The following is a 57671-nucleotide window of genomic DNA, read 5'->3' on the forward strand; positions in this document are numbered from 1 at the left end:
TCCCTGCTCCGAAGTCCCTGCTCCGAAGTCCCTAAAAACCAGAGATTTGTACCTCATGGGTATAAGAATTGCTATATAGAGTTATTTTGGGTAATGAAAAAAACGGTAATTCCTTTTTAGAATTAATTTAAAAACGCTATATGCATTTTTAAGACACAACAGTTTACTAAATACTTTAGGATAAAAACAGTAATTTTCATCTATTTTGTTGACCTATAAAGGCAGGGCAAAAGCATCTAAATTATGAAACCTTTATCCACTAAAAAAATAAACAATAAGCTGGTTTTATCATTAACTAATGAATTAGTTAATGATAAGCCTGAACTCTGAAACCCCTTATACCTGGGTTAGCCGGTGGGTAGGTTGAACGCGATGGACTTCGTCCATCGCGTTCAACCGAAAAGTAGGCTAGAAAAGAAAAAGATTTGCGATCTGCACGCTTTCAGCGATGGACGAAGTCCCGCTGAAAGCGAACGCATGTTTGCCAAGCATATAGATTCAGGATAAATACTGTGGTTTTTAAGATTGCTTTATTAGGATTAGGGACGGTTGGTACAGGGACAGCAAAGATTTTACTCGACACAGCTGGACGTAACCCACTACTGCAAGGGATAGAAATTGCCAAGGTAGGAGTGCGATCGCTTGATAAGCCCAGAGAAGTGCAACTACCACTGGAGTTGATGACAACTGACCTAGAAGAAATTGTCACCAACCCAGAGATAGATATTGTAGTAGAGCTACTGGGAGGATTAGAACCAGCGCGATCGCTTATGCTCAAGGCGATTGCCCAAGGTAAACATATTGTCACTGCCAATAAAGCCGTTATTTCCCGCTATGGGGATGAAATTTTTGCGGCGGCGGAAGAGGCTGGAGTCTACGTCATGTTAGAAGCAGCAGTTGGGGGGGGTATCCCAGTAATTCAACCCCTCAAACAGGCATTGGGAGTGAACCGTATTCACAGTATTACTGGCATTGTTAATGGTACTACCAATTACATCCTGACCCGGATGCAACGGGAAGGGGGAGAATTTGGCGATATTCTGGCTGATGCCCAACGGTTGGGATATGCTGAGGCTGACCCCACTGCTGATGTGGATGGATTAGATGCCGCTGACAAGATTGCTATTTTAGCTTCTATTGCTTTTGCAGGACGGATTAATTTATCTGATGTCCACTGTGAAGGGATTCGTCAGGTCAGTGCAGCAGATATTGGTTATGCTGAGAAGCTGGGGTTTGTAATTAAACTCTTAGCTGTAGCCAAGCGAGACCCCATGGCAACTGGGGATAACCCAAAGTCTGAAACTATTCAGCTGAGGGTACATCCTACCCTTGTTTCCAAAACTCACCCCCTTGCCAGTATCAATGATGTTTACAACGGGATTGTGGTAGAAGGCGAACCCATTGGACAAGTGATTTTCTCTGGTCCTGGTGCAGGTTCTGGTCCGACAGCCAGTGCGGTGGTGTCGGATATCTTGAACATTGCTGCTGTCCTCAAAAGCGATCGGGAAGCCAAGCAACTACATCCTCTACTTAGTTGTGCTCATCAGCACTATTGTACTGTTGCTCCTATTTCAGACCTGGTCACCCGCTTTTATGCACGGTTCCTTAGTCAAGACCATCCTGGTGTAATTGGGCATTTAGGCACCACTTTTGGCAAACATCATGTCAGTTTAGAATCTGTGGTGCAAATTGGTTTCCAAGGAAACTTAGCAGAAATTGTGGTCGTCACTCATGATGTGCGTGAAGGGAACTTCCGACAGGCTCTAGATGAAATTCGGACTCTAGAGGCAGTGGATAGTATTCCTAGCATTTTAAGAGTGCTCTAAAGCTTCACTAGTTGAAGGTTGAATAGTTGAAGGTTGAATAGTTGAAGGTTTACTCTTTTAGAGGGTTGAGGGAAGTCCTTGGCCAAAAGGCCACGCTACGCGAACGGGGAAAGTTCAAAATATAGCCATTCCCGAAGGTTAGGTTGTTTGCTTGAAGTCTAAAATTTGAAACCGTTTACCTCTGGCCTAGTCTTGATCTATGACTCAATCGTTAACAATGAATCTAGTGCGCTGGCTCCCAATTGTTTCCACAATTTTTTGGCTAGTGACCCCAACTGTTGCTACTTCAAACTTGGGAACAACGGATTCCTATTCTGGTTCTTTATCTGTAGATGATAGTTGGCGATCCCAAAGCCAGTTAAATTTCACAAATTCCACACTTCAACCAGCCAACCTGCAACCTTGGCCAAAAGGCCACGCTACGCGAACAACCCTGACAGTAAAAACAGTACAACAGGCACAAAACACAGTAACTCAAAACACAACTATAGAGGATATTTGTCCACCGCCAGTGCTCTCTCGCTTAACTCGCCACCAAGTGGCTGCAGGTGAAACCGTCGAGAGTATTGCCAACCAATACAATCTTGAAGAGGCTACACTACTTAGATTTAATCGAGCCTTAAACCGGCAGTCAATGCCAGTGGGGCAAGAGATTTTGATTCCGCCATTCAATGGCATCTTGGTGAATGTGCCATTGAATGCCACTTGGCAAGACTTAGCAGACGCCTACGGTGTCCGTGCTGCGGTTTTATTTGAGTTAAATGGTTGTAAAAAACCCTCTAAGCAAGCCTTTATCCCAGGGTTGAATTCCCTTGGCATCGGTATTCCCACAGCAACGAGGGAAACTCCGACTGTAGATAGCTACACGGGATTGACTAATTATCCCTTACCAGCTGTGGCACGGATAGGACTGGATTACGGCTGGCGGCAAGAGGCTGGTGAGGATGAAAAGAAGTTTCACGCTGGTGTCGATTTACTGGCACAGGAAGGTACTCAGGTTTTTGCCAGTGATAGCGGTATAGTTGCCTATGCTGGACCACAAAACACTTATGGCAATTTGGTAGTGATTAATCATGAGGGAGGACGCCAAACCCGCTATGCTCACTTAAACCGTACTACTGTCAGTCCAGGTCAGAAGATTAATGTTGGACAGTTATTGGGGACAGTGGGGACTACAGGAAATCCTGACATTAACCAACCCCATCTACATTTTGAGGTTCGTTTGAATTCCCCTGGGGGTTGGGCAGCACAAGATCCAAAATTGCATTTGAAAATGACTCCATAGTAAGCATTGAGCTGACCAAATTGATCGTGGATATCCAATAGTCAGCTATTGCTGATCCTGATATAAACCCACTTTCCGCACTTCATTTTGTAGCACAAAAGAACTATCGAGTGCGATCGGCGAAGCCGCGCCAAAGGCGATCGCAAATTCTCTAATATAATCCGAGTAAAAATACTTAGTTGACCGAGAGTTCGCTGGTGCTTGCCGCGAACTTTTTTCAACTGAAGTTCTTACGTATAAATAAACTAAAGCATTATATCCCTGTAGGGTGCGTTAATAACGCTACACCATAAGCGCGTTTAGATGCCAGTTTTGCGTAAGTCCTATTCAAGTTATGGTCAATTGTCGCAAGGTTAGGGGGTTTAACCCCCCATATCTAATATCCCTTCATAGCTTAATATCTAGCCAAGATTCCAACTGCCTACATTCTAAGGGTGTTGTTGTCGAACTCTTTACCTACTCCTGAGCAGGAAGAAACTAGCTCAAATTCCATAGCCTCTCAGGTGTGGAGTGAGGCAATTGAGGATCACACAAGATAACAGGCATTATCATTCACAATTCGGGTTCAGGGAGGCTGTTCATGGGATTTCTCAACAATTTGAGTATCAGGTCAAAACTTATATTTATGTTGCTGGCTCTGAGCACTTGCTCGCTGTTCGTGACTGCTTATATCGGTTATCGGAGTGGTAAGTCTCATCTGAGCCAAACAGTATCAAACCAGTTAACCAGTCTACGAGCTTCCAAAGCAGATCAAATAGAATCATACTTTGAAGATATTCGCTATCAGACCCAGACCCTAAGTGAAAACTTAATGGTGGTCGAGGCGATGCAGGAATTTAAGACAGCCTACAACCAACTGCAACAATCTAGGACAGCAACTGATACACCAACTGATTTAGAGGACACCCTCAAGGAATACTACCGTAAAGAATTTTTAACCGAACTAGCGGAAACTAGCGACGGGAAGCCTGTATTAGAATCCTACTTACCAGAAACCTCTGCGGCTCGTTACCTCCAGTACTATTACATCGCCAAGAACCCCAACCCAGCTGGGGAGAAACATCTCCTAGATGATCCAGAAGACAAGAGTGAGTACAGTAGTATTCACACCCGCTACCACCCAATTTTTCGCAACATTGTTGAAAAGTTTGGTTACCAGGATATGTTGCTGATCGATCCTAAAACCGGTGAGATTGTCTACTCAGTTTTTAAAGAAACGGACTTTGGCACCAATCTCACCACTGGACCATACAGTGATAGTAACTTGGCTTTCGCCTTAGCCGACCTCCGAAAAGCCAAGGGAAAGGATTATGTGCAGATCTTTGATTTTGATTCCTACCGTCCTTCTTTTGGAGCCCCAGTAGCATTTATTGCTGCTCCCATCTATGACGGCTCCCAATTTATAGGTGTTTTGGCATTCCAGCTTCCGGTTAATCAGATTAACAATGTTATGACAGGTTACCGTAAATGGAAGAGTAATGGTCTCGGGGATACAGGAGAGATCTATCTAGTCGGAGACGATTATTTGATGCGATCAGTTTCCCGTTTCCTAATTCAAGAGCCGACAGCTTATAGTAAAGCCTTGCGAGAACAGGGTGTAAAGGAACAGATCCTGAAGCGAATCGAGCAGTTTGGTACATCAATTCTACAACAGCCAGTCAAGACAGAAGCTGTAAAAGCAGCCTTAGCTGGGCAAGAAGGTACCCAAATTATCAATGATTATCGGGGTATTGAAGTTTTGAGTTCCTACGCTCCCTTAAACATCGATGGATTGGAGTGGGTTATCCTCTCCAAGATGGATCTTGCCGAAGCCTATGCCCCAGTTTACGCCTTTCAAAAGAGAGTTTTGGTTTCAGCTGCCTTGATCATACTGCTGATCACCCTACTTGCTATGGGGCTCGCCCATCTGTTTGTCCAACCAGTTAGAACTTTAATTGCTAGCGCCCGAAAAGTGAGGGATGGACAAGTTGATGCGGTTGTGAATATAGACTCGGAAGACGAATTTGGGGAGTTAGCTGAGTCATTTAATCAAATGGTTGGCAGCTTACGCACTCAAACTAAACTAGTCGAGCAGAAAAATCGCGAAAATGAAAAGTTACTCACAAGTGTATTTCCCGACTCCGTAGCCAAACGTCTCAAACGGGGAGAGACAAACATTGCTGAGAGTGTTTCTAATGTTACGGTTTTGTTCTGCGACATTGCTGGATTCGGCAAGCTCTCTAGATCCATGGATACCCATGAAATCATTGCAATTCTTAATGATCTAGTAAGTCTGTTCGATCAAGCCACGGCAAAATACGGCATAGAGAAGATTAAAACCATTGGTGACAATTACATGGCAGTCTGTGGATTATCAATCTTACATATAGACCATCAAAAACGTGCGGTAGATTTTGGCTTAGAAATACTAGCATTGACCCACAGATTCAGTCATGAACGAGGATTTGACCTAGACCTTGAAATCGGTATCCATTCCGGAGATATTGTTGCTGGTATTGTAGGTCGAGAAAAAGTTGTGTACGACGTTTGGGGCGATACAGTCAATGTTGCCAATAAGCTGATGTTTTACTGCCCAACGGGAGCTATATTAGTGTCTCAAAATGTCTACAACAGTCTCCATGATATTTACGACTTTGAGCAGGCTGAGGACATCACACCTAATGGTAAAAATCAGCAGAAAGCTTGGTTGTTAAAAACTGCACAGGAATTAGTAGGTTCAACAGTTTAGACATAGGCTTTGCCCAGTTTTTTCCAATTATTAAAGACCCAAGGGTAATGGGGAATTGCTAATAGGGAATTGGTAACTGAACAAACTAGACTTGATTACATTCTTTTCAGATTACCATAATACACAAAATTAAGAACCCCCGCGCGAGCATTATCCCGTGGGGGATGAAAACTTGTTCAGAGAGTTAACCCTCTTGTTCAAGGGATAGTAAAAGAATGGGACAAGGAGATTGTTTTGATGAGCAAAGTAATATGGCAAAACGATTGGTTTATCTGGGCAATAGCCTTAGGGATAGGGTTCCCGATCCTAGTAATTATTCTCACAGAAATTACTCATCGTCTACAAAGACGCGGTCAGCCTCTAGCAGTTACGCTCCGCCTAGTTCGTAACCGTGTCTTACCCGTCTTAGTATTCCTGCTATTTATCCAAAATGTGCTTGAATTAGACCTGGACAACAATCTTGTCAAGCTTGTCGAGACCCTGGTCTGGATATTTGTTATAGACGCCTCTCTGTCTCTAATCAATTCGGTGTTGTTTGAAGCCGCTGGAGAAAATACATGGCGAGCACGGATCCCAAAACTACTCCTAGATTTGTCAAGATTTTTTTTGGTAGCCCTTGGTGGTGCCATTGTGCTATCGAGAGTTTGGGGAGCCGACCTCGCTGGTCTGGCTACTGCCTTGGGTGTGGGTTCTATTGTGATCGGCTTGGCCCTTCAGGACTCTCTGGGTAGTGTCTTTTCTGGCATTACCCTACTGTTCGCTCGTCCCTTTGAAGTCGGTGATTGGTTGCAGATTGGAGACAAAGTTGGTCAGGTCATTGATATGAATTGGCGAGCTGTTCACCTGTTAACCCGCACAGACGACATGATTATTATTCCCCATCGGGTACTTGGGGGAGAAATAGTCCTCAATTACAGCAAACCGAAACGGATTCATGTAGAAACCTTTAGGATTGACTTCGACAGTGATGATCCACCCAACCTAATTAAGCAAGTACTAAAAGAAACAGCACTGGCCACAGAAGGGATATTGAGTGATCCTTCCCCAGAGATCCGCACCATGGAATATAACGACTATCGCGGTAACTATGAGGTTAGGTTTTGTATCGAAGACTATCAGGATGCCCCCAAAATCCGTGAACAGTTGATGACCCGTATCTGGTATGCAGCCCAACGCAACAATCTTGGACCTACCATTCCGATCTATAGACTCCGTAAACTCGATAGTGAACCTAATCAGGCAGATAGCACTTTGACGAAGTTTACCGAGAGCCTGAAGTCAATACCTGTCTTTGTTCCTGTAGCTAAACAGCAAAAGAACTTGGAGAATTTCTCGAAAGGAGCAGTCCTACAACATTTCGGTGTGGGAGAAACAGTGATTCGTCAAGGGGATCCTGGTCATGCTTTGTACATTATTATTGCTGGGAAAGCTGTAATCACCGTCAAAGATAGTTATGGTGAACAACAGGAGGTGATGACTCTGTCAAGTGGTGAGTTTTTTGGGGAAATGGCACTGTTTAGCGGCAAACCAAGCTCCGTATCCGTATCCGTTGTGGAAGATTTGCAAACTATTGCGCTTTATTCAGCTCTGGTTAATCAGATGATAGAAAGTACACCAAGTCTTGCCCGTGAAATCGGTCAAATTATCGAAGCACGACGGAAAGCGATAGATGAGGTGAAACAAGTCAATCTTGCATCCAGTCTTGCATCTAGTAATGGTGCGGAGTTATCAAGTCAAGGTTAAGTTGACTATCAATCCCTCATGATGCGATTGGCCTTGGCCTTTGGGCCACGCTACGGGAATGGCCACGCTACGCGATTCACCGTAGGTCACGCGGGGCGCGTTCCCATAAGCAATAAAGGGGGACTGGACTACTAAGGCAGTTTAATCGGGGCAGCATCAGTGGGATCCCAGTCTATGTTGCTGATTGCATAAATCAAGTTTATCTGGAGTTTAGCGCTAAAAATACTTACCCATAAAGCATTTCAGTAATAATCGGTAATGGGTAACAAGATAATTGGTAATTGTAATTGCTGCTGAGCCATTACTGCTGAGCCATTACCCATTACCTAGTTACCCATTACCCATTACCTAGTTACCCATTACTCATGCCAAGCCATGCTTAATACTGGAATCCCTAAGGTTCTAGTATAAGCGACTCAAGACATAGTCGCTCAGATCAATCAGAGCCTGCTTGGATTCTGAGGGTTTCAACACTGATATATTTTTAACTGCTGCCTCAGCATATTTGGCAGCCATTTCCCGCGATCGCTGAATTCCTTTACTCTCCCTGACCAGTGCCAAGGCTTGTTCTTTATCCTCCGGCTGGGCAAACTCTCGCTCTATGAGCACCTCTAGGTAGGGTTTTTCTTCGAGGGCAAATAAAACTGGTGCTGTGAGGTTTCCACTTACTAAATCTGACCCTGCAGGCTTACCTAAAACATCTGTCGATGCTGTAAAGTCTAGGATATCATCTACAATCTGAAACGCCAACCCCAAATTACGTCCGTAGTGATATAAATTTTCGGCTACCTGATCTGAAACACCACTTAGACATCCTGCTGCTTTAGAACTATTAGCCATCAGTGAAGCTGTCTTGTTATAAGTCTTTGCCAAGTAGCCTTCTATAGTTGTCGTGGTGTCAAATCGACTCAGTCCTTGTTGGATTTCTCCCTCTGCCATATCTTTAATCACTTCAGAGAGTAGCTTAACTACCTCTAAGTTATCCAGATTAGCCAGATACCAAGCAGATTGACCAAACAGAAAGTCACCAGCTAGCACAGCGATTCGGTTATTGAACAAGCTATTAACAGTAGGTACGGTGCGGCGTACCTCTGACTCGTCTATCACGTCATCATGCACCAGAGAAGCCGTGTGAATCATCTCAGTAATTTCTGCTAGACGGCGATGACGTTGGGTAATCTTGGAGTTGGTTATCGTTGCCCGTGAGACCAACAATACAATGGCTGGTCGTAACCGCTTTCCCCCAGCTCCGAATAAGTGTTCAGCTGCAGCGTATAAGATTGGGTGACTGGCACCAATCAGGTTTTTTAAGTTTTCACTCAATTGATACAGATCTGCTTCTACGGAAGCAAAAAGGGAGGTCACTGAGGTCATGTGATCAGCCGACTCAGAAGTTAGTTACGAAAGTTTACATATTTCTTTCTTAATTCTAAGCTAACCGTCCCCGATAGGAAAATTTTGTTGAGTTTATGGCATAACTGGAAGGAAATATGAGTAATTGTATAGACTTGTTAAGTCTGTACCGATCTCGGTATGGCTACCCAGGATTTTTGTGCTATCCTGAGAATTGAGGGTTTAAAAGATTTAACATACTGAATTCCAAATGTGGTAAGGGGAGAGTTAAATTCGGTGATCCCACCATAGTAAAGATGTTGGCTTAGGCAAGACAAGCCTCTCTATCCCGTCTATATCTCAGTATCTCTACTGAGTCAACTTGTAAAGCAGACATAACCACCAAGAGTTGCCTAATCGGGAGCCTAAGTCGAGATAATTCTCACCTTAAGATCAGGAGTTACCTAGGCATGGGTGGTTAGGGTAAATTGCGCTAAATACCTGTATCCTATACCTTATTATCCGCAACCATATCCTAAAACCATTAGAACTGTAAGGTTTTAGGATTGCTTTGCAGCAGATTTCTCTAGAAATTTGCATCTACCTGTCTCTTGTTCACTCTTATGTTATACATTGATATGTCGTTAATGATCCCCCTGCTAGCTACTGGCTACTTAATCACAATCTATGTGCTGTTAACACTAGCCCAGCGTGTTCAACGTTCTCCAAGGTACTTTACTAATCCCATTAAAAACGCCTTGGCTACTCGTGTGCCAACTGAGTCAGCATCCGAGGTCAATACGGTTAAGGGATGGTCTCAAAGGTCTCAAAGTTAATATCTTCCAGCATAACCCGTAGCCTATTCATCGGCGATTTTTCAACTTCCCATGGGCTAGCTTGGGTAGGAAGAGTCTTGAAACATGGCGCTTACATTACCAGATTGTCGCGCACAGATTCTGAGTTTACCCAAAAACAGATAAACGCAAATAGTTATGACCACTTTCTGTGTTGATCTGTTTGACTATGAGATTTTGACTTGTCATGGTCTACTTGCTGAGTCAAGTATTTCTTAGCGATAGTCCAATATACAAGGTTGGCATCATCAGGACTGATACTGCCTTGGGGGTAAAGTTAGACTTTACCCCCAAGGCTAATGGCCTAAGGGAGAATTTATTCTTGGGCTACACAAACTAATCCCACAAATTTTATAGCCTCTGTGCTTGGCTACGACCGTTAGAAGATCACCACGCAGACTTTGTTTATCAAGTTGGACTTGCCCTAGAATGGCTTCTGTGGGGGAGCCCAACGGTAAACGAAATAGCCCTGGTGGTGGCAGAAAGGAAGAGGAGAAACTCTCCGTTTTTCCCTATGCCACTATAACAAGCATTAGTCTTGGTTTCCCATGACCATGGAAATGTTTACCCTAGTTCAGTTAGGTAGAATTAGGGGTTATATTGGTTTAATTATCCCAACAAGGCTTTGGCTTTAGCGACTACATTTTCAACCGTGTAACCAAACTTTGCCATAGCGACGCCACCGGGAGCAGAAACACCAAAGCGATCAATGCTAATCATATCCCCCTCGGTACCCAAGTAACGGCACCAACCAAAGCTGACACCAGCTTCGACCCCGAGGCGCTTGGTCACTGCTTTGGGCAAGACGGATTCCCGATAGGCTTCATCCTGGGCTTCAAAAAGTTCCCAGCTTGGCATGGAGACAACACGGACTTTCTTCCCTTCTTCTCGCAACTGCTCAGCCCCTTGGACACACAGTGACACTTCGCTACCAGTACCAATCAGGATAATGTCAGGAGTGCCATCGCTGTCAGAGAGGACGTAAGCCCCTTTGGTCGCGGCTTCAATGGAACTACCAGCTAGGTTAGGTAGACCTTGTCGGGTAAAGGCGAGGAGAGTTGGAGCATTACGACGCTCAATAGCTACCTTATAAGCCCCAGAGGTTTCGTTGCCATCAGCAGGTCGAAGGACTACCAGATTTGGTATAGTCCTTAGGGAAGCAATGGTTTCAACCGGTTGGTGTGTCGGACCATCTTCACCTAAGGCTACCGAGTCGTGGGTCATTACCCAAATTACCCCAGCTTCTGATAGAGCCGACAGGCGAATTGCTGCCCGCATATAGTCGGTGAAAATCAGGAAGGTGGCTCCATAGGGAATCAAGCCAGAGTTGTGAAGGGCAATGCCATTGCAAATCGCTCCCATACCATGTTCCCGGACGCCAAAGCGTAGGTTCCGGTTTTCATATTGCCCTTTCTGGAAATCCCCAGATATGTTCAATAAAGTGAGATTGGAGGGAGCAAGGTCAGCTGAACCACCAATCAATTGAGGCAGTACGGGGGCAAGTGCATTGAGAGTGGCTTGAGAATGTTTACGGGTTGCTACTCCCTTGTCTTCCGGCGTGTAGGTGGGTAGGGCTTTTTCCCATCCTTCCGGGAGTTGGCCACTGGTAATTTGCTCAAATTGTGCTGCTTGTTCAGGATACTTTGCTTTGTAATCAGCTAGGGTTTGATTCCAGGCAGTTTCCGCTTCCGTACCCCGTTCCACAGCTTTCCGTAAATGGTTGAGAGCATCATCTGGAACTACAAAGGGTTCATATTCCCATCCCAGGTGTTTGCGAGTGGCCTCCACTTCATCCCCACCTAAAGCTGCACCATGGACAGCATGTGAATTGGCTTTGTTAGGAGAACCATAGCCAATGGTGGTGGTTACCTTAATCAAAGACGGCTTATCTGTTACCGCTTTGGCTGCTGCTATGGCATCATTGATAGCTTCAAGGTCAGTGTTACCACTTTCTACATGTAGGACGTGCCAGCCATAAGCTTCAAAGCGCTTACCCACATCCTCAGTAAAGGCTAAGTCCGTAGAGCCGTCGATGGAAATATGGTTGTCATCGTAGAGGGCGATGAGTTTGCCAAGTCCTAGGTGACCCGCTAAAGAACAGGCTTCACCAGACACCCCTTCCATGTTGCAACCATCACCAAGGATGACGTAGGTGTAATGATCGACAATGGTAGCATCCGGTTTGTTGAACCTAGCAGCTAAGTGAGCTTCTGCCATTGCCAAACCCACACCATTGGCAATTCCCTGTCCCAATGGACCAGTAGTGACTTCAACCCCATCGGTTTCAAAGTTTTCTGGGTGTCCAGGGGTGACCGATTCCCACTGGCGGAACTGCTGAAGATCGTCTATGGTTACACCATCATAGCCAGTTAGGTAAAGTAAGGCGTATTGCAACATACAGCCATGACCAGCCGACAAGATGAAGCGATCGCGGTTGAACCAATTGGGATTTTTGGGGTTATACCGCATAAAACGGTCCCAAAGCACGAATGCCATAGGAGCCGCCCCCATGGGCAGCCCAGGATGACCAGACTTGGCCTTTTCTACAGCATCAATCGCCAAGAAGCGGATGGAATTGATGCAAAGTTCTTCGAGAGACTGGGTTGCAACGGCCATAATTTCTGTTTAATGGATATGTGTGTACTATGGTCTAACAAGAATTTGTCTGAGTTCAAACAAGGGTGGCTCTCGGTTGACCCAAAGGTACTTTCTCATAATCCCATTACCGGGATCAATCAGCAAGAGATAGGGATTGGCTCAGAATGAAGGATGTTCGCCGGATAGTTTCCCTTGTAGGGTAGGATGAAGCATCAAGGATGAAAACAATCCATAAAGCGTGGGTGGGAATATGGGTTACTCAGTAAATATCATTAACTAGTAGTTGTAACTACTAGTTTTTTCCTTGAGCTACCTTCACCCAATGCCTACCCTAATATAAAGGCTACCCTTTTGGTTCTCCTACGGAGTAAGCCGTTAACCATTCAAACTTTATTCCCACTTTACCGGTATTTTTTGAAGGCTAGGGTTACATTATGACCGCCGAACCCAAAGGAATTGGATAGCACTACTTCTACCATCTGCTGGCGACTAGAATTGGGTACGTAATCCAAATCACATTCAGGGTCTGGGTTGTTCAAATTTATCGTTGGTGGAATCTGGTCATGGGCAATTGCCATCACTGAAGCCACTGCTTCAATGCCACCAGACCCTCCCAACAAATGACCTGTCATAGATTTGGTGGAGCTAATTGCTACTTTATAGGCATGGTCTCCTAGGGCTTTTTTAATCGCTGCTGTTTCGGTTTTATCATTAGCAGGTGTGCTAGTGCCGTGGGCATTGATGTAGCTAACCTGTTCGGCCGTCAACCCAGCATCCTTCATCGTCAGTGCTATAGCCCTTGCTGCTCCTTCGCCACCTGGTACAGGGGATGTGATGTGATGGGCATCACAGGTCATGGCATAGCCGACGATTTCGGCATAAATTTTTGCTCCACGACTGACGGCGTGTTCTAGTTCCTCTAGGATCAGAATCCCAGAACCTTCTCCCATCACAAAGCCATTGCGAGCGATATCAAAAGGACAGCAAGCTGACTCAGGAGTATCGTTACGAGTAGATAAAGCTCGTGCTGATGCAAACCCAGCCATTGCTAGGGGAGTCACCGCCGCTTCAGCACCGCCACAAATCATGGCTTGGGCATAGCCTCGCTGGATTAAGCGAAACGCATCGCCTACGGCATTAGACCCTGCGGCACAAGCAGTAACTGGGCAACTATTGGGTCCCTTGGCTCCCGTATGAATTCCTGTTTGACCAGCTGCCATGTTAGCAATCATCATCGGGATCATAAACGGACTACAGCGGTCAGGTCCACGTTTAATAAGAACTGTTTCCTGGTCTTCCAGTACCTTCAGACCACCGATGCCAGTGCCAATCATTACACCGACCTGTTCTGCGTTCAGGTCATTGATCTCAAACTGGGCATCAGCTAATGCTTGCTTACTGGCAGAAACCGCAAATTGAGCAAAGCGATCCATACGATTTGCTTCCTTACGCTTCATGTAGTCCTGGGGATCAAAGCCCTTCACCTCGCCAGCAATACGACAAGCATGCTTGGAGGCATCAAATAAGGAAATTAAACCAATACCATTGCGTCCGTTTAACAACCCTTCCCAGTACTCAGCCACAGTGTTGCCTATCGGCGTAATTGCACCGAGACCTGTAACAACGACCCGTTTTTTCTCAAAGTTTGTCATCATGCCATTAAAACTAGGCTTATCGACCGTGAACGCAGAACTTGCGGTAATGAATCAGGCTGATCAAGCTGGAGTTTCTGCTCCTGCTCCTACTTTTTCCTCAATGTAATCCACAGCCTTTTGAACAGTGTCGATCTTTTCCGCCGCTTCATCAGGGATTTCGATATTGAAAGCTTCTTCTAAGGCCATCACCAATTCAACTGTGTCTAAGGAGTCAGCGCCCAGATCGTTGGCAAAGCTGGCTTCTGGCTTAACCTCCTCCCCATCAACGTCCAACTGTTCTGAAACGATATCCTTAACTTTATCGAAAATTTCGCTCATATATATATTCCTCAGCCTTTTTAGCTATAACCTCTCAAGCAGTACTTACTGATTTTAGGGGTTTTATGATCTTATCCGAAAGAGGTCTGATCTTGTAGATAGGTAATAATGCTTGTTTGGCATGACACCACTTCCCTTAATCATCAAAGGCTTTGGTGCCTTTGTTCCCCGTCTCATCATATATCAATGTCCTCAACACTCAAGAACTGCTTAGTTGGAACCACAATTCCATAGCTGACCTAGAGACATCCTTAGGAATTGTACACCAAACCTCGCCAAACTGCTGCTGCTTTGACCTGACATGACCGTTGCCTTCCGAGAGTTGGCCCAGCACGTTAGAGCGGGTGCATCTCATTATTTGTAAAAAAGTTGCTAATGGTGCGCACAGAAGACGAGCTCGCCAAGACGCAAGCTGTAGCCAGTTTTGGGACAGTGCCTCCCATAACGCACCACCAGGTCAAACTGCAAAAGCGATATAGAGGTGCCGTGGCGAATTAAATTACGGGTCAAACGCACCATTACGGTCATGGGGGAAATTCCATGACCGCGCTGCATCAAGACAATGAGATCCACCCCGTTACAGCTTCATGGGCAGAATTTCGGCATCGGAGCTCACCCTGTTAATTCACGATGGTCGGTATTAGAAAGTTTCAGCTGTTGTTTATTTTTGTCAAGCTAATGAAACAAAATTTTATAAAAAAAACGAGTAGGGGGAAGCTGACTTCTCAAGCCTTCCTTAAACAGAGCGGTAGACTCTTTGCATATCGGGTATCTTAGTCACCTTTAAAGAGTCAAAAAGCCTAATGCTTATGGGTTTTACGGAGTTGCGATCGCCCATGATCGCCCATCGTAAATCCATTAAGTCGAGCTTAGTATCAGTATGAATACTTAATACAGTACTTCTACCAATCTTAATATAGTACTTTTACCAATTCTTAGGTTATCCCAATTCTTAGGTTATCCCAATTCTTAGTGCTGACAAGGGTACACATTTATTTTATCTGAGCATCTAAGCATCTGAGCATCTAAGCATCTGACCATCTGCATCTATAAGTCCTATTTTGAATAATTGGTATTAGTTTATGGGCTAACTAACCAATCTCTACTAAAAGGGCAGCAGTAAAAAAAATTTGTTTTATCAAGAGGAGCTTTTCAAAATACACGACTTAGGTAAAATTGCTCGTAATATGAGTTTTGGAATGAGTTAACTCAGTTAGCTTAATTATGTATTTACACGGTTGTCGTGCTAGGTCACGTTGATGCTAAAAGTGATGTAATTACTTTACAACGAAGCTCTCATGAATTCAAGTCTCAGTTTTTGGTTATTCAGCTGGTTTTTATTAGCTATTTATGATTTTAACCCAAAAAATCATACTCTCAAAGATAGCAATCAAATCCAAAACTTATTAATCTATTGGTTTTTTTTTAGTTTAAATAACTATGAAGCCATTGAACAAGATATTAATTTGGCTAATGATAAAATTAAGTGGCTGGAATATGAACTCAAAGAAAGTCATCAGCAAATTATTGGGATAATCAATAAGTTTATTGTAGTTAATAACTCCTTAAGGAGCTTCCATAAGAAAAATGTCTCACTGCAAGAGAGGGTTGAACGGCTGGAGCTGGAAAAGCAGGCTTTTCTTGAAGAGCTTGATGGGGGAGTAGAAACTTCAAATTGGGATTATCAAGCCTGGGAGTTGATGGTACAGAAAACCAAAGGAATAATTGTGGAGCTAAACCAAGTCAAGACGGAAGTTAAATCACTCCTCAGACAAAACAAACAATTGGCATGGGACAAAGCATGCTTAGAAAGGCAACTTGAGTTGGAGAGGGCTGAAAATCAATGCCTGGCTATAGAAAAACAACAAATAAATCATCAAAAAAACATCTTGGCAGGTAAACTGAGGCAGAAGCATATTGAAACTCAATCCCTACTCACGGAAATCGAAGCACTAAAGATGTAAAAACCAAGATGTGTTGATGATAAATTTTGATCAGTCTACAAGCTTAAAGCAGGACAGTTACGGTCATGAGTAATATCCTGTCCGGTTGACTACTTATAATTCTGGGGTTTTCGTTAATTGAAAATTGAAAATTAACAATTAACAATTAACAATTTTAAATTCATGGGCATAGGCTCAACCATTTTATAAGTGATTAACCGGACTTGATCTTACCAATTACGAATTCCAAAATATTGACTCTACCAGGTTAAGTTAGTAGCAAAATAGTACCACAAAATATTTTATAGTTAAGTGATGCTTGAGCATACAAATAAAACCAGGCAATAGCCAAGACAAAATACACAATGGTTATGGGTATAGTAGAATTTATTCACGTCATTAGTAATCCGTCACTGGGGCTAGCCCCAAGAGTACCAGAATAAACTAAACCCCGCTGTGTGTCCAGAGTCAAAATTGCCCCATCCCGAATCAATTGGGTCGCATTCTTCACCCCCACAATTACTGGCACACCTAAGCGTAAGCCAATCACTGCTGCATGGCTAGTTATACTATCTTCCTCAGTGATAATTCCTGCTGCCTTGCGAATAACTTCCACAAATTTGGCATTGGTTGAAGGAGCGACTAGGATTTCTCCGTGGTTGAAGTTAGGTAAATCACCATCAGTGCCAGCCACCCGAGCAACACCACTTACTGATCCCTGACCAATACCAACTCCCTGACCCAAAACTGCTTTGACTACTTCTACTTTAATTAAGTCTGTTGACCCAGCCACACCTTGGATTGTCCCCGCCGTCATGACGACCAAATCTCTTTCTGTTAGAAGCTGTTTTTCCTGAGCCACACTCATTGCGGCTTGGAAGGTCTGACCAGTTGAGGGTAAATCCAGGACTAACAAAGGTCTGACCCCCCAAACTAGCTGGAGTTGTCGAGCCACATCTACATGGGGTGTTACTGCTAATATGGGAGTCTGGGGTCGGAATTTAGATACATTCCGGGCTGTAGCACCGGTTTTGGTCAGAGTCATGATGGCTGCTGCCTCTAACTGCTCCGCAATGTGACCAACTGCCTGGGATATAGCATTGGGAATGGAACGGCTGGTGTCACGAGCATGACCGATAATCTGTTCTTGCTCAATGCGAACCGCAACCGTACCCATGGTCTTTACGGCTTCTACTGGGTATTTACCAACAGCTGTTTCGTTAGAGAGCATGACTGCATCAGTGCCATCAAGGATAGCATTAGCTACATCAGAAACTTCTGCACGAGTTGGTCGCGGTGAGTTAACCATACTGTCCAACATTTGAGTGGCAGTTATGACTGGGATTCCCCGTCGATTGGCTGAGGCAATCAGTCGCTTTTGTAAGATTGGTACATCCTCTGCTGGCAGTTCTACCCCTAAGTCACCCCGAGCAACCATCACTCCATCGCACAGGGAGATAATTGCCTCCATTTGCTCAATGGCTTCATGCTTTTCAATTTTGGCAACGACGGGTACCTGCTTGCCAGCACTGTTAATCAGTTCTTTGATTTCTAATATGTCCTGAGGATTACGAACAAAGGAGAGTGCTACCCAATCCACACCCTGATCCAAACCAAACATTAAATCTCGTCGGTCTTTATCGGTTAGAGCTTTGATGGATAGGTAGACACCAGGGAAGTTCACTCCCTTGTTATTTGAGAGGGGTCCACCGACGATAACGGTACAGTGCAAGGCTCGTTGCTCTCGGTCTACCTCATCGACCCGCATTTCAACTTTGCCATCGTCTAATAGGATGGTGGCTCCTACAGGCACTTCGTCAGCTAGGGGTTCGTAGGTAACTGAACTGATTTCCTGTTGACCAACCATGGATTTGCTGGTTAAGGTGAAGCGATCGCCATTGTTAACAACAATGGAACCGTTTTCAAACCGCCCCAAGCGAATTTTCGGTCCTTGCAAGTCTTGCAGGATCGCCACAGGCTGATTAAGTTCAAAGGCCGTCTGGCGGATCAGGCGAATATTGCGCTGATGGTCTTCGTGGGTGCCATGGGAAAAGTTAAGTCGTAAAGTGGTGGCACCAGCTTGAATTAGTGCCTTGAGAACATCTGGGCTATTGCTCGCAGGGCCAATTGTGGCGACAATCTTTGTCCGACGTAGGGAATTTGGCGATTGCATAAACGTGAAAGGGATTAGGTGGGTTTCCCGAACAACACCTTAGCATGGCACATTACTGTTTGTTGTTTGATATTAAGTTTTCCTAAATATCTTTACAAAGACTTGTCATTAGTCATTAGTTATTAGTACCAAGCCAGGTTTAATAAGATTCGGTAAACATTCCCCAATCTACACTAAGTCCGGTTAGTAGGGGATGAATTTCCAGGCAAAAAATTTTTGTTCTAATCAAGTTGTAATCAATAAGATATTCCGGCTTAGTCGAGGGTACTTCACGGGTTACTTTTGCGGTATTGGATCCGGTAAATTCGGTTGTTGGCTTCTTCTGTGACTAACAGACTGCCATCTTTTAGCACCAGCAAACCAACTGGACGTCCCCAAGTGGTTGGTCCTGAGGAATCGATCAGAAAACCGGTCAGAAAATCTTCATAGTAGCCTAATGGTCGTCTATCAGTTTTGAAGGGAATAAAGACAACCTTGTAACCGGTGCCTCGGTTACGATTCCAAGAACCACGAAACGCTACAAAGGCACCGTTACGATACTTTCCTGGAAAGGTCTGTCCATCATAAAATTGTAATCCTAGTGCTGCTGAGTGCGATTGGAATAAAACATCGGGAGTTCGGGTTTGGGCAACCAGTTCAGGTTTGATGCTTTGACCATTGCGGGTTTGACGGGGATCGATGAGATGGGGGGCTAAATAGGCATAGGGCCAACCATAGAATTCCCCTTGGCGAATGCGGGTAAAGTAATCAGGAACTAGGTCATCTCCGATCAGATCTCGTTCATTGACAGTAGTGTAAAGTTCACCAGTAATTGGGTGAAAGTCGAGACCGACAGGATTACGTAAGCCATAGGCAAAGGTCTGTTGGTTTGAGCCGTCCAGGTTCATCACCTGTACCGATGCTCGGGGTAGGGGTTCCCGATCGACATTAGACCGTGAACCAATCGAGACGTAGATTTTGTTGAGGTTGGGAGACACTACCACATTGCGCGTCCAATGCTGGTTGTAGCCACCACCAGGAAGGTCAGCAATTTTTTGACCTTTGCCAGTGAGTTGCTCTTGACCTTTTGTGTAGGGAAATCGGACTACAGCATTAGTGTTGCCCAAGAAAAAGTATTGATCAGCAAACGCCATGCCAAAGGGAATATTTAACCCATTACTGGCACTAGCAAAGGTTTTTTTGATATCAGCCACTCCATCACCATTGCTGTCACGCAATAAACGAATACGATTTGCCCGAGTTTCTGTGACCAAGATATCCCCAGTGGGAGTAAGTGCTAGCCAGCGGGGACGGTCTAATCCATCAGCAAATACGTTAACTTGGAAACCCGCTGGTACTTTTAGGCTTGGGTTGGATGGCACTGCTACCACTTTTGGAGGTCGAGAGGCGCTAGTAGTAGCAAAGGGTTGGGGTAAATCATTCAGGGTAATTTGAATCGGTTGGGGTGTCAGGGGTTTCGTATCGATTAGGGTTTTTGTGGATAAAGCATTTGTTTGTGTAGGTGCCTGAGCAATTTGGGGAGATTCTTCAGACGACGACTTTTGTACAATCGGTGCAGCAGGTGCTTGAGTTGAGGTACTGGCTGAACTACAGGCTACTACCGTAGTCATCAGCAGTTGCAGGATCAGGAAACGTGGGCAGTTCATGGTCAGGAGCACAGGGTGATATTGCGATTGATCTTAACTGACCAAGTAGCAATCAAAGGTATTACTTGATTGCGGTTGCAAGTTATCAGGTTAGTCGGTTGAAGGTTAGTCGGTTGCTGGTTAGTAGGTGTTGCCGGTTGCTGCTTAGAACCTTGGCCAAAAGGCCACGCTACGGGAACAACCCACCCTACACCGAACGCCACAAGCGAACAACCGGTTAACCTTCAACCTGTTAACCTTCAACCTGTTAACCTTCAACCTGTTAACCTTCAACCCTATCTCCCCATAGCCTCCAGTTATCCCTATTTCAGGCAAAGCGTATCGATTTATACCATATTTTGGTTATAAAAATATAAATAAATGTTGCAAACTTTTCCAAAATAGGTTAAGTTATATTACAGAAGCTAACAAAGAGCTAGGAGATCTATAACAATGACTCAAGAGCAAGAATCTAAGTTCGGTTTCACCAACTTTGCTGAAACCTGGAATGGCCGTTTGGCAATGCTTGGTTTCGCCATTGGCTTGGCTACCGAGTTGCTGACTGGTAACGGCATTCTGCAACAACTAGGTCTGATGTAATCGGCCATAAGCACTTGGGCGCACGGTGTGCGCCCCTAGAGTTGATTTGTGTTCTACTCAATATTGGAAGCAATATCGCAAGCGCTATACCTGCATTTCTGACAAAGATTGCGATCGCAGTCACTGAAAGCCTTACACAATCTAGGGTTTACCCCCATTGAAGCTCAGCAATAAAAACGACAGTGTGTTGTTCTTAAGCGATCGCTTAACTATTCCTAATAAAATAGAACACTTTTATACCGATCTACTTAGTTGTTAATTGCTCAACAATACCCATCACTGCACTGCGGGTTAGTTTAGATTGTCCGAGGGCTAAAACATCAAGGGTGGCATGAGCTAATGCTAGGGGAATTTGGCAAAAATTTCTGGCTGGACTATTCTTCATGAGAGCATTGGTGTAAGCATCAGCTAAAGAGAGATTTCTCCGAGCATATTTGTGTAGCTCTTCTTGGCTCCAGCCGTTGGGAAAAAAATCCACTTGCCTTGTCAAATCTTCAGAGCGGTTACGTAGAATGTTGACTGCTTGTAAACCCCGACCAAAACCAACTGCATAACTACGGTTAGTTTGGGTACCATCATACCAAGCCCATAAATCAGAAAGTAACAATCCTACAGAGCCAGCAACGCTATAAGTATAAGCATCCAAATCCATTTCTGTATTAATTTCCCAACCGCATTCAGCCCAAGCTGCCATTCTATCTGCCATAGCTGCGCTAGCTTCCCAAATGCGAGGTGCAATGGTTTCCGGTGCTAGCATTGCCCATTCACCAATCCGAATGCTTACTTCTGGAAGTGGCTGTTCGTGCTTACTCAAGGCTAAAGATAATTCCGAGGCACTGAATCCATTACCTATACCTTGTAGACCGAAACTAATTTTTCGCAACAGTGAAGCCTTCCTAGGGTTATCAAGCTCAAAATTATCTTCAATTTCGTCAATTGCACGCATACACAAGTATGCAGAAGCAACCGATTCTTGTAACCCTCCTGGTAAACAACTAATTGGAATGTAGAAAGTTCGACTAGTTTCTTTGAGAATTCCTAAGGCATCTTTACATAGTTGCATGACTTTACTATTCTCATCGTCGCTTTATATGATATTAATAAATTTTAAAGGATAAATACTCATAAATATTGAATTTATATGTATTTTTTGTCAAGAGGACTTACGAAGTTTAGTTGGTTTCGCCCCCCTAACCACTTCAGGTCTGTTTCAAAATTCAATAAGTTAACGATTTTGGGTGATAGGGGTTTGGGTAAATACGGAAATAGGGAAATACAAGGCGCATTTACTCAAAACTAAGCCAATAAGCATATTTGACACCTGGCTAATTAGTCGGCTTCAATCAACTGAAATGATTAACAATTAGTGATTCGAACCAAATTTAGTGTTCGATAAATTTGGTCCGAATCACGACTATTTCTTCTGGATAATGTAAATAACTAATGTAAAAAGTGGCGCATACCGGTGATCACCATTACTAATCCCAGTTCATCTGCTGCCTGAATCGAGTCTTGATCTCGTAAACTACCACCCGGTTGCACAATTGCCTCAATCCCCGCTTTAGCAGCTGTCCGCACTGAGTCATCGAAGGGGAAGAATCCATCACTAGCAAGGATAGCGTTTTTGCTATTTTCCCCAGCCTGTTCTAAAGCTATATTGACTGCACCTACCCGATTCATTTGACCGGCACCCACACCTAAAGTTGTGCGATCGCGTGTCACGACAATGGCATTGGATTTAACATGCTTACACACCTTCCAAGCAAATAATAATTCTGCCATTTGGTCAGGAGTAGGTTGCTTTTGGCTTACCACTTGCCAATTCTCAGGATTATCCATGGCATCATCCGCAGCTTGTACCAGAAACCCCCCTGCAATAGCTTTCACAGTTTGCTTTGATCCGGTCTGTAAGTCTGGTAATAGCAACACTCTTAGCTTCGACTTAGCACTGAGAATTTCTTGAGCTTCTGGTTCACAGCCTGGTGCGACTACACATTCTAAAAAAGTTTTCTTTAACGCCACAGCTGTAGCAGCATCAATGGGTTGATTTAATGCCACAATTCCACCGAAGGCAGAAATAGAGTCAGCATTGAATGCTTTCTGATAGGCTTGCGAGAGGGTTTCTGCCAAGGCTACCCCACAAGGATTGGTGTGCTTGAGAATTGCTGCGGCTGGAGTGTCAGTAAATTCATTAATGATCCGCCGTGCAGCTTCTAAATCCACCAGGTTGTTGTAACTGAGTTCCTTACCCTGAAGTTTAGTGGCTGCAGCCCAACCTGTGGGAACTGTTCCGGTTTGATACCACGATGCCGGTTGATGGGGATTCTCGCCATAGCGTAGAGATTGGCGCTGTTGTCCAGACAAAGTAAATCGTTTTGGTAGGGATACTGGATCTTTGTACCCGATCAGGTAGGATGCGATCGCATGGTCATAGGCAGCGGTATGACCAAAAACCTCTATAGCGCAAGCCTGACGGAATTCGATTGATGGTTGATTTCCATTCTGGCGCAACTCCTCTAAGTAATCCTGATACTGACTGGGATTACACAGCACTGTCAAGTGAGCATAGTTTTTCGCAGCTGCCCTCAGCAGTGTTGGACCACCGATATCGATAGTTTCAATTGCTTCTGCTAAACTCACGTCCGGTTTAGCAACAGTCTGTTCAAATGGATAGAGATTCACCACCACCAAATCAATGGGACGAATCTGGTTTGTCTCCATTTCTGCCACATCTTCGGGCAAATCTCGCCTTCCCAAAATTCCACCATGAATTCGTGGATGTAGGGTTTTGACCCTGCCACCCAAAATTTCTGGAAAGCCAGTGTAATCAGACACTTTCGTTACCGGCAAACCTTCTGATTGCAAGGCTTTAGCCGTTCCGCCACTGCTGATTAAATCAAATTCCAATTCTTCTACTAGCTGACGGGCAAAGTCGATTAGTCCAGTTTTGTCAGATACACTCAGCAGTGCCAGATTTGCCATTTCAAACAATTTTACAAAAAGTCAACCGAATTCTGAATTATCAATTCAGAATGCAGAATTATTAGTTGCTAAATTCAGGATTCAGCAACTTAATAATTCAGAAATAGTTCAGAAATATTCCACCTTACTTCTGGATTATGGATTCTGCACTCTGAATTTTTTTTTTAAATTGTCAAGAGGTTTTTTAGGGTAAATTTCAATAATTCAGCGAACTAAGTAGGTACTTATATTTAATTAGCTTACCTACCAATACCGAATGAATTATTTCCATCTTTTACCCATTCTTCCTAATTACAACGGATGGAAAAGTAGATCAGGGAAAAAGCGGTTAAATTCAATCAAAATTCCAGCCGTAACGGTCATCCAAAGAGCCAATAACACTGGTGCTAGGGACAAATACTTAACTAAATCCTGCATGGAACATTCTCCTAAAATCGATAACTATTTCAAGACATCTTGGCACATCAAGATAATGCCCTGTCTATAAAGCGCGAAAATTTGATTAGCGAGAACGGCAGTAGTTTTTAGCTAACTTTTCAGTGCTAAAAGCGTTCCCGCGAGCGAGTCTAAGTATGATTGCTAGCGTGGTGAGACAGGAATCTCATCATCTTTAGCAAACATTTCACCAGTGGTGATTTCTTTGAATGCTAACAAAGGCCATGAGGCAGCCATTAGCATCTTACTAACTGCCAAGGGGACATCAATGATGACTTCTTTGTCTTCTGGGTTCTTACCCTTTTGAATCGCTTGTAGATAGCTGCGACCTGCCCAGCCAATCCAGCCAGTGATATAGAGGAAGAGTAAGCTAGGAATGAGGAAGTCACCCATATGGGAGAAACGACCATCCACAATCAAGTGAGGATATCCCTCATCACCACAAAGTGCTTGAGAATACCGCTCAAATCGGTTCGCCCCGGAATTGGGGTTAGCTGTAGTGTTTAGGAATTCAGCCTTCCGGGCTTGGAATGCAGCAGACTCACTACAAGGGGTGAGATGATCCAAAGAAGCAGAGGCTGGGCTGATGGCGCAAAACCAAACAGAGACGGCAAAAATTAAAGCTAACAATCGTCGCATAGAAAGTGTCTCCTTTTGTTAAGAAACAAAAAGTTTTTTGTACAAACCAAAAGATCAAATTATTTGTACACTCAGGCAATCTTACTCTGAGCCGTGTATCTAGTAAAGTTTAATTAACTAAAAGTAGTGTTTCAATAAAGGTCATTGGTGAATGGCTTGTGTTTTAGCAATAGAAACCAGTTGTGATGAAACAGCTGTGGCGATTGTTAAAAATCGTAAATGTTGTAGCAATATCGTTGCTTCCCAAATTCCTATGCATCGGCAGTATGGGGGTGTGGTGCCAGAGGTAGCATCCCGTAGCCATCTGGAAACCATCAATAATGCGATCGCGGAAGCCCTAGAAGCAGCTCAACTGGACTGGGGCGCAATTGACGGCATTGCTGCTACCTGCGCTCCCGGCTTAGTGGGCTCTCTACTAGTGGGGGTCACAGCTGCCAAAACTCTGGCCATTGTCCACAACAAGCCCTTTGTAGGTGTCCATCATCTAGAAGGTCATATTTACGCCACCTATCTCAGTGAGCCAGAACTAGAACCACCATTTTTGAGTCTATTGGTGTCTGGGGGTCACACTAGCTTAATTTATGTCAAAACCTGTGGTAGCTATGAGATACTGGGGGCAACCCGTGATGATGCTGCGGGTGAAGCCTTTGATAAGGTAGCACGATTATTAAAGTTAGGTTATCCCGGAGGACCAGCTATAGATAAGTTAGCACGAGAGGGCAACGCCAAAGCCTTTACCTTGCCAGAGGGTAAGATTTCCCTTGCTAGTGGTGGTTATCATCCCTATGACTCCAGTTTTAGCGGTTTGAAGACAGCAGTACTAAGGCTGGTGCAAAAACTGGAGCAGGAACACTCAGAAATTCCAGTGACCGACATTGCTGCCAGCTTTCAGGAAACCGTAGTGCGATCGCTTACCAAGCGTACCATTGGTTGTGCTCTCGACTATGGTCTGGAAACAATTGCCGTTGGGGGTGGGGTGGCTGCCAATAGTGGATTGAGACAACAGTTGCAAGCTGCAGCAACTGAGCATAATTTGCGAGTTATTTTTCCTCCCCTGAAGTTTTGTACCGATAATGCCGCAATGATTGGCTGTGCCGCAACTGACCATTTAAATCAAGGACATACTTCCCCTTTGACTTTGGGAGTGCGATCGCGAATGCCTATCACTAAGGTGATGGAACTTTATTCAGAGGTTTAAGAGGTTGAAGGTTTAAGAGGTTGAAGGTTTAAGAGGTTGAAGGTTTAAGAGGTTGAAGGTTTAAGAGGTTGAAGGTTGAACGCGATCGCGTGGCCGAAAGGCCAAGGTTGAAGAACCTGCTAACCTGTAACCTGCTAACCTCTAACCTGCTAACTTTTAAAGTTAGTCCAAAAGTACAATCGGGATGACAGGATTTGAACCTGCGACCCCTTCGTCCCGAACGAAGTGCGCTACCAAACTGCGCTACATCCCGATAAAGTCATAATTTAAGATTTCATCTATTTTATCATGCCTTAGGGGCAATCCGCCCCTAGCTTGTTAGGATCAAGATTAAAGTAACGTAACTTAAATTTATATATATATATAGTTGGAGTATAACCAAGAGTGGTAGTTAAACCAGAATGGTTGCGAGTCAAAGCGCCCCAATGGCAGCGTGTCGGCAATATTAAAGAAACCTTAAGAGATTTGGATCTCAATACTGTCTGTGAAGAAGCCTCTTGTCCCAATATCGGAGAGTGCTTCAATGCTGGTACTGCCACCTTTTTAATTATGGGACCAGCCTGTACCCGTGCTTGTCCCTACTGCGATATTGACTTTGAGAAAAAACCCAAAGCCCTTGACTCCACTGAACCCACACGGCTAGCAGAAGCCGTGCAGCGCATGGGTTTAAATCATGTAGTTATTACCTCTGTCAACCGGGATGATTTACCCGATGGTGGAGCTTCCCAGTTTGTACAGTGCATTGAAGCCATTCGCCTGGTCTCACCTCATACCACTATTGAGGTTTTAATCCCAGACTTGTGCGGGAACTGGGATGCCCTCGAAACAATTCTTCAAGCTAAACCGGAAGTCCTCAATCATAATACAGAAACAGTACCCCGACTCTATCGGAAAGTACGGCCTCAAGGGGATTATCAGCGTTCCCTTGAATTACTGATGCGGACGCGAAACTTGGCTCCATCGGTTTACAGCAAATCTGGTCTAATGGTAGGTTTAGGAGAAACTGATGCCGAAGTCCGGCAAGTCATGGCGGATTTAAGGCAAGTAGACTGCGACATCTTAACTATTGGTCAGTATCTTCAACCCACTCAAAAACACCTAAAAATTGCTGAATTCATAACCCCTAAACAATTTGATACCTGGAAAGAGTATGGTGAATCCCTCGGTTTCCTGCAAGTTGTTTCCTCTCCCCTCACCCGCAGTTCCTATCATGCCGAGCAAGTTCGAGAATTAATGCAGCGGTATCCCCGATGAACGCTTTCATGGTTGCAAAACAATTGAAACTAACAACTAACCAAGAAAGCGTTTCTTATACTGATCAGGTAAATTCAATGTTCTTACCCCTACTCCCTACTCCCTACTCCCTACTCCCCAGGGCGAAAGCACCTCACCTAATTGAGAACTGCAATAACAAATAACAAATGACCAAAATAACTATAATCGGAGCTGGTGTTTGGGGTACAGCCCTCAATAGCCTAGCCTCTCAAAACGGTCATCAGGTTTGTTTGTGGTCCCGTCGGAGTCAGACAAAATTAGCAGATGCTATAAAATCTAGCAGTATTATCTTGTCTGCTGTTTCCATGTCGGGGGTAAATTCTGTAGCGCAACAGCTAAAGGGATTATCAGTGTCTCCTGACGTGATCTTGGTCACAGCCACTAAGGGGTTAGATTTGCAAACTACCCGTACTCCCTCTCAAATCTGGCAAGCTGAATTTCCCAACAATCCTGTAGTGGTGCTATCGGGTCCCAATCTTTCCAAAGAAATTAAACAAGAACTCCCAGCCGCTACAGTAGTAGCTAGCACAGATGTAAAAGCAACTCAGATACTACAACAGGTGTTTTCTTCGCCAAATTTCCGGGTTTACACCAATCGAGACCCCCTCGGTGTAGAACTAGGGGGTACCCTAAAAAATGTAATGGCGATCGCATCTGGAACCTGTGATGGTTTACAACTAGGCACAAATGCCAAAGCAGCTTTGCTAACCCGTGGACTTACAGAAATGATTCGTATTGGTACAGATTGGGGTGCTAAGGTAGAAACATTTTACGGTTTGTCGGGACTAGGAGATTTACTGGCAACCTGTAGTAGTAGCCTCAGTCGCAATTATCAAGTTGGTTATCAGCTCGCTCAGGGTCAGAAACTTGCAGATATTCTGGCCAACTTGGAGGGAACAGCAGAAGGGGTCAACACTACAAAGGTTGTGATGGAACGAGCTAAGCTCAAAAGAATTTCAGTACCTATTACTTATCAAGTCCATCGATTGCTCCAAGGGGAGATTACCCCCCAAGCTGCTGTTGAAGCTCTAATGTTACGAGATACTAAGCCAGAGTAATGGTCTGATCTCGAGTGCGTTCGCGTAGCGGCTCTGTTCGCGTAGCGTGGCCTTTGGCCTTAAGAGTATCGCAATGATCATGAAAAATTTACGTGCACCAGCTAGTATCCCTTGCTGCCTGAGTGCGAAAGGTCTCCTGCTCCGGAAGCTCGCCTGCTTTAAAACTCAGACAGGAAAACTCAGACAAAAAACTGCGACATTTTGCTGTTGTCTCTGACAAAAAACTGAGACAAAAATTGAGACATTTTGCTGTTGTCTATCAGGCATCCTGAAAATATAGAATCTTTAGAGACATGCCACTGCTTGAGCTGAAGCAACTGCATCAAGACATTGCCAAATTTGGTAATGTTTTATAAAGTTTTGTAATATCATTGCCAATCTGGCCACATAGCTGGGTGGCAATAATATTTCATAACTCTGGTAATTCGGCAATAATTTGGCAATTTTGAACTATGTGTATGCACTTATTCATAAGTTCGTTGTTTCTTAAAACCCATTCGAGCAAAGGATCTCCGCAAGTAGCGTGCCTACTGCTTAGTCCCTGATATTAGTTCCTGATACCCCTAAATAAAATTTTTTCTTGAATTAGGGACAATCTTTCTGGAATCGCCATGATGCGCACTGTAGATTAATACAGCTTTTGACCAAGGTCTCTATTTACCTATAGAGTTACTTCTAAAATAGCTGAAATCAGGAGATCCTGTTCCTTTAGCCATCTATAGACCTTAAGCTAAATGCGGCAAGGTAGGGTGGACAGATCGGGTGAACCGTTAGCTACCGATATTAATAAAGGCTACCAGGGATAACCGGTAAGTCTTGCCGGAAAAAAAATTTTAGTAACTGTTTCTCCGGTCATCATGGGTGGGAATTCTAGTACTAAGTGTGACAAACACAATTCCGTGTTGTCACTGGTTGTAATCGAGAGATCATTATGCCAGCCACTCCTTTCTATGCCGACACAGAATTAGATCACGAGACTTCTGCCTATAGCTTTGAGCTTAATGGCCCAAGGGACGATGGGGAAGGATCAGTGGATGACTTAGTTGATGTGGAGATTGAGGGTGTAGACGCGGCTAGCTTAACCAAAAATAGCACCCGTCGCACCACCGACCTAGTTCGGTTATATCTCCAGGAAATTGGTCGGGTTCGTCTACTGAGGCGAGATGAGGAAGTCTCGGAAGCTCAAAAAGTTCAGCGCTACATGAAACTACTACGGCTGCGCAATAAATCGGCTATATCCGAAGATAAAGTCATGGAGCGCTTTGTCCACCTGATTGAAACCCATGATCGTCTAGCGTCCCAGTTAGGTCACCGTCCTTCCTTAGAACGGTGGGCAACCGCTGCAGGAATTGACGTTTCTCAACTGAAGCCGAGTATGTCAGCTGGCAAACTGCGTTGGGCAGAGTTAGCCGAACTAACATCCAAAGAGCTAGAGCAGGTACAAGCTGAAGGGCTCCAAGCTAAGGAACACATGATCAAAGCTAACCTACGTCTGGTAGTGTCAGTAGCGAAGAAGTATCAAAACCGTGGCTTGGAACTCCTAGACTTAATTCAGGAAGGAACTCTGGGATTAGAGCGAGCGGTTGAGAAATTTGACCCAACCAAAGGCTACCGATTTAGCACCTATGCTTACTGGTGGATCCGTCAAGGAATCACCCGGGCGATCGCTACCCAAAGCCGTACCATTCGCCTGCCAGTTCACATTACTGAGAAGCTCAATAAAATCAAAAAAGCCCAACGGAAGATTTCCCAGGAACGTGGCCGCACAGCAACCATTGACGATATTGCTGTGGAATTAGAGATGACTGCCGCTCAGGTACGAGAAGTATTACTACGAGTACCTCGCTCTGTTTCTTTGGAAATTAAAGTTGGTAAGGAACGAGACACCGAACTGGGAGATTTACTCGAAACTGAGGAAACCTCTCCAGAAGAAGTGTTGATGCGAGAAGCCTTACAACGGGATTTACAGCAACTCCTAGCCGATCTAACCAACCGTGAACGGGATGTGATTCGGATGCGGTTTGGCTTGGGAGATAACCAACCTTACTCTCTAGCTGAGATTGGTCGCGCTTTGGATTTATCTCGGGAGCGGGTACGCCAAATTGAAGCTAAGGCTTTACAAAAGTTGCGGCAACCCAAGCGCCGTAACCGAGTTCGGGATTATCTGGAAGCTTTGAGCTAATCCCTTGGTGACATATTCCCACACTTACCTATTAACTTACCTATTAGGGAAGTGTGGGCTTATTACTAATCTTATCCTAGCTATCACCCTAGCTATTCCAAGTCCCATGGGTTCTAGTTATTGAAAATTTATTGAATTTATAAACACCTGAGGTTAAATATCTCAGGGAGCACCCCAATATATTTCTTTGTTAGTGGACTTGAGCTGACTTAAAAGTAGGCTACCCGGGCATCAAATCCTTGCGATCGCAATTCATAGGAACGACTTTCCGCTTCACTACGGCTAGAAAAAGCTCCAGCATTAAAATAACCGCCTCGACCGTTATCAGATATATTCTCACGAGTCAGAGTCGTCTGACGTAGCACTTCACGCAGCACATTATCATTTTGAATGGGGATCACCACCACATAGCGATTCTTCTCAGGTTCAGGATTGATATCAATAAATCCCAATGCTTGCAGGGTTTGTAAATCAGCTATCCCGGTTGGAAGTAGATTATTATTACGTATCTGAAATTTAAACACTGCATCCTCAGTTTGTTCGCCATATCTCCCATCAACCGGACCGGGATTAAACCCCCGAGATCTCAACGCTTGCTGAAGCCGTTTTACCTCTGGACCGCGATCGCCTGGTCGTAGTTCACTGCTACGGATAGGAGTACCAAATGCTATCGGTTCTTGACTGCTAAAGTCAGCAGGAGGAAGAGGCATCTCCCCAGGTAGGAATCCAAACGGTTGTGATTGAGTAACTAAAGCATTAGATAGTTCTGCTCTAGTTTGTGATCCCACAATCCCATCGGCCCTGAGAGCATAGTCTGTTTGGAATCGAATCACTGCTTGTTCTGTAACTGGACCAAAGTAACCGGTTGGGTCGGCATTGAAATACCCCAGTTCTCTTAACTGTCGCTGCACTTCCGTAACCGCTGATCCACGAGACCCTCGTCTGAGTCCAGATTGATTAACATTCCTACGAGATGGTGCTACTCTGCTTTGTGATGGCAAGAGTACTGCTCTGGTTCGTGGTCCGACTTCCCCATCAGCAGGAAGCCCCTTGTCTCGTTGGAACCGAATCACAGCATTTTTAGTAATTGAACCAAAATAGCCAGTTGGTTGCCGATTGAAATACCCGAGTTCTCGCAAACGACGCTGAACCTCTGTGACATCGGATCCCCTACGACCTTCCCGCAGCACCCTTTGGGCTAGGGCTTCTTCTGCCATCCCCACAATGCTAAGTATGGCAATTAGCAACACTAAATAAATCCGATGGTGAGTAACTACCTTATACTCCTTGAGCCACTGAAACAATTTTTGATTCGACTCTGTCAAAACTGCAGGAGTATAAGCTAGCTCTTCTTCGCTTAAGGCAAGATGAAGATAGGCAAGGGTCTCCATGATTCTTCCAAGGAAACTTTTACGGTTAGTTTAACAGAGAACAGTAGAGCATTGGTAATGTTTTCGACAATAGAATCTCAGAGATTTTACGTAATCGGAGATTAAAGCATGTAGTTATAGAGCAAGACTCTTACCAAAACAGAGCAATTCTCCTCTCTAACCATAACGCAATAGTTTTAAATCATGACCACTATTCGTCACTGGAGTACGTTGCTCCCCCTCCTAGCTTTATTTGTGAGCAGTTTAGGGGGAGTAGGGGCTAGGGCTACCGTAATTCCCAGCACCAATTCCGCCAACAGCATACCCTCGGCCAAACCAACCCAAGCCCAGACTCAAGGGAAATTTCAACTGGCTCAGGGATTGATGGGTGAATGTCGAGCCGCTGCTGAGTCAATGTTTATCTACAAACAGCGATCAACCTCTAACCCAATTAGAACCTTAGACCTTGATGAACGAGTTATTCTAGCCGAAAACAAGGTTAGCAAAGATGGTTGGATTGCGATCAACTCCCCCATTCCTGGATTTGTCCAAGCCCAAGACCTCAAGTTCTGTCCGGGGACAGGAGGAGTACGCCCTACTCAAACACAATCTCTCTGCCGCCAAGCTGGTGAGTCAATGTTTATCTACAAACAGCCATCAATCGAACCAATCAGAACCTTAGAGCCTAATGAAGAAGTTATTCTGGCTGGAAAGAACCCTAGTAAAAATGGTTGGATCGCGATCAACTCCCCCATTCCTGGATTTGTCCGAGCCAAAGATCTAAAGTTCTGTCAGCAGACAGTAATAGTACGGCCTAATCCAACACAATCTCTCTGTCGCGAAGTTATATATAAAGGTAATGATGGTATTGCTGTCCGTAGCAGACCGAATATTAACTCTTCCCGACTGGGTCTTGTCTCCTATGGAGTGAAAGTAAGACTGATCAACCGTCCCCCTCAAGAGCAGTTTTTCCAGGACTCCCAAGGGCGTGAGTGGGCAAGAATAACTTATCCTGTTAATGGATGGATGTCTAACGGGTCTCGTGCTACCGGTGATCAGAATCTTGTGGTTTGTTCCAATTAACCCACCAGATAATTAGCAAGTTGTTAATTACTTATCATAAGACTTTTATTTATACTAAGTCAGCCTGATGTAACAAGGCACCAACTAAGCCAGCCATAGCAGTAATTCCTATAGCAATCATTGGGTGTTGACCTTGGCTGACGGCAAAGGAAGTGACAATCCCTGCACCCAAAGCAGCAGTCACAGCAGCACCCAAAAGATCTTTATTTGTATTTTTATTGTACATAAACCTGTTAGCCAGAAATTCAGTTAGGTAGAAATTTAACTTTTTTGATGGTATTAAAAGTTAGTTTCATAACCCTATCATTCTGGATTCTGGCCTTGAAGCTAGATCGGCAATATTGCAATCAAGATTAATATTTAGCTAATTTTCTTAACAAAAACCAGACTTATTAAGTATTGAGTGTTGAGTGTTGCTCGAAACTATTAGTTTATTTTTTTGACATTACCTGCTTTAACCCAACCTTTTTGGTCACTACCAGGCAAGCGTACTCTCTGCCATCGCTTATCATCACTGTATCCGAGGATGATCAGGGTCTGATTGTAGCCAATACCACCAATGCGTTGAGCGTTCAGGCTAGGGGAGTCCCTCAGAATCAACCCCTGTGGCCAGGTAACACTGGCTCGATAAGCACCCGGTTCTAGTTTTGGTAAAGGACTAGGACTAGGAATGGGTTTGGGAGTAGTTGCTGGTTTAGACTCCCCAGATGAACTGGTGGGCTGAGCTTTTGGTGATGGTGAGGTCTTGGGTCGCTCCTCAGCAAAGACAGGTTTTTCAGGCTCAGCTGCTAGTTTAGTAAAGAAGTAATATACTGTACCAACAGCAGCACCTGTTAAGATGGCAATGCCGAGAATAAAACCAATGATAAACTGAGCTATCTTGGACAGACTCATGGGAAGCTATTAAAGATAAAGGTTGAAGGTTAACAGGTTGAAGGTTAACAGGTTGAAGGTTAACAGGTTGAAAGTTAACAGGTTGAAGGTTAACAGGTTGAAGGTTAACAGGTTGAAGGTTAACAGGTTGAAGGTTAACAGGTTGAAGGTTAACAGGTTGAAGGTTAACAGGTTGAAGGTTAACAGGTTGAAGGTTAACAGGTTGTTAGGGTGTTATACCAAAATTTAAGGATAAAATCCTCACTTAATCTAGTTGACATTAATCTAGTTGACATTAATCTATAGCGTCGATCATACTTATCAGGTCAAGTCAATTTTATTAGCCCTACTCCCTACTCCCTACTCCCTACTCCCTACTCCCTACTCCCTACTGCCATTAACCAAAGATGAAGTTTCTCACCCAATTGAGAACTGCTATATTATGATTACTTACTGGAGTTGGCGCTGAATGCGATCATTTAAGGGAGTATTGCGAGAAGCCATGCGAGCTTTTCCGGCAGCTGCCCAATCCTGTAAAAATTGGATTTGCTCTTGGGCTGTCCGTGCTAAAGGGATAATTTGGCTAGCGGCTTCTAGAATATCATCTGTGGTGAAGTCTCGGTTTTGGCTAAAGCCGATGTGCATGGCTTCGATCAGGGTCTGCTCAATTTCTGCCCCAGAAAAATCAGGGGTTTCGTAGGCTAATCGGTCTAAAGCGTAACTCTTGAGATTATGAGGTCGCAGCCGGGATAGGTGTAGATCGAAAATAGCACGACGTTCTTCCTGGTTGGGCAAACCAACAAAAAAGATTTCGTCAAATCGACCCTTGCGAAGCATTTCTGGGGGTAATGCTTGGATATTGTTGGCGGTAGCGACCACAAACACTGGGGATTTCTTCTCAGCTAACCAGCTAATAAAGGTACCAAAGACACGACTGGTTGTGCCTGCATCCCCTTTAGAGGATAGACCAGAGAAGGCTTTGTCAATTTCATCAATCCAGAGGATGCAGGGCGCGAGGGCTTCGGCTAGCTGAATCATCTGCCGAGTACGGGATTCTGATTCCCCTACTAAGCCACCAAATAGACGACCGACATCTAAACGTAGCAGGGGTAGATGCCAGTGGTTTGCGATCGCTTTTGCAGTTAACGATTTCCCAGTTCCTTGAATCCCCACTAATAGTAAACCACGAGGATGGGGTAAGCCGTATTGTCGGGCCTGTTCTGTAAATGCTCCACCTCGTCGCAGTAGCCAGTCTTTGAGGTTGTCTAAGCCACCTATGTCTGAAATTTTTTCTTGGGTTGGGTAGAACTCTAGGATTTGGGTTTGCCTAATGGATTGACGCTTTTCTTCTAAAATTAGTTCCACATCTGAAGGTTGGATGGCATTATTAGAGGCAATCCCACGAGCTAGGACCCGACGAATTCTTTCTAAGGAAAGACCAAGAGCCGAGCGCACCAGCTCATCAATGATTTTTTCAGTCAGATTTTGACCCGTTGCCCCCAACAAACGTTTCACCTCAGCTTTAATTTCCGATGCCGTTGGTAAGGGGAATTCCAGCACTGTCAGCACTTCGGTTAAATCTGAGGGAACCGACACTTGGGGAGTAACGATAACTATATTCTTAGGCTGGGATTTGAGGGTACGTGCCAGATTTCTGAGTTTACGAGCAACTGATACATCTTCTAAGAATCGGTGAAAATCTCTTAATACAAAGATGGCAGCAGCACTTTCGCCAATTTTATCTACAAATTCTAAAGCTTGTAAGGGATTGCGGCGTCCAAAGCCGATATCATTAGGGTTTCCCTGGTAACCATCTACAAAATCCCAGATATAGACACCACGATTACCCAAACGTTTAGCGGATTGCTTGATCGCTGTTTCTACTCGCTCTTCTTCTAGAGTGGGAATATATAACAAAGGATAGCGAGCACGTAGCAGAAGCTCAAACTCGTCATTGAAATTCATATAGCAAAGGGAACAGGGAACAGGGAATAGGGAACAGGGAGTAGGGAGCAGGGAGTAGGGAGCAGGGAGTAGGAACCCGTGGCGAATTAAATTACGGGTCAAGCGCACCTAAGCGGCCAAAGGGGGTTTCCCCCAGTCGTGCTTTGCCGTGGTTTCCCCCATGAGCGACTGCATTAAGACGGGAATATGCCATCAAAAATTATGACAATTCCTACATGGATTTTTATATAGCGTTTCTCGCAGTTATGAGGTAAGCTTTGCAACCTCAAAGTCCCCCTTATTAAGGGGGATTTAGGGGGATCAATTTATACCTTATGGGATATAGAATTCCTATATAAGAGCCAATTACTGAAAAAGTCAATGCTATAAAGAAATATTTAAACCCTAAACATAGCATTTTTATTTCCAAGAAACTTGGATAAAGGCTCTGCTGCTAGTAACTCCCTGACCAATTTCCCCTTCAGCATTATACTACCAGGCAACTCACTATCCAGGAAGTTTTCTCTTCAGGGATTCTAGAGCGCCCCAACGTTGATCCCGTAGTTGATCCCGTAACTCTGCTTCACTGTTATTCTTAATCTGGATACCTATACATTCTTGGTCACACAGCTGCCGTGGCGGAATTGCCAGACATAGTTGTTCGTATAACCAAGTGTCTGGATAAAAATACCCCTGAGCTGGAAGGGTTTCTTGTAAATCATCCCAAGTTATCTCCTGCTCTAGGGATTCATCCGACAGTTGGTCAGCTGAGGAAGCTAACCAAACTAATTCGGATGTATCGATGCTTAGGCGGTGGTTGTACTGTTTTAAGCAGCGATGACAAGTCAAGGTAATGATCGTTTCTGCTTGAGCACAGACCTCCAGGTAATTTCCTTGATGAGCCACTTGCACTTGACCTCGAACTGGGGTTAGTGTCTGTAAATCCACCAAGAATTGATTGACCGGAGTTACTTCTGTTTGCTCTGGTAATTTGAGCAACTCAGGAATATATATAGCCTCCATAATGCTTAGCTTATCCTTTGCAGTTGACTGTTAAGCGTTGATGGTTAACCTTGAGCTTCTCAAACACTCAGCAAAAAGCGACCATTTATAGACTTAAATAGTTATATAGAGTTAATGCATTATGTTAGCCAGGTGATGGGAATAATCCCAAGTGCAATCAGCAGTGAGAGGGTTAAAACTCTTAATCTGTCAATACCTGCGACGCACCACCAGTCGTCGGTCTGGCTCTTGCCCTCGACTAAGAGTTTCTAAATCCTCAAAAGCCTTGAATAGGGTATGGACTTGACGCCGCTCTGCTGCCGATAGGGATTTCAATTCAAATTCTTTCCCGGTCTGACGGACTTTCATAGCAGCGTGTTCAGCGATCGCTTGAAGTTCCACTTGCCGTCTGGCTCGATAGCTATCGATATCGATAACGTAAACGGCTTGTTCCTCCTCTTCATGACCCAAGTTAAGGAGGGAATTTGCTAAGTACTGGATAGAATCGATAACTTCCCCTTCCCGACCAATTAAAGTTTGAGTGTCTTTCGAGGTCAGTTGACTATTATCGATTGTCAACCAGTAGCTGGGTCGCTCTCCTAGGGGAGCGTCACCATCAGCTACTTCTATACTGGCGGGCAATCGAGATAAGCGCAGGAGTTCTTCTAACCACTCTTTACCACGCTCCTGATGTTGATTTACCATACTAACTTGATGCTTTTTTCTTTGAACGCTTGGGCTCAAAAGGCAATGCCTCTCGACCCTCTCCAGACTTAGCTGCTTGTCTTTTTGCCTCTTTTTCCTGCTGCTCAACTATTTCTTGCAAATTCTCTGGCAGAGGTTCTCTCGATAGAATGAAAGTCTGGATAGTTTGAAATATATTAGCTACAACAATATACATCAATACCCCAGCTGGCAGGGGAAAGAATAAGAACATGCCAGAAAACAATACTGGAGTAATCTGATTAACTACCTTTTGCTGGTCACCGGCTTGCCCTGCACCTGCACCTGAACCAGACAACAGCTGGTTGACGTACAAACTGATCCCAAAGAAGAGAATCATCCCTACGATATCCCAGTGGATAGTGCCATCGTCATCAAAAGCACCCACTCTTCCTAAAGCATCTATAAATAGAAAGCCTTTGTTAGCAGCTATTCCCGTTAAGGTTCCCTGAAGCTTTACCTCTCCAGGCATCAGGGCTTCTAGTGTCCCATCTTCAAGAATACGTAAGCGGTCTTCTCCGTTGACTATTTGCCAAGTGGGAGTGATATCGGTTTCTGGATGCTGAGCAATTAGTTGATTTAAGGGTTGACCTTCAACAGTTTGAAACTCTACTTTGGTTTTTTCCCCAACTACCAGCTTATTTCCTGCCGGAAGTAGGGCGATGACTGGTTCATGTAAGCCATCGGTAATGTAAATATTTTGGGGTTTGGTGGTAAAGACTTTAGGCTGGATATATTCCAGCTGTTCTTGGGGAAAAATTTGTAAGTTGACGTCGTAGTTAATGTTTGCAAAGGGTGATCCCCGCAAGGTGGCAAATAGGGCAAACAGAACCGGCATTTGTACCAACAGTGGCAAACAACCGGCTAGGGGGTTGCCAAACTCTTGGAACAGCTTACTCATTTCTTCCTGCTGTTTAGCCGGGTCATCCTTGTAGCGCTCTTTTATTTCGTCTTGCCGCTTCTTCATCAAGGGTTGGGTGACTTTCATGCGCCTCATGTTGCGAATGGAGCCAGCATTAAGAGGGAAGAGGGCAAAGCGAATCACCAGGGTCAAGGCTATTATGGCTAAACCATAGCTAGGCACAATCCCGTAAAAGAAATCCAGGATTGGCAGCATGATGTTGTTGGAGATAAATCCGATACCAAAGTCCATTCGTTTGACGTTAACCTAGGCGCTATTGTAAAGTTTTCTGTGTCTAATGTAACTAATCTCCGTCCCTATGCGGTTCGGGTTTCCGACTTTTATCAGGTATATCTACTGACATCAAGGAGTTGAACCGATTTTGGTGGCCAGATGTAGGAAAGGGAAGACTAGATCAGGGCAAGTGACCGATGTCAAGGTTTTCTTTTCAATGTTCTGTCTACATCATTTTGATGGCACTAACGGCTTTGCCTGTTTTGTCTGCTGCTCGTTCGGCAATGTAGTCGTAAATTTCTCTAAACCGGGGTATTGCCCGCATTTCCAAACGGCTACCATCTTTTAGGGTAACCACAATATCTCCCCAAGTTCCTATACCACGGGGAACTGTGGCAATCTTTGAAACTTCAGAATAGATCACATCTGAGCGATCGCGTCCCCGCCAACCCCCAGTTATTGATATGCGGCGGCTGGTAATCCGATACCGTAGCCATAGAGCCCTGACAATAGCAGCTACGGTTAGAGGTATGAATATAATCGTAAATGCCAACAATATGCTAATGATCAGATCTCCCCGGTGAGGGCCACCCTCATAAAATACATCTTCTCTAATGCCCATCCAACACCTCTGCTTTTACCAACAACTTTTCTAATTCTCTCAAAAGTTGTGCATATTCGCACTCTCTGGCTTCTGGTTTTACTATTACGACTAGTTTCCAACCGGGGGATAGGCGTGGTAATAACTGCCTGAGGGCGGCTCGAAGTTGCCGCTTAATCCGATTTCTAACAACTGCTTTCTTACTGACTTTTTGGCTGATGGAGATGCCAAGGCGGGAGGGAGGGCAATCCTCTGGTAGGGATTTTTCTGGTAGGGATTTTTCTGGTACAGTGGTTTCTTTGGCAATCGCGGGAATAGTACTCTGTTGTAAACCCCGTAATGTTAGGTAACGCCCTGAACGACGCATACCTGAGCGATAGACTTGCTTAAAATCTCGCCAGTGCTTAAGTCGATTGGCTTGAGGCAATCCCAATGCTTAACTCTAATCCTTGATGAATGTCAATTACGCCAGACCCTTGAGCAGGATAAAGGCAGAAAAGCCACGGGAAATGGCTGTTTCTTAACCTTTTACCTTTTACTTGCAGCAGGTCGGCATCAATGCTTAGATGACTAGACCGAGAGACGACGCCGTCCCTTGCTTCTGCGAGCTCTAATCACATTGCGACCATCTTTGGTGCGCATCCGGGCACGAAAACCGGATTTTCTTTTTTGCTTACGGTTGGTTCCGCCTAGAGTGCGTTGAGTCATGGGTTTGCTGGAGGAATACTATTAACGAATACTATGAAGGATTGATTGCCAACTATAGCTGATTGTTGATCATACCATGTCAAGGGGTGATCTATCAAGCTAAGCGATCAGTTATCAGTTATCAGCTATCAGCTATCAGCTTTCAGCTTATGAGTTAGGTCACAGCGTCGAAGCGTCACAGGCTAGAAGCATCACAGGCTAGAAGCCTGTGCCACAAGGCTGACCGCTGACCACTGACCACTGACCACTGACCACTGACCACTGACCACTGACCACTGACCACTGACCACTGAATGCTTACACCCCTTATATAGTTTAGTCCTGCCATGGTGTAGTAGGGGATGGCTCTTCTGTTGAAACCACCTTCAGTAACTTCCGAAGACCTTGATTCCACTTTTCTAGTTTTAAATATTCGGTCATTTCAATTTCCTCAATTAAGCAGTTAAGGGATTCATCAAGATTAGCTAGCTCTAGGATTTCCGCCATCCGATTTGCCTCTAATTCAGACAAAATTGGAAGAGCTATTAGCTGGCGATAGTCTTCTGCTAATTTAATATTTTTTTGCGTTTTTTTTGGTGACATTTTTTGGTAACTTTATTCTGAAACATAGGTTGTTTTTATAGGCTTGAATCATTTGATAAAAATTAGCTGATATTTACTTAATTGTTAAAGAAAGATTGGGGCATTCCTGATCTGATTGCCCCCAAGCGGTTTCCGAACCCTGATTAACTATAGCTAATCAGAATATTTTGTTTATTGATGATCAGCCTTAAGCTCAAAAAACCTATTACGTAAACGCTTTAGGGCACGATTACCTCGCTGTCTGGCAGACGCCTCAGTAATATATTCTCCCTTAGAAGCTAGATGGTTTACTACTTGTCTCCAAGACAAGCCTTCTATTTCCCGTAAGACGATTAGTTTGGAGTCCTTTGGGTCTAACTTTTTAAGGGCTAGCTCCAGCAGCCTTAAGTCTTCATCTTCAGAGTTTTCTGAGGAAAGGCTATGGCTGTCTTCTGGTGCTATTTGATGCTCTATTAAATTAGAGTCCCATGACTGCTCTTTTTTTTGTTTCCGGCTCATCTCACGGATAACATTGAAGGAAGTCGCCCTGATCCAGGCTCTAGGGTTTTCAATCTCTTGGCCAGAGTCTAGCAGTTTTATTCCCCGTAAATAGGTTTCATTAATTACCTCATATATTTGGTCATCCGGAAAATTAAATTGCCGTAGCTTTTTCTTTATTCCGTTAAATAATGCAGCATAAAATGTTGCTTCCTTAGTTTCTAAAGAGGTTTGGTTAAATAAATGTTTAACCGCTGATTCAAACTTTTCCCTAGGGGTTAAAGTTTTTTTGATTGTCATTTATTATGTCTCCTATGGTGACATTGAACACCACCTCCTGTTTGTACTTTTAGTCAATATTTTCGTAGGTAAATTGGTTTTTACCTATTTATTTGTTATTTGGGGATAAAAGTATAACTTTAACCAACTATTTGTTTTGGTAACTTTCATCCATGTTGAGGTGACTTTTTGGTGGATTATAGTTAACTATTGGCAGTGTACAATGTCTCCTTGTTGTTTGTGTTTTGCAAGTAAAAGCTAGCGCTATTTATACCAAATCCTGTTCCCATACCCCCCTTATCCCCATAGCCCTATATTGATGGCATCAAAAGATTTGGTGGATTTTTAGAAAGGGGTTTTGACAATCGGATTTGGTATTACTACTTGAAGAGACGAACTATTTTTTATGCTTAGCAGAATATGCTGCTACGCAAATCATCAGATTGCCTCTTCTATATATATGTGCAGAACTGTCAGAAAGTGTGACACCCTCTCGGGAAAATTTCCAAAAAAAAGAGGGTGCTTGAATTTTGAATAGCAGCACCTCTAGAGGAATGACCCAGTCAATGTCACAGAATCCTTCAATAGGCACATTAACTATGTAGCCTCGAAATCAGACTCTAAAGCTGCTAGTAGGCGGTGAAAGAACATGCCTACTAATTTTGCCCAAAACTTCTTTGGGGTAGGAATTCTACTCTGAGTGAAAGCCTGCTGGATAGTTTGTAGCGTCTAGGCAGGCACTCAACAGGAAATCGTCGCTATTTTAACACTCGTCTTGGATTCCTCAATCACTATGTTAAAGAATCAACAGAAAAAACCAAGTAACCACAACTTCCCAGTTTGGCAAATTACCTTACCATTCTGTGGAGTCCTGATCTTTGCTATAGGAGCTATCACCACAATCTATATGATCAACGGTCGCTACCTTTTTCACCTAAAGGCTACTCCCAAGGGACTCGAAATAATGACTGACGTAGACAAAAGGGAGATCAAAGAGACATTAAATTAGCACAATAAATCAATAGACCTCGCCGCAACAGTAGCGAGGTCTATTCAACAGGAAGAAGCTTGTGTTGGGGGTGTGGCAGTTACCTCACCGAATTGAAAACTATAGCGCTTACTAGCATAATGAGGTACACATGATTTTTTCCATCTTGCCTATTGCCTATTGCTAGCATGCCTATTGCCTATTCCCTGTTCCCTGTTCCCTGTTCCCTAAAACCCATAAAGTTGTACCTCATGAGTAAAGAGAATTGCTATATTATCGACCAATACTCACAATCCAGGTACCGACATAAGTGGGTAGTGGAATATCACCAGCAGCTAAGACATAACAAACGAAGTAATAAGTACCCCCATCAGGGTTTTTGACATTGGAAAATACTAATTCCACATTTTCATTGGCTGGAACTGCCTCTTCCATGTAAATCTGAACGCTATAATTTTCTTTGTCCCAGACTACTTCAGAGACCGGGAGGGATTTACCGTCAACGCGCACCTCAATTTTGTCCACGTCGAACTTACCATCGTAGTAATCTGGATAAGAAATAGAAAACTGAGCGACTCCCAATTCCAGTTTCTTCTTGGGAATCTTCAAGCGGTAACGATCCCAGTAATTGGGGGCACCGTTAAAATCTAGGTGATATCTCAGGATATTTTCCCGCTTAACACCACTCCAGAGTACCAATCCGGGATTACTCTGGGCTAAGCTCCGAACCGATAGCCCGGTCAAGACACAACCAGCTAATGCGATCGCGGAAATCAGACGTTTGATGGAAGATTGTGTGGATAGCATAAATCTAATGCTGCTGACTTGAGCTGACAATTAACAGTTATTTGTTTTTTCACTGTACTACTTATATATATATACACAAGCTATACACAAAATATCCCTAATACCAATTTCAAACCCTATCGCTACACCTTAATCACTCACTACACCCCATCACCCCATCACCTATAAATCGATCTGACTAGTAAAGATTACCTACGACAACTGAGTGCAACAGCACAATTCCTAAAACAAGTTAAAAATAATCCTCTCTTTTGGCAGATCACCATAGGATCCAAACAGAGATCCGGTTATGGGGAAACATGTATTTGAACAGTCAGGGAAATTTATATAGAGAAATTGATGCCAGCAGTTCAAATTCAGCAAGAGGCGATGCCTGGTGTTGGATACCACGACAAGTAGCATATAAGGACAAGTAGCACAGATGGGAAGCCAGTCAGCTGATCAGACGATTAAGGCTGGGAGGTTTTCCTCTCAAGAGCGAGTCAATCACCAACCCTTAAGGGCATTGGCGGTGTTAGGGGGCAAACTGATCCCGTTCTAGTTGAACTTGGGAATCCTCTAAACAGGGTGAACATCCCCAGCAGCAAGAAGCTACCAGTTGCTAAAAACCACTCGAAATCAAAAGAAATAGAACGAGAGATTGTCATCAAGGGACAACATTTCGATAAGAAGTTGTTACTTGATTCTATTTACCGAAAATAGTTACGGAAAACAGTTATTATCGTCAGTTTTCCTGATTCTTGTTGTCCTCACCTAAGGAGTATGTGTCACCCATGACCAAAAGCTATGTTAGGAGATACGGTGGCCTTAGCCCCTGAAAGTGGCTGGTCTGGACATCCTTTGCCTGATGCCTCTAGACCCACTGTAGTGATCAATGAATTTTCCGTCCTTATTCCATTTAGACAACTGAAGGAGAGTCAATGACCCTAGCCATTCCCAAAGAGGCTGAAACGTCAGATTTACAGCCAACCAAAACTCGCATGAAGGTTGGTATCCCGAAAGAAGTTTACCCAGGTGAATGCCGGGTAGCTGCTACACCGGATACAGCGAAGGTGCTCCAGAAACTTGGCTTTGATGTGCTGATTGAATCGGGAGCAGGAGAGACAGCTAATTTTCCTGACAATGCTTACGAACAAGCAGAATGCCAAATCATTCCTGATGCGAACAGCCTTTGGTCAGAGGCAGATATTGTTCTAAAAGTGCGTCCCCCTGAGATGCATCCAACTCTAAACAAGCATGAGTCTGAGTTGCTATCAGAAAATGGCACTTTAATCAGCTTTATCTGGCCAGCCCAAAACCAAGAACTGCTCGAACAACTGTCAAGCCGTAAGGCTACAGTGTTGGCTATGGATGCGGTACCCCGCATCACGAGGGCCCAAAAGATGGATGCCCTCAGTTCTATGGCCAATATTGCTGGTTACCGGGCTGTGATTGAGGCAGCTAATAACTTTGGTCGCTTCTTTACTGGGCAAATTACGGCAGCGGGGAAAGTTCCCCCAGCTAAAGTGTTGGTGATTGGTGCTGGGGTAGCTGGACTAGCTGCCATTGGTACCGCTAAAGGTCTCGGTGCTGTTGTGCGCGCCTTCGATACCCGCCCCGTGGTTAAGGAACAAGTGGAAAGCATGGGGGGAGAGTTCCTGGAACTGGACTTCAAAGAAGACGGTACAGGATCTGGGGGCTATGCCAAGGTGATGAGTAAAGAGTTCATCGAGGCGGAGATGGCATTGTTCGCTGCACAGGCTAAAGAAGTGGACATCATCATCACTACTGCCCTGATCCCCGGTAAAAAAGCGCCGCTGCTGATCACTGAGGAAATGGTAGCGAGTATGAAAGAAGGCTCAGTGGTTGTAGATATGGCAGCTGAGCAAGGGGGTAACTGTGAGGTGAGCAAAGCCAATGAGGTCTACAAATACAAAGGTGTGACCATCATTGGATTGACTGACTTACCCAGCCGTATGGCTACTCAATCTAGCCAACTCTATGGCACCAACCTTTGTCATCTCCTCAAGGACATGGGTGGTAGTGAAAATTACCGTGTCGATATGGAGGATGAAGTGGTTCGGGGAGCCTTAGTGCTACACGCTGGGGATGTAACCTGGCCCCCACCCAAGCGGCCTACACCTCCAGCACCTCCCAAACCCGCACCGGAACCCCAGACTGCGGTAACTAAAGAGGAGTCTGTGCCAGAGACGAAGAAATCAAAGGGTATCATGGGCTTGCTCTGGCCAGTGTTAGTGGGACTCGCCCTAATTGGCTTGGGAATCGGAGCACCACCTTCTTTCCTCTCCCACTTCACAGTATTTATCCTGGCCTGCTTCGTAGGCTGGCAAGTGATCTGGAACGTAAAACCAGCCCTGCACACCCCCTTGATGAGTGTTACTAATGCCATTAGCGGCATCATCATCATTGGTGGAATGCTGCAAATTTCCGGCGCAGCCACCTCACCTACTACTATTCTGGGTGCGATCGCAATTTTAGTTGGAACCATCAACATCTCCGGTGGCTTCCTAGTCACCCAACGCATGCTCAAGATGTTTCAGAAATAGGTTAGACCCTTGAAGGTTTGAAGGTTGAAGGTTTGAAGGTTGAAGGTTTTGAGAAGGTTTGAAGGTTTGAAGGTTTTGAGAAGGTTGAAGGTTGAAGGTTGAAGGTTTGAAGGTTACAGGTTGGCGGTTACAGGTTACAGGTTATCTTATGAACCTTGGCCAAAAGGCCACGCGATCGCGTTCAACCAAACCATCCAGCCTACACCGAACGCCAAAGGCGAACAACCAAACCACTTTCAACCTTCAACCAACTAACTTTCAACCAACTAACCTTCAACCAACTAACCTTCAACCAACTAACCTTCAACCAACCAACCTTCAACCAACTAACCTTCAACCAACTAACCTTCAACATTCAACCAACTAACCTTAAACATTCAACCAACTAACCTTCAACCTTAACGTTGAACACCATAAAACTAAGGAGACTATGTCAAATAATCTGTTGACAGTTGCCTATATTGCAGCTAGTGCTTTGTTCATTCTCAGCCTGGGGGGATTGTCTAACCAGGAAAGCGCCCGTAAAGGCAATATTTACGGCATTCTTGGGATGCTGATTGCTTTTGTTGCGACTGCCCTAAGTAGCAATGTAACGGCATACCTCACTCTGGGAGGGATGATTCTACCAGGAGTGATCATTGGTGCGATCGTGGCATCTCGGGTAGCCATGACCTCCATGCCAGAACTGGTAGCAATTCTCCATAGTTTTGTCGGTCTTGCAGCTGTACTGGTGGGTATTGCCAATTACCTGCAAGGGGGGGAATCCCTAACGGGTGCAGAAGTAACTATTCACCAGTTAGAAATTTATATTGGTGTGTTCATTGCGGCAATTACCTTCACCGGTTCAGTGATAGCCTTTGGGAAACTACGAGCTATCATCAGCAGCAAACCCCTAATGTTACCAGCACGCCACCTACTCAATCTGGCTATGCTTGGGGCTGTGATCGGCCTGGGTTACCAGTTCATGACAGCAGAGGGGACGGCTGGTCTGCAACCCCTGTTGATTATGGCTGCGATCGCATCAGTGTTAGGCATCCACCTGGTAGCTGCTATTGGGGGTGCTGATATGCCAGTGGTCATCTCCATGCTCAATAGTTATTCCGGATGGGCCGCTGCAGCAGCAGGCTTTATGCTGTCCAATGACCTGTTAATTATCACTGGTGCCCTAGTAGGTAGTAGTGGTGCTATCCTCAGCTACATCATGTGCCGAGCCATGAACCGTTCCTTCTTCAGCGTGATTTTAGGAGGCTTCGGCGAAGGTGCAGGAACTACAGCTAAAGCTAAAGGTGGTGATCAGCCCGAAGGTCAAGTCACCGAGACCACAGTAGAAGATACCGTCGAGCTGCTACAAGGGGCCAAGAGTGTTATGATTGTTCCCGGTTACGGCATGGCAGTAGCTCAGGCTCAGCATCCGGTGTCCGATATTACCAAGATTTTGAGGAATGCCGGTATCAATGTTCGCTTTGGCATTCATCCAGTTGCTGGACGACTACCAGGACACATGAACGTGCTGCTAGCTGAGGCAAATGTGCCTTATGATATCGTTCTAGAAATGGATGAGATTAACGAGGACTTCCCAGAAACCGATGTAGTACTCGTGATTGGTGCTAATGATACCGTTAACCCTAGTGCCATGGAAGACCCCAGTAGCCCAATTGCTGGGATGCCAGTCTTAGAGGTTTGGAAAGCTGGTACAGTGGTGGTCATGAAACGGGGAATGTCCAGTGGCTATGCTGGCGTTGGCAATCCCCTGTTCTTCAAAGAAAACACCAATATGCTCTTCGGTGATGCCAAGACTAACGTTAGCGCTATCCTAGGCAAACTCGTAGAATCTAGCCGAGACAGTGCAGCATCTAGCTCAGGAAAAGTCTTAGCTACATCCTCTGCGCGCTAAATAAGAGTTAGAGGGGAATGACACCAGGGTTTTGACTCAAATCTTGACTTGATGTCGAGTTTGGGGGAAGTTAGGAGTGTGGAAAGGGGATATTTTATGGTAAAAATTCCCGGCTATTCTACCCTCCTTCTTCTTCCTCTTCCCTATCTTTGTAAGCATTAGCTGTTGGCGTAGCCTGCGCGTAGCGCATATGCTTACATTTTATCTTTGATTTCAACAGCAAGATAACGGAAATAATTGATATGGGTTTTTCTGTAGACGTTACTAGCAGCAACTACGGCACTGAAGTTTTAGAAAAGTCTTTTGAGAAGCCTGTATTAGTAGACTTCTTTGCTACATGGTGTGGCCCTTGTCAACTCCTAAAACCAACCTTAGAAAAACTAGCTAAAGAATACGACTTTGTTTTAGCAAAAGTTGATATTGACCGCAACCAAGATTTAGCAAATAACTTTCAAATTGAGGGAGTCCCCGATGTCAGAATTGTCACCAATGGTGATATTATTCCTGGTTTTGTGGGGGTTTTACCAGAAATTCAGTTGCGGCAAATGTTGGCTAGGTTAAATTTAAAGTCTGAGTTAGACATTGGACTAGAAGAAGCTCGGGTTGCCATGGCAAGTGAGGATATACCCAGAGCAAAACAGCTGTTTGAGCAGCTAATTGCCAAGTATCCAGAGCATCAAAGTTTAGTCATTGAAGCTGCAAATTTTTTGGTTCATATTAATGAGCCGGAAGAGGCAAGCACACTCTTAGACACCATTGAATACAATGATCGAGAATACTTCCCTAGAGCTCAGGCAATCAGAGCATTGATTCAATTTAAGCAGCAGGCGAATGCTATTGGGGAAAGTGAATTAGATCAGTTATTTGCTCAGGCATCTCAGTTAGTTGTAGAGGGAGACTATGAAGCAGCCCTGAAAATATTTTTAGAAATTGTCAGTAAACATCGTAACTATAGAGATGATGGTGCAAGAAAATCCATGATTGCGGTGTTTGATGTGCTCGGTAATGACCATCCCCTGACGAAAAAGTATCAGCGGGATTTGATGCTATCCCTATATTAGTTTTGGCTGAGGGTTGAATAGGTAAAATCGAAAATGTAAAAAATAAATCTCTTTTAAAGTAACAAGTTGCCAGTAACAAGTTGCCAGTAACAAGTTGCCAGTAACAAGTTTTAACCTGATATATCAGTAGGGTAATCTGTATGAGCAGCTTCTAACTTCATCAAAATCTTCGGCTTCAGCTTTTCAAACTCTTGCTTAAGTACTCCTTTGCTCAACATTGCTTGATTAGTTGATTTTATTGTCTTAGAGGTATTCGCCCAATCAATGAATAGCTGGCGTTGGGCAGGAGCAATGGTTGAGGTCATTACATTAGCACAGTATTCTGGTTGTGATTGGGCAAAAAACAAAATACGATAATATCCAGTATCTCCCAAAAGTCTGACTATGTTCTGACCGTGATTTGTTTTGAGGTCTAAGTAGCAAGGAAGCCAACAAGCACCCTGGTAGCGATTATGCACTGCGGTAATCCATAGCACCATTGGATGAGGTACCATCACATACAAGAATTGATTGTAGCGTGTACTAACCTGACGGTTATCAATCTCTTCTTTAGTCAGCATCACCCAGAGGGTAGGAAAGGTTGTGCTAGTTGTACGAATTATCTTAGGAAAGACAATAGATGCTTTAGGCTTGTCATCGGGCCAGGAGGTTCGCCGACAAATATCATTCCCTGATACGGGAAGTATTTGTGTTGCCTTACTCAGAGGTTTCTCGGATAGTATTGTTTGAATCCGATGACCCAGATAGCGACCGCGATCATGACCTTCGTTTAATGAATCCAATGTTCGTAGGATAATCCCGACATTTTGAGGACGATCAGATACCTCTTTCGCTATACAGGTCATGATTAGGTTCTCTAGGGACTTCGGCAGCTTTAGCTTGGGGTTAATCGATGCAAAGGATTTAGGTGGGCTGAAGTGATGAGCTTTGTACCAACTACCAAAGGAATGATCTTCTGGAAGAATGGGCATGTGACCAGTTAACATCTCAAACATCATCACCCCTAGACTATAGATATCAGAGCGTTTATCCAGTTCCTTTCCCTCCATTTGTTCCGGTGAACAATAGGCTAGGGTACCCATAAAAGAATGGGTTTGAGAACCATCAAACTGAAGAAGCTTAGCAATGCCAAAGTCAAGGATTTTGATCAGTTCACCGAAGGAGGAATCTTCGACAACGATAATGTTACTGGGTTTAATATCACGATGCACAATTGGAGTGAGTGTGCCTTTAAATACAATGCCTTGGTGAGCACATTGTAATCCCAGACAAATTTGACGGGCAATATGCAAAAATCGGGGTAAGGATAGGATTTTAGTGTGAATTATTGCGCTTAAATTTACCCCTGCCAAGTATTCCATGACGTAGAAGGAAATATCGTTTTCATCTATGCCATAGTCCCTAACTCGCACGATGTGATTGCTTTTCTCACCAAGCAAAGCGCAAATTGTTGCTTCGCGCTCAAAGCGATCGCGCATTTTTTGGTTCAATAATGTATGGGAGAGAAATTTGACAGCAACAGTTACACCTCCGAGGAGCGTATCTTTGGCTTGATACACTTGACCCATAGCACCTTTGCCGATCAACTTGACCAGTTCATAGCGATTGGCGAGTAGACGACCTTTGTTAGGGTCTGTGATCATAAGTTCCTTGGTGAGATCCCGAATGTAACGTGTTCATAAATCATTAGTCACTAGTCATCGCTCATTGGTCATTGGTCATTGGTCATTTGTAAATACTAGTAGACTTAATGTGGATCACAAAGGACTAAGGACTAAAGATTAAGGATAAAACTGACTAAGGAATAAAGAAGATGAACGCTGGTAGCAATGGTCACAGGCGTACTGCTTTTAAAACTCCCTTAATTCCAGAATACTTCTATTTTTGCTGACGTTTCAAAGTTGCTTCCATTGTGCTACTGAGATAATGACCTGCCATAATGCTACTGGAGAGGTAGTATATATTTTCATTACGTTGATACCGGGTTTCAAAACCACTGCGTCGTTGGCGATCCCCTAATACCCAATACCGTTGCACAATGGATTCTGGAGCCACCCAGCCTTCTCCCTCGACACGACCTAGGAGGCTGTGTTGTAAGACAAAGGTATACTTCGGCTCGCCAGTATCAAGACGCCCTAGATACTGGCAAGAGATATCCTCCCGTTCACTATTGGGAAACACCAGTCTTGTGACCATAGTAAACCAGTTTTCACGACTCCAGGTAACCATAGTCCCACCTCTGACTACAATTAATTTTCCATTGCGTTCCAGCCAATTGCCCCGAAGTGTCCAGCGTCCTGCCTCCAATAAAAAGGTGTGAGCCACAGTGTTACTCTTTATCTGTTACTGAAATATTACCCTCTGACGTTCCCCACTCATTTTAGCTGCTATCCTTAAGGTTGTGGGGTTTACCCCCTCAGGTTATACCATTGGCAAACTTCCGGGAGTAGCCCAACTCCTACGGATCAACAGACAAACTAGTTTAAATCTCCCCCAGACTCACCCAACGGGGATTCTAAGCTGATATGGCAAGAGCAGCTTATTAACTGCTTTTGACAACCAACCCTTACACTGCCTATCTTGACGCAAAGCGGGAGTGGGGGAAACCACGGCAGTCGCTCATGGGGGAAACCCCCAAGACCGCGCTGCCTCCCCGTGAGGCCACTGCATCGCTAAAATACCGAGTTTTAGGATGACTGGTGTTGCGATCTCGGAGAATACAGGTTTCCTAGACATACAGCCTCTGAAGCTCCGGTTACTTGAGGAAGGTTGCCCGGAATACCGAGGTTACGCCAATGAGCCAAAACAGCAAATGCGATCGCTTCTTTAAAATCCCGACTTAACCCAACCTGGTCAGTGGTTAATACTGGCACCGAATCTAGTCTAATTTGCAACCGTTGCTTCAAGTATAAATTGCTTGCCCCTCCACCACACAATAGTACTTGATCTGGCATTTGAGGCAAGAAGTTGCGATAGCTCTCAACAATAGAGGCAACAGTGAGTTCTGTGAGTGTTGCCAGGAAATCAGCAGGAGCAAGGTTATAAGCTTCACTTTCTACCAAACACTGCTTGAGATAATCTCGACTAAACAACTCTCGTCCGGTAGATTTTGGGGGCGGTATCTTGAAGAACTCTTGAGAAAGCCACTGTTCGACCAGAGCCTCACAGGGAGTGCCACTCGCTGCCCACTCTCCATTGTAATCATAGGTTTTTCTACCGTTGGTAAAATACTCGACAGCCAGATCTAACAGGGCATTCCCCGGACCAGTATCCCAGCCATATACCTGTTCCAACCAGTTCCCTTCACTAACTGGCAAGTAAGTAACATTACCAATACCACCAATATTTTGGATACATCGGTTATGGGTAGATGACCGGAGCAAACAGGCATCTATCTTAGGAACCAGAGGCGCACCTTCTCCCCCAGCAGCAATGTCAGCCACACGGAAATTGCTGATGGTCTTGATACCGGTAATCTCAGCAATCACCTCTCCCCGTCCCAGTTGAAGGCTATATCCCAGAGTCGTTAGAGGTTGAAGGTTAGCAGGTTGAAGGTTAGCAGGTTGAAGGTTAGCAGGTTGAAGGTTATCAGGTTGAAGGTTAGCAGGTTGAAGGTTAGCAGGTTGAAGGTTAGCAGGTTGAAGGTTATCAGGTTGAAGGTTAGCAGGTTGAAGGTTAGCAGGTTGAAGGTTAGCAGGTTGAAGGTTATCAGGTTGAAGGTTAGCAGGTTGTTCGCGTAGCGTGGCCTTTTGGCCAAGGTTAGTTTCCGTTGCAGGTTGTTCGCCTTTGGCGTTCGAGAAGGGTAGGTTACCAGCTTGAAGGTTATCAGGTTGCAGGTTGTCTGGAAAACCTTGGCCAAAAGGCCACGCTTTCGGCAAAGCCGTTCGCGTAGCGTGGCCTTCGGCCTCCGCTGCGCGAACGCGAACAACATTCAACCGGCCAACTTTCAACTCGGAAGAACTTTCAACATTCAACCTGTCAACTTTCAACTCGGAAAAACCTTGGCCAAAAGGCCACGCTACGCGAACACCCTTGACCCCTAATGGTCGATGGTATACTGTTTGACCATGGGAACCAATTAACTCAGCGGGGGGTAACCCAGTCCCAATTGCCAATGCTGCTTGGGCAAATTGAAATGCGATCGCATCATCCAATGCTGCCAATTCTGCCATGGATAGGGGAGTTCCAGCACAGACGGCTAGAATTTTCTCCCTGAGTTCAGTGGGGTAGCCATAGGTAGCACCAGCCAGTAGCTCAATCTTTAAATCTAAGTCTGAGCCAGAAATTTCTACTAGTGCAGCATCGATGCCATCTACAGATGTACCGCTCATTAAGCCAATTACACGGGTCATCTTAAAATTGTGTTGGGTTAAGGTAAGCTAAAAGTACCAATATAGGATAAATACTGCAACTGATGGGTAACGGATGTAACGGATAGGAGGAGAGGGAAAATAAAAACAGGTTTATTTTTAGCCTTATGTTAGCTACTGACTAGTAATTAATGTTTAGTTAGTCTATCGCTAACTATTTATTGTTCATTTCTAATATTACCACCTAACAATAACAAAACCCCTAAGACTTTAAGCGCAGGAATCAAAATAAGTTGCTAATAACTTTAGCTGAGCTATTTTAAGATTTGGGTAATCGTTGGATTTTGGCGGAAAGTGCAGCAAAAAAACCCTAAGCCCGAAGGAACGGCTCAGGGTGGTAATTAAATTTCATCTACTTCTTTTAACTCCACCATTTCTGCCACTGTATCCGGAAAACAGAAACTCAAATAATGTAAGCATTCAGCCGTCAGCTTTCAGCGGTCAGCGATTAGCGCTACCTTACAGGGTCGAAGCCTGTGCCACGCTACTGTTCGCGCAGCACCTCAAGTAGCGCAATCGGTGCTTTTGAATGAAAGAGGTAACCATTGGTTTAATCTCAGTTCCCTGGCCTTTCGGCCACGCTACTTGAGGTGCCCGAGCCAGGAATTCATAGTCTTTGGCTTTGAGTCCGTTGAGATCGTCAGCCGAATAGCTTGTTTTAAGCTGACGGCTGACGACTGATAGCTGAATGCTTACCCAATAATGCTTTTCCTCTTCCTGTCCTACCCGGCACCGAAGCGCTAGGGTGTCTATGGGCTTTTGGAGTTTTCTCAAGAACCATTAGCCCCATAAAGCACACGAGCATTATCACACAAAATCCCCATAGCAACTGACTCCGCCTCCTTAGCAGTCAAATCCCCATCCTGAATCGCTCCCTCCAAAACCTGTGCCAATACTATCCGTGCCCACTTGGCTCCCAAGTAATATAATTCCGGGATATTGTGAGCATCAGAAGAATACATCAGTTTACTGGTTGGGACAAATTCCAATAACTGCTGCGCCACGCTACGCATCCCAGCTACACTTAAAAAAGGCACGGCTAACCCGAAATCTAAATACACCTGAGGATAGACCGCTGCTAGATAACCGGCTTCTTGGGTATAGGGATAAGAGCCATGCAGCAGGACAATCGGAGCGTTACGGAAGCGTTGGTCTTCCAAAAGCGAACGCATATAAACTGGATTAGCCAGCGGTAAGTCTAAATCTGGGTCACCAAACCCTGTATGAAACTGCACAGGTATTCCATGTTTAGCTGCAATTTCTAGCGCTTGGGTAATCAAAAAATCAATTAAAGGCTTATCTACCAGCCGCAAGGGTTTTCCCCTCAAGACTTCTTGCTTGAAGGCATCAAAACATTCCTGAGCTACCTCCTGTGGTATCAGTTGGATATCCAAACCTGTACGATAGGCAGCAACACTCTTGAAGCCTACCACTTCTGGTAGGGGTGGGTCAATGTTGTAGCGGAAAGTTTCTAGGAAGGTAGCAAAGTCATCTATCTCACGGATTAGATTTTCTGCTAGATATTCCAAACGAAGGATCTGCTTGACTGCCACAAATTATTCATGCCATTCTCTAGGAATAATCTCATTTGGCAGAAAACCATCATCTAAGAAAATTGCTTCTAGTTGAGATGATTTAAAACACTCCTGGGTGATTTTTTTCAAGCCCAATGTCTGGCGACGTTTAAGAATTGCCTCTTCCTCTGGTTCACACTCTAAGAGTTGGGAAATATCCCGAAGGCTTCGTTTGTAGAAAAGGCTGTGACGGGCATGATGATTAATGATATCAGGGTCATAGGCTTCACTGAAGAAGGCAGGATAGGGATAATTCGCAGCAGCTTCAGGAGTTAGCAGGTTGTGAGCGTGTTGGTCAATAGCGGTGATAGTCCACAGCTTAATCATTTCACATTATTAGATGCTAGAGATAATTGTCTGGTAGTTAACGTAAAAAAAAGTTTATTGAACTACGAAGGCAGGAAGTACCCGAAGACCCCTAGGGTCTGTTTGGAGGATTGGTAGCGATCGCTTTAGTTGTTGGTGGGGTAAACCATTTGGATGGTGATACCTCTAACTGTGTATTTGGTAACTGTGTCTTTGCTAAGATTGCTGGTAATATTATGACAGTAATCCCTAATTTTAATTCAACTAGAATACTGCTTAACCACCAAAGATGAAAAATTTCCCGTTTAAAGTAGTAGTATCCCTAGCTACTTTGCTCACGACAAGTATGGCTAGTGGTAATGCTCAAACTGTCGTTGCTCAGATGGATTTTGACCGCCGTAACGCCTCGACAGAGAAACTTGTGGCACAAGGGAGAATAATCAATGAGTTGTGGCAACAAGCCAGTCAGTTACGAGGAATTGGTAAGTATAGTGAAGAGATAACGATACGGTCGCAGATTGTAAAACTTCAGCCAGACTCTTTCTTAGCTTGGTATTGGCGAGGGGATACGTTGAGTAGCTTGAGCAAGTACGAAGCCGCGATCGCTTCCTATGATCAAGCGATTAAAATTAAGCCCAATTACCTTTTAGCGTGGTTTGAGAAAGGCAAGGCAAACCATGAACTCAAACGATACGATGCGGTGATTACTGCCTGGAAGCAAGCACTTTCAATTCAAGCCACATCAGAATTTGAACAGCAGTTGGTACAGACAATTATTCCTAAAAAAATTGCCAGTGTGCTGCTTTATGATTTAAAACGGTATTCTGAGGCGATCGCATTCTACAACCAAGTACTGGAACTGGATGCCAAGGCTGCTTCAATTTGGATTGACCGAGGCACGGCTTTTTACAAACTTGGTCGATATGAAAAAGCAATCACGGATTTTGACAAGGCGATTCAACTTGATGCTCGAAACTCTCTGGCTTGGAAACAGCGAGGATTTGCCCTCTATCGCATCGGTCACTACGAACATGCGATCGCTTCCTTTAAAAAAGCAGCAAAATACGAGCCTGACGATGTGGAAGTAGCTGGATTACTGACAGTTTTACAAACTTCAGGAGAATCTCAAAGGGAGTTACAAACCTCACAGCAAAGACTCGTTGCGGTTCGCACTGAGATCAGCACGGCTGAAGAAAAACTCCTTCTCCTTAGCAGTGAAACCCAGGCAGCAACAGCACAGCTTGAATCTTCTCAAGCCCAAGTGCGTCAATCTCAGCAGCAGTTAGTGGCTCTCAGAGACAAAATTAAAACCGCACAGTCACAACTAGAATCTTCTCAAGCCCAAGTGCGTCAATCTCAGCAGCAGTTAGTCGCTTTCAGAGGCAAAATTAAAACCGCACAGTCACAACTAGAATCCTCTCAAGTAAAAGTGCGTCAATCTCAGCAACAGTTAGTGGCTCTCAGAGGCGAAATTAAAACTACCCAAGAACGGTTTAAATCCTTCAAGGCAGAACGCCAAAGTTTAGACCAGAAACTAGTGGGTATGCGAGGGGAAATCAAAACTTCCCAAGAACGGCTAGAAGCCTCTCGCCGTGAACAACGAGGTTTAGACCAGAAACTAGTGGCTGTGGGAGGGGAAATCAAAACTTCCCAAGAACGGCTAGAAGCCTCTCGCCGTGAACAACGAGGTTTAGACCAGAAACTAGTGGCTGTGGGAGGGGAAATCAAAACTTCCCAAGAACGGCTAGAAGCCTCTCGCCGTGAACAACGAGGTTTAGACCAGAAACTAGTGGCTGTGGGAGGGGAAATCAAAACTTCCCAAGAACGGCTAGAAGCCTCTCGCCGTGAACAACGAGGTTTAGACCAGAAACTAGTGGCTGTGCGAGGGGAAATCAAAACCCTACAACAACAACGAAACACTTTCCGCACTGAAGTACAGACATCACAAGAACGTTTCGTTGCTCTTCGAGGAGAAATACGCAGTTTGGAAGAGAAAATAAATGTATCTCAGGGAAAATTACGTCAATTAAACGATAAAAAGCAAGTTGCAGCCGAGAATCTACGTGTTGCAGAAATTCAGTACTGTGGTTTACAAAAAAAGCTGAGTGAATTGGAGTTAGGAATAAGCGGAATCAGGGGGACACAACAGGCATCATACAAAGTGAAACGTTACCCTCTTGCCAATTAAAGATAGGGACGGTTGCGATTAGATCAAGTGGGATTTTTTATCAGATCATATCCCCTTTTTAATTTAAAATAGAAACAACTATGCATAAGCATTCAGCTATCAGTTTAAAGCTTCTGCTAGCACCTCAAGTAGCTTGCGTGGCACAGGCTTTGGCCTTGGCCAAAAGGCCACGCGGGGCGCGTTTGGCCACGCTGTGCGAACGACGCGCTTGAAGTAGCGCATTAGCTGAGGGCTGAATGCTTACCAATATCAATACTATCAATATCGCTCTAATAAAACCTCGACTTCCTCCTCCAACTCAAAATCTTTCATTGCCTCCCACTCGGCTTTCCTTACCGCTAGATAGGCTTGAGCCAATTCTACTCCTAAGGCATCCAACAGTAATTGATCAGCACTTAAGTTACCAATCGCTTCCCCTAAAGTAGTTGGCAATAACTCAATACCCCTCTCACTACGTTCTAATTCTGTCAAATGTCCTGGATCTACCACCACGGCTTCTCCCAATTCCAAACTGTTACGAATTCCATCCAAGCCAGCCGCAATTACTGCTCCCAAGGCTAGATAAGGATTAGAAGAAGCATCAACAGTTTTAAGTTCAAAATTGCTTGGACTTCCACCGTCTGGGTTACTCGGTACCCTAACCGCAGCCTCTCGGTTATCGATTCCCCAACAACGGAACGCGCCACTCCAACAATGAGGGCGAATCCGTCG

Annotated in this window: 52 protein-coding genes, 1 tRNA gene and 3 pseudogenes (1 of these 56 only partly in view); 22 read left to right on the forward strand and 34 right to left on the reverse strand. The window is 44.5% G+C overall.

The genetic code is table 11. From position 1 onward, the window contains the following. The first annotated feature begins 512 nt into the window (after positions 1–512). From BJP37_RS20805 to BJP37_RS20820, 4 genes are all read left to right on the forward strand, one after another. A complete protein-coding gene (locus tag BJP37_RS20805) occupies positions 513–1826 on the forward strand; it encodes a homoserine dehydrogenase (RefSeq protein ID WP_075901628.1) in 1314 nt (437 codons plus the stop codon). A 199-nt stretch (positions 1827–2025) separates the two neighbouring features. Next, entirely contained in the window at positions 2026–3111 is a 1086-nt protein-coding gene (locus BJP37_RS20810; protein ID WP_198954131.1) for a M23 family metallopeptidase, read from the forward strand. Between the two features lie 580 nt (positions 3112–3691). After that, on the forward strand, positions 3692–5839 hold the full coding sequence (locus tag BJP37_RS20815) for an adenylate/guanylate cyclase domain-containing protein (RefSeq protein WP_075901630.1): 2148 nt from the start codon (positions 3692–3694) through the stop codon (positions 5837–5839). Between the two features lie 237 nt (positions 5840–6076). Next, positions 6077–7582: a mechanosensitive ion channel family protein gene (locus BJP37_RS20820; protein WP_075901632.1), complete on the forward strand. Its 1506-nt coding sequence runs from the start codon at positions 6077–6079 to the stop codon at positions 7580–7582. A 402-nt stretch (positions 7583–7984) separates the two neighbouring features. Here BJP37_RS20820 and sds read toward each other — a convergent pair whose 3' ends face one another. Next, the gene (sds, locus tag BJP37_RS20825; RefSeq protein WP_075901634.1) at positions 7985–8956 is read right to left on the reverse strand and encodes a solanesyl diphosphate synthase; all 972 of its coding nucleotides are present in this window, start codon (positions 8954–8956) and stop codon (positions 7985–7987) included. A 581-nt stretch (positions 8957–9537) separates the two neighbouring features. Between sds and BJP37_RS41975 the strand changes: the two genes are divergently transcribed. Together BJP37_RS41975 and BJP37_RS43755 are read left to right on the forward strand one after the other, a co-directional pair. After that, a complete protein-coding gene (locus BJP37_RS41975) occupies positions 9538–9750 on the forward strand; it encodes a hypothetical protein (protein WP_143727716.1) in 213 nt (70 codons plus the stop codon). Between the two features lie 447 nt (positions 9751–10197). Then, positions 10198–10320: a hypothetical protein gene (locus BJP37_RS43755; protein ID WP_269087038.1), complete on the forward strand. Its 123-nt coding sequence runs from the start codon at positions 10198–10200 to the stop codon at positions 10318–10320. Between the two features lie 57 nt (positions 10321–10377). On the opposite strand, the gene tkt is transcribed toward BJP37_RS43755, so the two are convergent. The 4 genes from tkt to BJP37_RS39705 all read right to left on the reverse strand — a co-directional run bounded on the left by tkt (position 10378) and on the right by BJP37_RS39705 (position 14694). Beyond that, on the reverse strand, positions 10378–12384 hold the full coding sequence (gene tkt / locus BJP37_RS20835; protein WP_075901638.1) for a transketolase: 2007 nt from the start codon (positions 12382–12384) through the stop codon (positions 10378–10380). Between the two features lie 383 nt (positions 12385–12767). Beyond that, positions 12768–14018 carry a beta-ketoacyl-ACP synthase II gene (gene fabF / locus BJP37_RS20840; RefSeq protein ID WP_075906326.1) on the reverse strand — a complete coding sequence of 417 codons (1251 nt, stop codon included), beginning with the start codon at positions 14016–14018 and terminating at the stop codon, positions 12768–12770. 63 nt (positions 14019–14081) lie between these two features. Next, positions 14082–14345, reverse strand: coding sequence for an acyl carrier protein (gene acpP, locus BJP37_RS20845; RefSeq protein WP_143727717.1), 264 nt, complete (start codon positions 14343–14345; stop codon positions 14082–14084). Between the two features lie 193 nt (positions 14346–14538). Continuing rightward, the gene (locus tag BJP37_RS39705; RefSeq protein ID WP_158069694.1) at positions 14539–14694 is read right to left on the reverse strand and encodes a hypothetical protein; all 156 of its coding nucleotides are present in this window, start codon (positions 14692–14694) and stop codon (positions 14539–14541) included. Between the two features lie 943 nt (positions 14695–15637). Between BJP37_RS39705 and BJP37_RS20850 the strand changes: the two genes are divergently transcribed. Beyond that, positions 15638–16303, forward strand: a complete 666-nt coding sequence (locus BJP37_RS20850; RefSeq protein ID WP_075901642.1) for a hypothetical protein — start codon at positions 15638–15640, stop codon at positions 16301–16303. A gap of 370 nt (positions 16304–16673) precedes the next feature. Here the strand turns inward: BJP37_RS20850 and pyk are convergent, their stop codons facing one another. From pyk to BJP37_RS20865, 3 genes are all read right to left on the reverse strand, one after another. After that, a complete protein-coding gene (pyk, locus tag BJP37_RS20855) occupies positions 16674–18455 on the reverse strand; it encodes a pyruvate kinase (protein ID WP_075901644.1) in 1782 nt (593 codons plus the stop codon). A gap of 269 nt (positions 18456–18724) precedes the next feature. Further along, positions 18725–20101, reverse strand: coding sequence for a PQQ-dependent sugar dehydrogenase (locus tag BJP37_RS20860; RefSeq protein WP_075901646.1), 1377 nt, complete (start codon positions 20099–20101; stop codon positions 18725–18727). A 2-nt stretch (positions 20102–20103) separates the two neighbouring features. Beyond that, a complete protein-coding gene (locus BJP37_RS20865; RefSeq protein ID WP_075901648.1) occupies positions 20104–20304 on the reverse strand; it encodes a hypothetical protein in 201 nt (66 codons plus the stop codon). Between the two features lie 229 nt (positions 20305–20533). Here BJP37_RS20865 and BJP37_RS20870 point away from each other — a divergent pair, with 229 nt between their 5' ends. Continuing rightward, positions 20534–20680, forward strand: a complete 147-nt coding sequence (locus BJP37_RS20870) for a CAB/ELIP/HLIP family chlorophyll-binding protein (protein ID WP_070394076.1) — start codon at positions 20534–20536, stop codon at positions 20678–20680. A 244-nt stretch (positions 20681–20924) separates the two neighbouring features. Here the strand turns inward: BJP37_RS20870 and BJP37_RS20875 are convergent, their stop codons facing one another. The 4 genes from BJP37_RS20875 to BJP37_RS20890 form a co-directional block, all read right to left on the reverse strand. After that, the gene (locus BJP37_RS20875; protein ID WP_075901650.1) at positions 20925–21743 is read right to left on the reverse strand and encodes a squalene/phytoene synthase family protein; all 819 of its coding nucleotides are present in this window, start codon (positions 21741–21743) and stop codon (positions 20925–20927) included. 377 nt (positions 21744–22120) lie between these two features. Further along, positions 22121–23662: a bifunctional phosphoribosylaminoimidazolecarboxamide formyltransferase/IMP cyclohydrolase gene (gene purH, locus BJP37_RS20880; RefSeq protein WP_075901652.1), complete on the reverse strand. Its 1542-nt coding sequence runs from the start codon at positions 23660–23662 to the stop codon at positions 22121–22123. Between the two features lie 291 nt (positions 23663–23953). Next, positions 23954–24079 carry a photosystem I reaction center subunit IX gene (gene psaJ / locus BJP37_RS20885; protein ID WP_071105376.1) on the reverse strand — a complete coding sequence of 42 codons (126 nt, stop codon included), beginning with the start codon at positions 24077–24079 and terminating at the stop codon, positions 23954–23956. A gap of 162 nt (positions 24080–24241) precedes the next feature. Further along, positions 24242–24736 carry a Photosystem I reaction center subunit III gene (locus tag BJP37_RS20890; RefSeq protein ID WP_075901654.1) on the reverse strand — a complete coding sequence of 165 codons (495 nt, stop codon included), beginning with the start codon at positions 24734–24736 and terminating at the stop codon, positions 24242–24244. Positions 24737–24887: 151 nt separating this feature from the next. On the opposite strand from BJP37_RS20890, the gene tsaD reads away from it, so the two are divergent. After that, on the forward strand, positions 24888–25934 hold the full coding sequence (tsaD, locus tag BJP37_RS20895; protein WP_075901656.1) for a tRNA (adenosine(37)-N6)-threonylcarbamoyltransferase complex transferase subunit TsaD: 1047 nt from the start codon (positions 24888–24890) through the stop codon (positions 25932–25934). A 179-nt stretch (positions 25935–26113) separates the two neighbouring features. Here the strand turns inward: tsaD and BJP37_RS20900 are convergent. After that, positions 26114–26187, reverse strand: a tRNA-Pro gene (locus tag BJP37_RS20900). Between the two features lie 131 nt (positions 26188–26318). Here BJP37_RS20900 and lipA point away from each other — a divergent pair. From lipA to sigC, 4 genes are all read left to right on the forward strand, one after another. After that, on the forward strand, positions 26319–27188 hold the full coding sequence (gene lipA / locus BJP37_RS20905; protein WP_075901658.1) for a lipoyl synthase: 870 nt from the start codon (positions 26319–26321) through the stop codon (positions 27186–27188). Positions 27189–27196: 8 nt separating this feature from the next. After that, the gene (locus BJP37_RS39710; RefSeq protein WP_158069695.1) at positions 27197–27352 is read left to right on the forward strand and encodes a hypothetical protein; all 156 of its coding nucleotides are present in this window, start codon (positions 27197–27199) and stop codon (positions 27350–27352) included. 3 nt (positions 27353–27355) lie between these two features. After that, complete coding sequence (locus BJP37_RS20910) at positions 27356–28267, forward strand: NAD(P)H-dependent glycerol-3-phosphate dehydrogenase (protein WP_075901660.1); 912 nt, start codon at positions 27356–27358, stop codon at positions 28265–28267. Between the two features lie 931 nt (positions 28268–29198). Continuing rightward, the gene (gene sigC / locus BJP37_RS20915) at positions 29199–30449 is read left to right on the forward strand and encodes an RNA polymerase sigma factor SigC (protein WP_070394085.1); all 1251 of its coding nucleotides are present in this window, start codon (positions 29199–29201) and stop codon (positions 30447–30449) included. A gap of 209 nt (positions 30450–30658) precedes the next feature. Here the strand turns inward: sigC and BJP37_RS42755 are convergent, their stop codons facing one another. Then, positions 30659–31840: a peptidoglycan-binding domain-containing protein gene (locus BJP37_RS42755; protein WP_075901662.1), complete on the reverse strand. Its 1182-nt coding sequence runs from the start codon at positions 31838–31840 to the stop codon at positions 30659–30661. 183 nt (positions 31841–32023) lie between these two features. Between BJP37_RS42755 and BJP37_RS20925 the strand changes: the two genes are divergently transcribed. Then, positions 32024–32902 carry an SH3 domain-containing protein gene (locus BJP37_RS20925; protein ID WP_075901664.1) on the forward strand — a complete coding sequence of 293 codons (879 nt, stop codon included), beginning with the start codon at positions 32024–32026 and terminating at the stop codon, positions 32900–32902. Between the two features lie 49 nt (positions 32903–32951). Here the strand turns inward: BJP37_RS20925 and BJP37_RS41390 are convergent, their stop codons facing one another. Next, positions 32952–33128, reverse strand: a complete 177-nt coding sequence (locus tag BJP37_RS41390; RefSeq protein WP_009148761.1) for a hypothetical protein — start codon at positions 33126–33128, stop codon at positions 32952–32954. Positions 33129–33328: 200 nt separating this feature from the next. Further along, entirely contained in the window at positions 33329–33796 is a 468-nt protein-coding gene (locus tag BJP37_RS20930; protein WP_075901666.1) for an SH3 domain-containing protein, read from the reverse strand. 268 nt (positions 33797–34064) lie between these two features. On the opposite strand from BJP37_RS20930, the gene BJP37_RS37045 reads away from it, so the two are divergent. Further along, positions 34065–34244 (forward strand): hypothetical protein, encoded by a 180-nt coding sequence (locus BJP37_RS37045; protein WP_143727719.1) that lies wholly within the window; start codon positions 34065–34067, stop codon positions 34242–34244. Here the strand turns inward: BJP37_RS37045 and BJP37_RS20935 are convergent. The 10 genes from BJP37_RS20935 to BJP37_RS20975 form a co-directional block, all read right to left on the reverse strand. Then, the gene (locus BJP37_RS20935; protein WP_075901668.1) at positions 34226–35740 is read right to left on the reverse strand and encodes a Ycf46 family AAA ATPase; all 1515 of its coding nucleotides are present in this window, start codon (positions 35738–35740) and stop codon (positions 34226–34228) included. The genes BJP37_RS37045 and BJP37_RS20935 overlap by 19 nt on opposite strands. Before the next feature lie 486 nt (positions 35741–36226). Beyond that, complete coding sequence (locus BJP37_RS20940; protein ID WP_075901670.1) at positions 36227–36742, reverse strand: YceD family protein; 516 nt, start codon at positions 36740–36742, stop codon at positions 36227–36229. Between the two features lie 189 nt (positions 36743–36931). After that, positions 36932–37426 carry a Jag family protein gene (locus BJP37_RS20945; RefSeq protein ID WP_070394091.1) on the reverse strand — a complete coding sequence of 165 codons (495 nt, stop codon included), beginning with the start codon at positions 37424–37426 and terminating at the stop codon, positions 36932–36934. 1 nt (position 37427) lies between these two features. Next, on the reverse strand, positions 37428–38597 hold the full coding sequence (yidC, locus tag BJP37_RS20950) for a membrane protein insertase YidC (protein ID WP_075901672.1): 1170 nt from the start codon (positions 38595–38597) through the stop codon (positions 37428–37430). 208 nt (positions 38598–38805) lie between these two features. Next, positions 38806–39201 carry a PH domain-containing protein gene (locus BJP37_RS20955; protein WP_009148774.1) on the reverse strand — a complete coding sequence of 132 codons (396 nt, stop codon included), beginning with the start codon at positions 39199–39201 and terminating at the stop codon, positions 38806–38808. After that, complete coding sequence (gene rnpA, locus BJP37_RS20960; protein WP_075901674.1) at positions 39191–39613, reverse strand: ribonuclease P protein component; 423 nt, start codon at positions 39611–39613, stop codon at positions 39191–39193. The genes BJP37_RS20955 and rnpA overlap by 11 nt, the downstream gene beginning before the upstream one ends. 137 nt (positions 39614–39750) lie before the next feature. Next, positions 39751–39888 carry a 50S ribosomal protein L34 gene (rpmH, locus tag BJP37_RS20965; RefSeq protein WP_044494288.1) on the reverse strand — a complete coding sequence of 46 codons (138 nt, stop codon included), beginning with the start codon at positions 39886–39888 and terminating at the stop codon, positions 39751–39753. A gap of 175 nt (positions 39889–40063) precedes the next feature. Beyond that, on the reverse strand, positions 40064–40216 hold the full coding sequence (locus BJP37_RS39715; RefSeq protein WP_158069696.1) for a hypothetical protein: 153 nt from the start codon (positions 40214–40216) through the stop codon (positions 40064–40066). Then, positions 40204–40470: a hypothetical protein gene (locus tag BJP37_RS20970; RefSeq protein WP_075901676.1), complete on the reverse strand. Its 267-nt coding sequence runs from the start codon at positions 40468–40470 to the stop codon at positions 40204–40206. Before BJP37_RS20970 ends, BJP37_RS39715 begins: the two co-directional genes overlap by 13 nt. 171 nt (positions 40471–40641) lie before the next feature. Next, on the reverse strand, positions 40642–41247 hold the full coding sequence (locus BJP37_RS20975; protein WP_075901678.1) for an RNA polymerase sigma factor: 606 nt from the start codon (positions 41245–41247) through the stop codon (positions 40642–40644). A 772-nt stretch (positions 41248–42019) separates the two neighbouring features. Here BJP37_RS20975 and BJP37_RS20980 point away from each other — a divergent pair. Further along, on the forward strand, positions 42020–42235 hold the full coding sequence (locus BJP37_RS20980; RefSeq protein WP_075901680.1) for a hypothetical protein: 216 nt from the start codon (positions 42020–42022) through the stop codon (positions 42233–42235). A 252-nt stretch (positions 42236–42487) separates the two neighbouring features. Here the strand turns inward: BJP37_RS20980 and BJP37_RS20985 are convergent, their stop codons facing one another. Next, complete coding sequence (locus BJP37_RS20985; RefSeq protein WP_075901682.1) at positions 42488–43021, reverse strand: DUF2808 domain-containing protein; 534 nt, start codon at positions 43019–43021, stop codon at positions 42488–42490. A gap of 920 nt (positions 43022–43941) precedes the next feature. Between BJP37_RS20985 and pntA the strand changes: the two genes are divergently transcribed. From pntA to BJP37_RS21000, 4 genes are all read left to right on the forward strand, one after another. Then, positions 43942–45567 carry a Re/Si-specific NAD(P)(+) transhydrogenase subunit alpha gene (gene pntA / locus BJP37_RS20990; protein WP_075901684.1) on the forward strand — a complete coding sequence of 542 codons (1626 nt, stop codon included), beginning with the start codon at positions 43942–43944 and terminating at the stop codon, positions 45565–45567. A gap of 148 nt (positions 45568–45715) precedes the next feature. Further along, entirely contained in the window at positions 45716–45934 is a 219-nt protein-coding gene (locus tag BJP37_RS37050) for a hypothetical protein (protein WP_158069697.1), read from the forward strand. 63 nt (positions 45935–45997) lie between these two features. Continuing rightward, positions 45998–47461 carry a Re/Si-specific NAD(P)(+) transhydrogenase subunit beta gene (gene pntB / locus BJP37_RS20995; protein WP_075901686.1) on the forward strand — a complete coding sequence of 488 codons (1464 nt, stop codon included), beginning with the start codon at positions 45998–46000 and terminating at the stop codon, positions 47459–47461. 242 nt (positions 47462–47703) lie between these two features. After that, positions 47704–48522, forward strand: coding sequence for a tetratricopeptide repeat protein (locus BJP37_RS21000; RefSeq protein ID WP_075901688.1), 819 nt, complete (start codon positions 47704–47706; stop codon positions 48520–48522). 110 nt (positions 48523–48632) lie between these two features. Here the strand turns inward: BJP37_RS21000 and BJP37_RS21005 are convergent, their stop codons facing one another. The 6 genes and pseudogenes from BJP37_RS21005 to BJP37_RS21035 all read right to left on the reverse strand — a co-directional run bounded on the left by BJP37_RS21005 (position 48633) and on the right by BJP37_RS21035 (position 54793). After that, positions 48633–50165 (reverse strand): serine/threonine-protein kinase, encoded by a 1533-nt coding sequence (locus tag BJP37_RS21005; RefSeq protein ID WP_198954132.1) that lies wholly within the window; start codon positions 50163–50165, stop codon positions 48633–48635. Positions 50166–50400: 235 nt separating this feature from the next. Next, entirely contained in the window at positions 50401–50847 is a 447-nt protein-coding gene (locus BJP37_RS21010) for a hypothetical protein (protein ID WP_075901690.1), read from the reverse strand. A gap of 362 nt (positions 50848–51209) precedes the next feature. Next, positions 51210–52046: pseudogene (locus tag BJP37_RS45140) on the reverse strand (anhydro-N-acetylmuramic acid kinase); the annotation flags it as partial. A 513-nt stretch (positions 52047–52559) separates the two neighbouring features. Next, positions 52560–52874: pseudogene (locus tag BJP37_RS43765) on the reverse strand (anhydro-N-acetylmuramic acid kinase); the annotation flags it as partial. Between the two features lie 477 nt (positions 52875–53351). Further along, positions 53352–53666 carry a hypothetical protein gene (locus tag BJP37_RS21030; RefSeq protein ID WP_075901692.1) on the reverse strand — a complete coding sequence of 105 codons (315 nt, stop codon included), beginning with the start codon at positions 53664–53666 and terminating at the stop codon, positions 53352–53354. Then, positions 53663–54793 (reverse strand): annotated as a pseudogene (locus tag BJP37_RS21035) (amidohydrolase family protein). The gene BJP37_RS21030 and the pseudogene BJP37_RS21035 overlap by 4 nt, the downstream one beginning before the upstream one ends. A gap of 268 nt (positions 54794–55061) precedes the next feature. Here BJP37_RS21035 and BJP37_RS21040 point away from each other — a divergent pair. Together BJP37_RS21040 and BJP37_RS43770 are read left to right on the forward strand one after the other, a co-directional pair. Beyond that, entirely contained in the window at positions 55062–56960 is a 1899-nt protein-coding gene (locus BJP37_RS21040; protein WP_081431272.1) for a tetratricopeptide repeat protein, read from the forward strand. 80 nt (positions 56961–57040) lie between these two features. Further along, entirely contained in the window at positions 57041–57172 is a 132-nt protein-coding gene (locus tag BJP37_RS43770; RefSeq protein WP_269087039.1) for a hypothetical protein, read from the forward strand. Positions 57173–57218: 46 nt separating this feature from the next. On the opposite strand, the gene BJP37_RS21045 is transcribed toward BJP37_RS43770, so the two are convergent. Beyond that, positions 57219–57671, reverse strand: the end of a protein-coding gene (locus tag BJP37_RS21045; protein ID WP_075901696.1) for a glutamine synthetase family protein. The gene runs 882 nt beyond the window's last position; 453 of the gene's 1335 nt are visible here — the last part of the coding sequence; the start codon falls outside the window, past its right edge; the stop codon is at positions 57219–57221.

The organism is Moorena bouillonii PNG (genome assembly GCF_001942495.1).
In the GTDB taxonomy this organism is placed as follows: Bacteria; Cyanobacteriota; Cyanobacteriia; order Cyanobacteriales; family Coleofasciculaceae; genus Moorena; species Moorena bouillonii.

Excerpts from the sequence above, each read along its gene's own strand:
- tkt (WP_075901638.1), bottom strand. The coding sequence starts at position 12,384 with ATGGCCGTTGCAACCCAGTCTCTCGAAGAACTTTGCATCAATTCCATC.
- BJP37_RS20910 (WP_075901660.1), top strand. The coding sequence starts at position 27,356 with ATGACCAAAATAACTATAATCGGAGCTGGTGTTTGGGGTACAGCCCTC.
- BJP37_RS39705 (WP_158069694.1), bottom strand. The coding sequence starts at position 14,694 with ATGAGATGCACCCGCTCTAACGTGCTGGGCCAACTCTCGGAAGGCAAC.
- BJP37_RS43755 (WP_269087038.1), top strand. The coding sequence starts at position 10,198 with ATGGCTTCTGTGGGGGAGCCCAACGGTAAACGAAATAGCCCTGGTGGT.
- BJP37_RS20890 (WP_075901654.1), bottom strand. The coding sequence starts at position 24,736 with ATGCGACGATTGTTAGCTTTAATTTTTGCCGTCTCTGTTTGGTTTTGC.
- BJP37_RS21000 (WP_075901688.1), top strand. The coding sequence starts at position 47,704 with ATGGGTTTTTCTGTAGACGTTACTAGCAGCAACTACGGCACTGAAGTT.
- BJP37_RS20955 (WP_009148774.1), bottom strand. The coding sequence starts at position 39,201 with ATGGGCATTAGAGAAGATGTATTTTATGAGGGTGGCCCTCACCGGGGA.
- BJP37_RS20875 (WP_075901650.1), bottom strand. The coding sequence starts at position 21,743 with ATGCAACTATGTAAAGATGCCTTAGGAATTCTCAAAGAAACTAGTCGA.
- BJP37_RS21005 (WP_198954132.1), bottom strand. The coding sequence starts at position 50,165 with ATGATCACAGACCCTAACAAAGGTCGTCTACTCGCCAATCGCTATGAA.
- BJP37_RS20935 (WP_075901668.1), bottom strand. The coding sequence starts at position 35,740 with ATGAATTTCAATGACGAGTTTGAGCTTCTGCTACGTGCTCGCTATCCT.
- BJP37_RS43770 (WP_269087039.1), top strand. The coding sequence starts at position 57,041 with ATGCATAAGCATTCAGCTATCAGTTTAAAGCTTCTGCTAGCACCTCAA.
- BJP37_RS41390 (WP_009148761.1), bottom strand. The coding sequence starts at position 33,128 with ATGTACAATAAAAATACAAATAAAGATCTTTTGGGTGCTGCTGTGACT.
- yidC (WP_075901672.1), bottom strand. The coding sequence starts at position 38,597 with ATGGACTTTGGTATCGGATTTATCTCCAACAACATCATGCTGCCAATC.
- sds (WP_075901634.1), bottom strand. The coding sequence starts at position 8,956 with ATGACCTCAGTGACCTCCCTTTTTGCTTCCGTAGAAGCAGATCTGTAT.
- BJP37_RS20810 (WP_198954131.1), top strand. The coding sequence starts at position 2,026 with ATGACTCAATCGTTAACAATGAATCTAGTGCGCTGGCTCCCAATTGTT.
- sigC (WP_070394085.1), top strand. The coding sequence starts at position 29,199 with ATGCCAGCCACTCCTTTCTATGCCGACACAGAATTAGATCACGAGACT.
- fabF (WP_075906326.1), bottom strand. The coding sequence starts at position 14,018 with ATGACAAACTTTGAGAAAAAACGGGTCGTTGTTACAGGTCTCGGTGCA.
- BJP37_RS20940 (WP_075901670.1), bottom strand. The coding sequence starts at position 36,742 with ATGGAGGCTATATATATTCCTGAGTTGCTCAAATTACCAGAGCAAACA.
- BJP37_RS20945 (WP_070394091.1), bottom strand. The coding sequence starts at position 37,426 with ATGGTAAATCAACATCAGGAGCGTGGTAAAGAGTGGTTAGAAGAACTC.
- BJP37_RS20970 (WP_075901676.1), bottom strand. The coding sequence starts at position 40,470 with ATGTCACCAAAAAAAACGCAAAAAAATATTAAATTAGCAGAAGACTAT.
- BJP37_RS42755 (WP_075901662.1), bottom strand. The coding sequence starts at position 31,840 with ATGGAGACCCTTGCCTATCTTCATCTTGCCTTAAGCGAAGAAGAGCTA.
- pntB (WP_075901686.1), top strand. The coding sequence starts at position 45,998 with ATGTCAAATAATCTGTTGACAGTTGCCTATATTGCAGCTAGTGCTTTG.
- BJP37_RS20930 (WP_075901666.1), bottom strand. The coding sequence starts at position 33,796 with ATGAGTCTGTCCAAGATAGCTCAGTTTATCATTGGTTTTATTCTCGGC.
- BJP37_RS20925 (WP_075901664.1), top strand. The coding sequence starts at position 32,024 with ATGACCACTATTCGTCACTGGAGTACGTTGCTCCCCCTCCTAGCTTTA.
- BJP37_RS20860 (WP_075901646.1), bottom strand. The coding sequence starts at position 20,101 with ATGAACTGCCCACGTTTCCTGATCCTGCAACTGCTGATGACTACGGTA.
- BJP37_RS20975 (WP_075901678.1), bottom strand. The coding sequence starts at position 41,247 with ATGACAATCAAAAAAACTTTAACCCCTAGGGAAAAGTTTGAATCAGCG.
- BJP37_RS20815 (WP_075901630.1), top strand. The coding sequence starts at position 3,692 with ATGGGATTTCTCAACAATTTGAGTATCAGGTCAAAACTTATATTTATG.
- pntA (WP_075901684.1), top strand. The coding sequence starts at position 43,942 with ATGACCCTAGCCATTCCCAAAGAGGCTGAAACGTCAGATTTACAGCCA.
- tsaD (WP_075901656.1), top strand. The coding sequence starts at position 24,888 with ATGGCTTGTGTTTTAGCAATAGAAACCAGTTGTGATGAAACAGCTGTG.
- BJP37_RS20850 (WP_075901642.1), top strand. The coding sequence starts at position 15,638 with ATGAATTCAAGTCTCAGTTTTTGGTTATTCAGCTGGTTTTTATTAGCT.
- BJP37_RS20870 (WP_070394076.1), top strand. The coding sequence starts at position 20,534 with ATGACTCAAGAGCAAGAATCTAAGTTCGGTTTCACCAACTTTGCTGAA.
- rpmH (WP_044494288.1), bottom strand. The coding sequence starts at position 39,888 with ATGACTCAACGCACTCTAGGCGGAACCAACCGTAAGCAAAAAAGAAAA.
- BJP37_RS20820 (WP_075901632.1), top strand. The coding sequence starts at position 6,077 with ATGAGCAAAGTAATATGGCAAAACGATTGGTTTATCTGGGCAATAGCC.
- purH (WP_075901652.1), bottom strand. The coding sequence starts at position 23,662 with ATGGCAAATCTGGCACTGCTGAGTGTATCTGACAAAACTGGACTAATC.
- BJP37_RS21040 (WP_081431272.1), top strand. The coding sequence starts at position 55,062 with ATGAAAAATTTCCCGTTTAAAGTAGTAGTATCCCTAGCTACTTTGCTC.
- BJP37_RS39715 (WP_158069696.1), bottom strand. The coding sequence starts at position 40,216 with ATGGCAGGACTAAACTATATAAGGGGTGTAAGCATTCAGTGGTCAGTG.
- BJP37_RS20985 (WP_075901682.1), bottom strand. The coding sequence starts at position 43,021 with ATGCTATCCACACAATCTTCCATCAAACGTCTGATTTCCGCGATCGCA.
- psaJ (WP_071105376.1), bottom strand. The coding sequence starts at position 24,079 with ATGCAGGATTTAGTTAAGTATTTGTCCCTAGCACCAGTGTTATTGGCT.
- BJP37_RS37050 (WP_158069697.1), top strand. The coding sequence starts at position 45,716 with ATGAACCTTGGCCAAAAGGCCACGCGATCGCGTTCAACCAAACCATCC.
- BJP37_RS39710 (WP_158069695.1), top strand. The coding sequence starts at position 27,197 with ATGGTTGCAAAACAATTGAAACTAACAACTAACCAAGAAAGCGTTTCT.
- BJP37_RS41975 (WP_143727716.1), top strand. The coding sequence starts at position 9,538 with ATGTTATACATTGATATGTCGTTAATGATCCCCCTGCTAGCTACTGGC.
- BJP37_RS20980 (WP_075901680.1), top strand. The coding sequence starts at position 42,020 with ATGTTAAAGAATCAACAGAAAAAACCAAGTAACCACAACTTCCCAGTT.
- pyk (WP_075901644.1), bottom strand. The coding sequence starts at position 18,455 with ATGCAATCGCCAAATTCCCTACGTCGGACAAAGATTGTCGCCACAATT.